Source organism: Bacteroides sp. ET71, from assembly GCF_023336905.1.
Lineage (GTDB): Bacteria > Bacteroidota > Bacteroidia > Bacteroidales > Bacteroidaceae > Bacteroides.
Window position 1 is genome coordinate 1 of record NZ_JAMBLS010000011.1, and the last position, 57,671, is coordinate 57,671.

Genomic DNA, 57,671 nt, shown 5'->3' on the forward strand with positions numbered 1-57,671 from the left:
TATATCATATAAATGTGTAACTTTGTCGGCGTGAAAATCAGAAACGGATGCCGCCATCCATTCATCGTTAACTAAACTGCAGACCCATGATAAAGAAAATCATACTGACCCTCTGGGGGCTTCTGGCCCTGTGCGTCCTGGCTTGCGTGGCGCTCTTCTACTCCATCTCCCGTGGCTGGATAGGCTATATGCCCCCGGTGGAGGACTTGGAAAACCCCAACTATAAGTTTGCCACCGAGGTCCTCTCGGCCGACGGCAAGGTACTGGGCACCTACTCGTACAGCAAGGAAAACCGCGTCTACGTCGGCTACAACGACCTTTCGCCCAACCTCATCAACGCCCTCATCGCCACAGAAGACGTCCGCTTCGCCAGCCACTCCGGCATCGACGCCAAAGCCCTCTTCCGCGCCATCCTCAAGCGAGGCATCCTCATGCAGAAGAACGCCGGCGGAGGCAGCACCATCACCCAGCAACTCTCCAAGCAGCTATATTCGCCCGGTGCCGACAACGTCATGGAACGACTCTTCCAGAAACCCATCGAATGGGTCATCGCCGTCAAACTCGAACGCTACTACACCAAGGAAGAAATCCTCACCATGTACCTCAACAAGTTCGACTTCCTCAACAACGCCGTCGGCATCAAAACCGCCGCCCACACCTACTTCGGCTGCCAGCCCCGCGACCTCTCGGTAGAAGAAGCCGCCACCCTCGTGGGCATGTGCAAAAACCCCTCCCTCTACAACCCCCTCCGCCGCAAGGAACAAACCCGCGGGCGCCGCAACGTCGTCCTCGACCAAATGCGCAAGGCTGGCTACCTCACCCCCGCCCAGTGCGACTCCCTCCAAGCCCTCCCCCTCACGCTGCACTACAACCGCGTCGACCACAAAGAAGGCCTGGCCACCTACTTCCGCGAATACCTGCGCGGCCTGCTCACCGCCAAGAAGCCCGACCCAGCCCGTTACCGCGGCTGGCAGCGGCAGCAATTCTACGAAGATTCCATCGACTGGGAGACCAACCCCCTCTACGGCTGGTGCAACAAAAACTTCAAGAAAGACGGCAAACCCTACAACCTCTACACCGACGGACTGAAGATACACACCACCATCGACTCACGCATGCAGCAGTATGCCGAAGAAGCCGTCACCGAGCACCTCCGCGACATGCAACCCTACTTCTTCAAAGAGAAGAAAGGCGCCAAGAAAGCACCCTACACCTTCCGCCTCACACAACAGCAGGTAGACGACATCCTCGACCGCGCCATGCGCCAGTCCGACCGCTACCGCATCATGAAGAAACAGGGCAAGACCGAAGACGAAATCCGCCAAGCCTTCAACACACCCCAAGAGATGTCCGTCTTCACCTGGGAGAACGACCAGCAAGTGAAAGACACCGTCCTCACCCCGATGGACTCCATCCGCTACTACAAATACTTCCTCCGAGCCGGATTCATGTCCATGGACCCCCACAACGGACACGTCAAAGCCTACGTCGGAGGTCCCAACTACCACTACTTCCAGTACGACATGGCCATGGTCGGACGCCGACAGATAGGCTCCACCGTCAAACCCTACGTCTACACCCTCGCCATGGAGAACGGCTTCTCCCCCTGCGACGAGGCACGCCACGTGCAATACACCCTCATGGACGAAAACGGCAAACCCTGGACACCCCGCAACGCCAATAAGAAACGCCTCGGCGAGATGGTCACCCTCAAGTGGGGCCTGGCCAATTCCGACAACTGGATTACCGCCTACCTGATGAGCAAGCTCAACCCCTACGAACTGAAACGCCTGCTCCACAACTTCGGCCTCCGCAACCAAGACATCTTCCCCTCCGTCTCCCTCTGCCTCGGTCCCTGCGAGGTGTCCGTGGGCGAGATGGTCAGCGCCTACACCGCCTTCCCCAACAAAGGCATCCGGGTGGCACCCCTTTTCGTCACCCACATCGAAGACAGCGAGGGCAACATCGTAGCCACTTTCTCGCCCGACATGCAAGAGGTCATCAGCGCCTCCAGCGCCTACAAGATGCTCGTCATGCTCCGCGCCGTCATCAACGAAGGCACCGGCGGCCGCGTCCGCTTCCGCTACGGTGTCAAGGCAGACATGGGCGGCAAGACCGGCACCACCAACAACAACTCCGACGGTTGGTTCATGGGATTCACCCCCTCGCTCGTATCCGGATGCTGGTTCGGAGGCGAAGACCGCGACATCCATTTCGACACCATGCTCCACGGTCAGGGAGCCTCGACCGCCCTGCCCATCTGGGCGAAGTTCATGAACAAAGTCTTTGCCGACAAGAGCCTGGGATACGACGAGACAGAAACCTTCCAGCTCCCGCCCGACTACGACCCCTGCGCCGATGACGTAGCGACTGAAAACCTTTTCGAGAACGATGAACCCGTCGAAGGGCTGGACGAGTTTTTCGAGTAAATCCACGAGGAGAGGGATATGGTCTATACGGTTTGTATCGGGAGCAACGAACATCCTCAAGCCAACCTGGCGTTTGCCCGCAGGCGGCTGTCGGAGTGTTTCCCGGGCATCCGTTTCTCAAAAGAAGAAGAGACGGAGCCATTGTTCTTCCGGCGTCGTGTGCTGTTCTCCAATCAGTTGGCCCGCTTCTCATCCGAATTGACCCGCCAGGAGGTCTGCCTCTGTTTGAAAGGTATCGAGCGGGAGGCGGGACGCAAAGCAGAGGAAAAACAACGGGAAATCGTAAGGCTCGATATCGACCTGCTGGCTTGCGACGGCCAAGTGTGCAGGCCCGACGACTGGGCACGCGATTATGTGAGGCGCGGTCTCAGCGAACTTGACAGATTATGAATACACAGAAGTACATATAGAAGAAACAGCATGAAATACATAGGAATAATCCCTGCCCGTTACGCTTCCACGCGTTTTCCGGCCAAACCCTTGGCCATGTTGGGCGGAAAAACAGTCATTGAACGGGTGTATGAACAAGTCTCAGGCGTGTTGGACGATGCTTGGGTAGCCACGGACGACGAACGCATAGCCGATGCCGTGCGTGCCTTTGGCGGCCGGGTGGTGATGACCTCAGTGCATCACAAGAGTGGTACCGACCGTTGCCGCGAAGCATTTGAAAACATCGGGCAACATTTCGACGTGGTCGTGAACATCCAGGGAGACGAACCTTTCATACAGCCTTCTCAGTTGGAAACAGTGAAAGCCTGCTTCGAAGATCCCGCCACAGAGATTGCTACCCTGGTGAAGCCTTTCGCCCCCGCAGACGGGTTGGAGGCGTTGGAGAATCCCAATTCACCCAAGGTCGTGGTTGATGCGCAGATGAATGCCCTCTATTTCAGCCGCTCGGTCATCCCTTATTTGCGCAACGTACAGCGTTCGGAGTGGCTCGCGCACCATACTTTTTATAAGCACATCGGGCTTTATGCCTATCGCTCGGAGGTGCTGAAAGCTATTACCTCTTTGCCCCAGTCGCCTCTCGAACTGGCCGAGTCGCTTGAGCAACTCCGCTGGCTGGAGAACGGGTACACCATCAAAGTGGGCATTACCCAAGTGGAAACCATCGGTATCGATACGCCCCAGGACTTGGAGCGGGCGGAACGTTTTTTGAAAGAGCGTGCGCAATGTTAGACCGGACTACTCCTCCCAATATACGCAAGCCGGAAACCTTTTCCGTGCGCGAGCCAGTCTGTACCCATCTTTCTAATGGGATACCCGTTTATACATTCAATGCAGATGAGAGCGATGTCATACGTATCGACCTCTTGTTCGGGGGGGGGCGTTGGCATCAGGAGCAACCGTTGCAGGCCTTGTTTGCCAACCGTATGCTGCGCGAAGGCACACGACGTTTCTCTTCCGAACAGGTGGCCGAACGCTTAGACTATTACGGTGCATGGCTGGAGTTGGCTTGTGCGGCCGAATATACCTACCTCACGCTTTATTCCTTGAGCAAATACCTGCCTCAGACGTTGGAAGTGTTGGAGTCTGTTGTCAAAGAGCCGCTTTTTCCACAGAAAGAACTGGACATTGTCTTAGAAACAAATGTCCGCCAGTTTCTGGTCAATTCATCAAAGACTGATTACCTGGCTCTTCGCCGTTTGATGAATCTTCTTTATGGAGACGGGCATCCAGCCGGTCATTTATTGAAGGAAGAGGATTACCGGCGGATATCGCCTGACGTGTTGCGGAGTTTTTATGAGCGTTATTACCATTCAGCCAATTGCTCCATCTATTTGGCCGGACGTGTGGACGAACGCTGTCTTCGCCTGGTTGAAGAACGTTTCGGGCGGACTGCTTTCGGCACTGGTGATGCTCCTGCGGAACGGTTTCATTACCAACCTATCGTTAGTCCGGAGAAGTCTTTCTTCATAGAGCGGAAAGGAGCTGTGCAGAGTGCGGTGCGTATGGGGATGCTTTCCCTGAACCAAAATCATCCGGATTACCTGAAACTGCGTGTGCTTATCACTCTGTTCGGAGGCTATTTTGGCAGTCGTCTCATGTCCAATATCCGTGAGGAGAAAGGACTTACTTACGGCATATCAGCCGGTTTGCTCCCCTATCCGGGAGAAGGCGTATTGACCATTGCAGCCGATACAGCTTGCGAAAATGTTCATGCTTTGGTAGAAGAGGTTTATGCCGAGATAGACCGTTTGCACACTGAAGTTGTGTTGGCCGACGAGTTGGAGCGGGTGCGTAATTATATGTTGGGCGAGATGTGCCGGAGTTACGAGTCTGTCTTTTCCTTGTCTGATGCGTGGATATTCATCCATGTCTCAGGGCTGGAGAAGTCTTATTTGTCAGCCATTCCTGAAGCCATTAATACGGTTACTGCCGGGGAACTGGGTGAATTGGCGCGGAAATATTTGTGCAAAGAGAACTTAAAGGTTGTGGTCTGTGGGGAAAAAATATCCTAAAAAGAGAGGTAGAAGCCCTGTTTTGAGAGATAAATTGTAACTTTGTCCACACGATTCTTGTTTACTTACCGATGTCTGGGGGGATACCCGGAGCATGGAAAGAAGCATAACATAATAATATTGAAACAGATTATGAGAAGAACTAATATATGGCAGGCATTTGTATTGATATGCTTGTGTGCGGTTACCCCTGTGCAGGCTCAGCAGACAGGAGGTTTCTTTGGGAAGGTGAAGGGATTGTTTTCCTCTGAAATACATATAGGTACATATACGTTCAAGGACGGTTCGGTATATACCGGCGAGATAAAAGGCAGGAAGCCCAATGGCAAGGGGAAAACGGTTTTTCAGAACGGTGATGTCTACGAAGGCGAGTATGTGAAGGGAAAGCGCGAGGGGCACGGAGTCTATACCTTTGCTGACGGAGAGCGTTATGATGGCAACTGGTATCAAGACCAGCAACACGGTAAGGGCATTTTCTACTTTATGAACAACAACCGCTACGATGGCACTTGGTACCAGGATTACCAGCACGGCGAAGGTACGATGTATTATTATAACGGTGATGTCTATCACGGTAACTGGGTGAATGACAAGCGTGAAGGCCAGGGGACATACACGTGGAAGAACGGTTCTGAATACGTGGGTACCTGGAAAGGAGACAAGAAAGAAGGCCAGGGCGTGTTGACATGGAACGACTCGAGCAAGTATAATGGAGAATGGAAAGAAGATGTGCGCGAAGGCCAGGGAACGTTTGAGTATGCCAACGGTGACAAATACGTGGGGCAGTGGTCTCGGGACATGCAGGACGGTAAGGGCATTTATTTCTTTCATACCGGCGACCGCTATGAGGGCGACTATGTGCAGGGAGAGCGTACAGGTGAAGGTATTTATTATTATGCCAATGGCGACAAGTACGTGGGGCATTTCGAGAACGGTTTGAAGGAAGGGCAGGGTACTTTTACCTGGGCCAACGGGGCTGTATATGAAGGTGAATGGAAGAATAATCTGCGCGAGGGGCAAGGCACGTATAAATGGAGTGCGGGAGACTCGTATGCGGGTGAATGGAAGAATGACAAGTTCAACGGGCAAGGTACGCTGATTATGACCGACGGCTCGCAATACAAAGGCGGGTTTGTGGACGGACTGGAAGAAGGAAACGGTGTGCAGACCGACAAGAATGGCGGACGCTACGAGGGCTCTTTCAAGCAGGGAAAGAAAGACGGGTCTTTTGTGGAGACTGACAAATATGGCCGCATCGTCCGTAGGGGAACGTACAAGATGGGGCGTATTTCCTCCATCGAAGGTCAGTAAGCTGATTGGCACGCAGGTGCCGGGATTTAAAGCCAAGGGGGCATGCCGGAAAGGCATGCCCCCTTGATTCTTTGGTGCGTATGGAGCTCTCAGATGATGTATTGCGAGCTGATGGACTCGTTGTTCATCACACGGCGGATGGTTTCGGCAAACATGGCTGCGATGCTCAGTTGCTTTACCTTGTCGCATTTCTTCGAGTAGGGGATACTGTCGGTGAAGACCATTTCCGTCAGGGCCGATTCCTGGATGCGGAACGAGGCCGGGTCGGACATGACGCAGTGGCTGGCAATGGCGCGCACCGAACGGGCTCCTGCTTCCTTCATGATGTTGGCAGCTTTGGTGATGGTGCCGGCCGTGTCTACAATGTCATCGATGAGCACGACGTTCTTGTCTTGCACGTTGCCGATGATTTGCATGCTGGCCACCACGTTGGCTTTCTCGCGTGTCTTGTTGCAGAGCACCAGGGGCACGTCCAGGTACTTAGAGAATGTGCTGGCACGTTTTGAGCCGCCCACGTCGGGGGTAGCGATGACCAGGTTCTCCAGGTTCAGTGACTGGATGTAGGGCAGGAACACGGCCGAAGCGTAGAGGTGGTCTACGGGGATGTTGAAGAAACCCTGAATCTGGTCGGCGTGCAGGTCCATCGTGATGAGGCGGTCGATGCCGGCCACAGACAGCAGGTCGGCTACCAGCTTGGCGCCGATGGACACACGGGGTTTGTCCTTGCGGTCCTGGCGGGCCCAGCCGAAGTAGGGGATAACGGCTACGATGCTCTTGGCCGACGCGCGCTTGGCAGCGTCAATCATCAGGAGCAGTTCCATGAGGTTGTCCGAGTTGGGGAAGGTAGACTGTACCAGGAACACGTGGCGTCCGCGGATAGACTCTTCGTAGGACACGGCAAACTCGCCGTCGGCGAAATGGGTGATGTTCATCTTACCCAGCGGGCAGTTGAGGTGGTTGCAGATTTTCTCTGCCAGGTATCTCGAATTTGTACCCGAGAAGACCATGAAAGGTGCTTTTTCGCTCATTGTGTAGTAGATAGTATATAACCTAAGTTGTTAATATGGCGCAAAGGTATGAAATTCCTGTTACATGGAGCAGGCTTCTTGTATAAAAAATGCGGCCCTCTCCGCATTTTCTGGCAGGAGAGGGCCGCAGGTTGCTGGCACAGGTTGCTGGCACAGGTTGCCTTATTGGATGTCCATGTCGGCACCGCCGTTGATGGTGTCGGTTGTGCCCCACTGGCTGATGGTCAGCCCGGTGCTGGTCAGCTCTATCTCGCCCTTGTTCAGTCTGAGGGTCAGGGCATAGATGGTGTTGCTTTCAGCGGTGATGGCCTTGTCCAAGGTGTAGGTGTAGGCCGTGCCGTCTGTGGTGGTGATGCGCACGAACTCGGTGCCTTGGCTTATTGTCTGTCCCGGCACGAGGATGGCGCGGTAGGTGTCGTTGTCGTTATAGGCAGTCAGGGTGGTGGCAGTGGTGGTGGCAGCGGCGGGTGCGATGTCGCCGTCGGCTAGGGTCAGCGTGCCGCCCAGGATGAAGCCAGCCGGGCACTTCAGCTCTACTTTAGCGATTGTCGGCAGGGGGGCTCCCGATGTGTAGCCGTCGCCGCCTTGCAGCTTCACGGTCACTTGGCTCATCGTGTGTCCCATGGCGATGGATACGTTGTTTTGTGCCTGGCCGCTGAAGGTGCCGTAGAGCACGTCGGCGTTCTCGAAGCCGGCGATGCCTGCCGCCTGTTGGTCAGCCTGGATAGTGACGGGCACGTTGTATGCGCCTGCTGTCAAGTCTGTGTGAGGGTAGTAGGCGTAGATGGTGTGTACGTCGGCCGTGTTCTGCCAGTAGAGCTGTTCGCCTTTTATGATGCTCCCGTTCTGCCACGTGCTGTTCTGCACGATGGAGTTGGCGATGGGCACTTGTGCGCTGGCACCTTCCGTCCAGGCCAGGAAGAGGCCCACGTTGTCGTTGGCGTCGAAGGAGGTGGCACCGATGGCAGCCTTGGTGTCTGCCGTGGCGGCGGGTGCCGGCATCAGTTGCAGGTCGATGGGCTTGTTGATGTCCACACCGCCCAGGTTCTCGTCGTTGTTGCTACATGCTGTGGCCAGCAGTGCGATACTTGCTGTGTAGAGCAGCCCTTTCATTTCTCTTTTCATTGTCTTTAGTTGTTGATTGATTGTTAGTAATATATGTTCTGTTATTCTTTGTCTGTCCTTCCCTTTATCTCCATGTCTGCCCCGCCTTCGGTGCTGTCCACCTGTCCCCATCCGCTGATGCTGAACAGGGCGTCGACGGGCGAGGTGACAATCAGGTCGATGTCTCCGCCCAGGTCGAAGGGGTCGTCCGGGTCATCGGCTCCGGGGTTGTCGAAGTCGTCGAAGTCCTCCAGTTCGTCTGTCAGGTCATAATCCTGCGTGTCGTCGCGTCCGTCGTCGGTGGTCAGGGTCAGGGTGAGTGTGATGCCCTGTGTGGGGTCCAGCCCCAGCAGGCGGTGTTCGGCGGCGAAGGCCGTGCCGTCGTCGGTGGGGGTGAAGTGCAGGCGTATGCTGCCCGTGGCTGTGGTTGCAGCCGTGGCGGGGACTTGTCCGGCCAGCCAGGGGTCGATGACGCGGCTGGTGCGCACGCCGGTCAGCAGGCCGGTGAGCGACTGCACTTGGGTGGGGTCGCCTTGTCCGGCGTTCAGGACGATGCGCAGCAGCCGGGTGCAGGGTTGCAGGCCGATGGCGGCGCGGGTGTCGGTGCCGGACTCGATGGTCAGGTGGGTGCTGCCTGCCCACAGGTCGCCTACCGAGGGCAGGCTGCCGTCGTCTTCCGTGTCCGTCACGGCGGCGGTCCCGTTGCTGACGGACAGGCGTTCGGCTTCGGTGCAGGCCAGGGCGTGGTAGCGTCCCGGTGCCAGCCTGTCCAGGGTGGTGCCGTCGGCGGGTGTGTGGGTGTCGATGGCGGGTGTGGCCAGCGGGTCGTCATAGGGCAGCACCTCCAGTTGCACGTCGCGGGGAGTGGCGGTGCCCCAGTCGTAGGTCAGGACGGCGCGGCCGGGGTGCGGGTGGGGCAGGTCGCACATCTGTTTGTCGTTGCAGGCGGCCAAGGCTCCGAGCAGGAGCAGGCTGCCGATGGTTGCGTGTAGGGGATATAGCTTGTTCATCGTTCTTCGTTCCTCATTCCTTATTCTTCATTCCTCATTCTTCATTAAAACCGGTAGCTGATGCTGACGTGCAGGTCGGTCAGGCCGAAGGTGTTCTTCACGCGGCCGGCGGCCAGGCGCTCGTAGCAGCGGGTGTCGGGGTGCCACTGGTATTTGTCGTACTTGGCGCGGACGTAGCCCAGGCCCAGCCCGGCGTCCACCGTCCAGCGGCGGCGCAGCACCCAGGTGTGGCCGTAGTTGATGCCGGCCAGGGTGAACTGTCCGCGGCGGCCGGGGTCGTTCCAGGCGACGTCGTACTGTCCGGAGCGTATGCCCAGGCCGAGGTGGTGGCCCAGGTAGCGGCCGTCGGGGCGGAGCCAGTAGCGGGCCTCGCCGCCGATGCTCCAGTTTTCGATGATGGTGTTGCCGTCGGGGTAGCCCCACCAGCCGTAGACGCCGTCGAGGGCGAGGGAGAGGCGAGGGCTGACGAAGACTTCCACGCCGAGGTTGGGCGCCAGGAGGGCGTAGGGCAGGGTGTTGGTGGTGAGGGCCACGCGCACGGGGCGGCGGTCGTCTTGTGCCTGCACGCGGGGGGCGAGGCAGAGCAGGGCGGCCAGGGCCGCGGTGATGAGTATCTGTTTCTTCTTCATATGCGTATATGGGGGCTTAGGGGTTGGTGGTGGTGTCGGGCCAGTGGCCGGTGTAGCTGGCGGGGGCGAGGTAGTCGCCCGTGCCGCGGTAGCCGTAGTAGATGTGCTGCCAGGTGTGTTCGCCGTAGTTGTGGTATGTTGTCGCATCGAACTCTTCCTCCGGACAGTTGAGGTAGAGGGTGGTGAGGGAGGTGCAGCCGTCGAAAGGTGAGATAAGAAATAGTACACCGGTCGGCAGGCAGATGCTGGTTAAGGCCTCGCAGCCACCGAATACGAATTCTTGAAGCTCGTTGGCTTGTGGTAGGCTGACGCTGGTTAAGGATGTACAGTCTGTGAACGCATTGGGGCCGATGCTTTTGGCTTGTGGTAGGCTGACGCTGGTTAAGGATGTGCAAGCATAGAACGCACCGAAGTCGATGCTTTTGGCTTGTGGCAGGCTGACGTTGGTTAAGAATGTGCAGCCCCAGAACGCACTGAAGCCGATGTCGGTGGCTTGTGGCAGGTTGACGCTGGTTAAGGATTCGCAATTAGAGAACGCACTAGAGCCGATGTTGGTGGCTTGGGCAAGTAAATCTCAGTAATATTGCTGTCGCTAAAGCCTAATTCCTCCCAGTCTGTATAGTCCTCGGCATTGGCCGTGACGTAGAGGTGGGTAATCTCATTCTTGTGGCTGTTTAGGGTGGACATGTCGTCGCCATTGAGCGTGCCGGTTATCAGCACCTTGTCGGGGGTGGCCTCAGGCCATACGCTGGCCAGGCTGCCGGGCGTGGTGCATGAGATGATGGTAACGTCGGTCGCGCTGGTGGTGGTCAGCGATGTCCCTGCCTGCAATCCTCCGGCGGGGAGGGTGAGGGTGAGGAGCTTGTCGGAGAGGATGCCGAAGGTGCTGGCGGTGGTGGGGTCGGCGGTGGGGTTGCCGTCCAGGGTGACGGTGCCCGTGGCGGGGGCGTCGGTCAGGTAGACGGGGGCGGAGGAGGTGGAGATGACCTGTATCTTCGCCAGGGGGTGGTGGAGGTTGAGGGTGACGCCGTCGGTGGTGGGTGCGGTCTGGGTGGCATCGGAGGTGGTGCGCAACTGTGCGTAGGTGGCGAGGTCGGCGGCGGTCCACTCGGTGGGGAGGGTGAGGGGGAGGGTGGTGCCGTCGGTGCAGGCGTCGGCCATCGCGGCGGGGCTGATGGCGGTGAAGCGGTAGGTGCCGGTGGAGGCGGGCCAGCGCAAGGGGGCGGTGGAGGTCCAGCCGGTGGTGGTGGAGTAGGTGTAGTCGGCCTGCTGGATGAGGGTGCCGTCGTCCGCCAGGAGGTAGACGGTCATGGTGGTGCCCTGGGCGGGGATAAAATCAGACAAAAGAAAAGGTTTCTGCTTAGCTGCTCAGCATCATAATATTTTAGTCGATTTAGACATCCCTTTGCCGAAGCAAACATACACTTATCGTCTCGGTAAAAATCTCACAATGATTACGCTAGGAGTTTTTCCATTACAAACGCCATTCCCCTTCGAAAAGCACCTATATTTATAAACAAATATTACCTCCAGAATCACGCCCCTTCGAACTCTGACCAAAGTCCTACCAAAGTCGTTCCAAAGTCGTACCAAGTTCGAGTGCTTAGAAACGAACAAAAGACGAATTTGGAACGAGTTTGAAAGCAATAATTATGCAGATATTTTACTTACAAGCACATTATTTTTTTATGAACAGGCAATCTTATGCCACCTCATTCTTTTGAGATACTGGGGAAGAGGTTAAAAAGAATAAAAAGAAAAACCGGATGCTGCCCGGAAAAGCTACGGCAAGCGTAAAATCAGCTAGAATGAAAAATAACAGTTTCGTTATCGGCAATTTCTCTAATTTAGGTTGATAGTCTAAGAACTAATCCAGATTTCTTTTGTTCAAGCACTTTGATTGGTAGCTTAAATTCTTTCATTTCCTATTCATCCCAGTTTCTGCATACTCTGTTCAAATACGGGCAAAAGGCATTTCAAGGTCTTGTGCAGAAGCTGTTGATGGAAGTTCTCGGCGGCGAGGTACGTATCGTTAAAGTGCATGTATTACTCAAGATTCATTTTCCCTCTTCTTCTTCATGTTTTACCACCAGCAGTTTGTCTACCCGTCCGCGATCCATGTCGACAACCTCAAATTCCAGGTTCTTATAAGTGAACAGGTCTCCGGCCTTGGGTACACGGCCGATAAGGAACATGGCCAATCCGCTCAATGTGGTAAAATCTTCTTCTTTCAGGTCATCGTAATTCAGAATTCCCATGGCATCCATGAAGTCGTCTATATTCATGGAGGCTTCTACCAAAAGCGAACCATCCTGACGGCGTACAATTTCTTCTTCTTCTGTTTCGTTTTCTTCCAATATGTCACCGAAGATGCTTTCAGTCAGGTCGTGCAGCGTGATAATGCCTTCTGTATTTCCATATTCATCTACTACTACTCCAAACTTATTTTTGTTCTTCTTGAACAGTTCAAGTACTTTTTTTGCATACAAGCTTTCCGGAATGAAGAGAGGGGGGCGTGCTATGCTGCGTAAGTTGAACGGCTGATTACTGCCCAGCATAATAATGATATCTTTTACCGATACGACGCCAATGACTTCATCTTTTCCACTTTCTACCAGTAGGTATTTGCTGAAATGCTGCTCACTGATGATGCGTAATACGTCTTCGCGGGTATCATTAGGATGCATTACCACAATATCTCTTCGATAAGTCATTAAATCGTTGGCCCGTTTGTCTGAAAAGCGGAATACATCACGCAGCATTTCTGTTTCTTCCTTATCTATCACACCTTGTTCCGAACTCTGGTGTAAAATCATCTTCAATTCTTCCTGTGTCATTTGCCGTTCTTCATTTTCTCCTAAACCAATCAGTCGGTTTACCAATTTAGTAGAAGCGCTGAGGAGGTAAACGAAAGGATACGACACATTTTTGACAGCTATCATGAACGGACTGAGCCGTGTTGCCCATTTTTCAGGATCACTTAATGCGATGGATTTAGGAACCAGCTCTCCTATGATAAGCGATAAATAAGTGATAATTACTACTACGGTAGCTACAGCCAGTGTATGTGCATAAGGTTCGATTCCAGGAATCAGTCTGAACAAAGGTTCTACTTCATCAGAAAGTGTGGCACCTCCATATGCACCAGATACAATACCTATGAGTGTGATGCCGATTTGAATGGTCGAAAGAAATTTTTCGGGTTCTTCCAGTTGCTGCAGCACGCCTTTGGCTCTTTTGTTGCCTTTTCCAATCATTGTTTCCAGGCGTGCTTTGCTGGCCGATACCAGCGCTAATTCGTACATGGCAAAAATGCCGTTAAGAAGTAATAAAAATAGAATAATTAAAAATTCCATAAAGGTTTTAAATGGTTTCCGGCACAAACATACAAATTTTTTATTGATTATGAAAATACTATGCGTATGAGTGTGTTTAAAAAACATTTATCCTATCTTTCTGTAACTGTTAAGTAGATGCTGAAATTTAGCTTATACTATCATGAAAGAAAACAATGGTAACTGAATTCTCCTCCTCCCCGGAGGAGGGAAAGTCAGCTACTGCTTGTGTCCTACCTAAATTTTCATTCATAGTATAACTAAATGTGAACAATTACTTATATATGAATTTTGAGTTTTTGTCTATTTGCAAAAAGGCATATCTAAATGGCTTAAATAGCCTGTTCATAAGGTGAAATGTATTAAAAGGCATGGAGATGAAGAAGAAAATACCTACTTTTGTTCAATAATAAACTAAATGACTAAAAATATGGAAAGAAAAATCTTTTTGTTTGCTTTGTTCTTATGGGCTGGCTGTTTTTCGTTGAATGCAGCTCGGGTTGATACTCTGATGGTTAAAAGCCCTTCAATGAAGAACAGTGTAAAAGTTGTTTTTATTTTGCCGGATAAAGCTTTGGGGGATAAAGCACAGTCTTGCCCTGTTGTTTACCTGTTGCATGGATATGGGGGGAATGCAAAAAGCTGGATTGAATTGAAGCCGGAATTACCTGCCATTGCCGATGCAAAAGGTTGGATATTTGTATGTCCCGATGGTAAAAACAGTTGGTATTGGGATAGTCCTCTTCATGCCGATTTTCGATATGAAACATTCGTCTCTTCTGAACTGGTAGACTATACAGATGGGCATTATGCTACAAAAGCAGATCGTCGTTTTCGGGCTATTTCGGGTTTGAGTATGGGAGGACATGGTGCCTTGTGGCTTTCCATCCGTCATAAAGACACATTTGGAGCAGCAGGTAGTATGAGTGGTGGAGTAGACATACGTCCTTTCCCGGACAATTGGAATATGAAAGACCAGCTAGGGGAATATGCAGACAACAAAGAAGTGTGGGACAATCATACTGTAATGACACAGTTGGATAAGATTGCCAATGGAGAACTGGCTCTGTTAATTGATTGTGGAGAAGATGACTTTTTTCTAAATGTCAATCAAGAACTGCATAAGCAGCTCTTACAGCGGAAGATTGATCATGACTTTATTACCCGTCCCGGAGGTCATACTTCCGAATATTGGAATAACTCTATCGATTATCATTTGCTGTTCTTCGAGAAATTCTTCGCTAAAAGCAACTGATTGGTTTACGCGCACAAATGATGTTTAAGGAAAAGAATGTTATCATTTGTGCGCGTATTTTTTCTCATTCTACTTTAAATGCACCGATTGTGCCTCTCTTCGTTTCACGGAATTGTGCAATACCGTAGTCCGCAAACCACTGGCGGTTGATGTGGTAGCCGAAGTTCCGCCTATTAGTCCTAATGCTGTGTTCAGCATCAATTCATCAGGATTGCCAAAAGGTAAAAAGCGGGCAAGGTCACTGTTTTCATTTGCGGCAACATCGGCTTGAAAACCATTTTCATAATCAGAACTACCTGCTGAATTATATATCTTGCACACAATAGGGTTCATGACTATCATCAGTTCTTCATTCGTAAATTCCATAGACCCTACATTCTTTCCTTCGGTGGTAGAACCTATCAGCACCACATTCATATAAGGTTTTAAGCAGTTGATGAGCATCTCTGAGGCGGAAGCTGTTTCTCCGCTTGTCAAGACATAAAGAGTGGATAAGTTTAGGTTAGCCCCTTTTCCAATCAGTGCCTCATCCAGATAAAGCGTGCTTTCTCGTTCTTGAAAATTCGTGTTAAATTCCAAGTAACCCAAAGTTTGCCCCAAAGCTGTAGATGGGGCCAACATAGTGCACAATAATGCTGCGCACGACAATAATCCTCCGTTATTATAGCGTAAGTCCAATATAAATTCATTGACTTGTTGGGCAGCAAAATATTGGAAGGCTTCCCGTAAGTTTTCATCATATTCATTGCTGTTGTCTGTGATGCCGGAACTGAAATGATTGTACACCAGATAGCCTACCCGTTTCCCTCCTGTCAAATAGACATTCTGGTAATGCACCGGATTGTCGTTTATGGTGCGTGCCGATGCGATGTCTTGTGGTTCGGCATATGCCAATATGGTATCTTGCGCAGCGTCGTAATAACCGACTGTCAGTCTCATACTTCCACTGCCGTACAGCAGACTATAATTATCTTCAGTGATTGCTTTTCCGTCCATTTCCATAATCCAATCTCCTCGTTGCAGGCCAATTTCGCCAGCCGGACTGTCTGGAGCCACGTAAAGAATATGGGCATATAACGCCGTATCGTTTCCTTCCACTCGATTGGTCGTGAATTGAAGACCATAGCTGTAGTCTGTATAAGGAATGCTCCGTGTACTATATTTCAGGCTGTCTATGGTAGAATAGTGGCTTCCTCCCTTCCCGTCTTTATCAGAAAGCAAAGAAGAGAAAAATGAAAATGGATCGGTGAAATAGTTCAAGTCATTGGTATTAGGGATTTCCTGGTTCCAGTAATACCATACACGCATAGTGTCGTCTATCCAACGGTCAGTCTTAGTCTGCTCGGCATAGGCAGCCCATCGGTCTACGCCGCATGAGCCGAAATATATAGGAGTAAGTAATACTCCTGCCAGTACAATGAATATATATCTTGTTTTCATGACCGCAAAATTAGAAAATACTTTGCTATCATCGATCTTTTCGGGGAAATAAATAGGGATTTTAGTACATTAAATGCGTACTAACTCCCTATTTTTCATGCTTCTTAATATTTTGCCATTTCCTACATGGGATGATTTTTGCAATAGAATAAAGGGGCTGTCGTTTTAAAAAACGTTTTCTCCCATGTTGAGTGTTGTCCTTTTACCATGACCTTCCTTTGAAGATATTCGATTGTTCCAAAGAAATGATTTTTCCTCTCAATGTCAAGGTTTGCGAGTTGAAGTTTGGGCTGATGCTTACAGTCGCCTCGTTGTCTCCATTGACAAGGGTCATGAATACTTGTGCGGAAATGCCTGTTCCCATGATGCTGAAACTGTAAGTCACGTTGCCTCTTTTGTCTGTTTTCATTTTGACTCCCGATACCGTACCGTCTACTGTTACACCGCCTATGCCGTTAGGACCGGCAAAATGCGTATTGAAAGCCACTTGTACGGTTCCACGATTTTGGTTTACCAGTACAAAGTTGGTGTTGGTATTTACATAAGCAGTTTCACCTCTTTTAAAAATGACCTGATCGGCTTCCAGTACGAACTGCTTTTCTTCCAAAGCTTTTACCGCTTCAGCATATGCAGCAGATTCTTCAATTTCTTGGGCGGCTTTTTGCCGTGCGCGTTCTGCATCTCGCAAAGCTTTGGGATTTGTCAGGCTGTCCACTGTCTCTGTTTGGGCAAATACTTCATTTGAAATGGTGGCCATTAAAGCCACAGCCATTAATACAATAAACTTTTTCATACTTCTCATTTTTGTTTAGGTTTATAATTTTGTTGTCTTCTTTACTTCTTACAATAACAGTGCCTTTTTTATATTGTTCGTTTCATCTTTCTGATATTTAGTAATTTTTATGAGAATCTTCAAGGGATGTGCTGGAAAGGTTGCGGAAAGCAGAAAAATACGGGCTATACGGGAGTGCAGCCTTTCTTTGAAGTGCATGCATTCCCGTGTAGCCCGTTTCTATAATGTCTCAGACAGTTGCTTAATTGATTGTTATCTCGTCAAGGAACAAGAACGTCTTTCTGCCTGCACCTGGGTGCCATTGTGGCAGAACCGGCGTATTCTTACCTACGATGCGTACGTAACGTGCTTTTGTCTTGTCAAATGTAATATCATTTCTTGTCAGTACATTGTTTTTGCTTCCTTTCTCCAGGGTTGGGATAGCCTTGGAAGCTATTTTGCGGAATTTCTGTCCGTCTTCCGAACCATATACTTCAATGCCGGTAAGTCCGAAAATATAGTCACCGGGTACCAGATAAGTGCCGATGGAGACAGATGAAAATTCTCTTTCCTCCTGCAAATCAATAACTGCGTCGAAATTCTGTCCATAGAAGCCTATATAACGGCCCGAGCGATAATTGTCGTCGCCGGTCAATCCATCCACTAATGTTTGTGCTCCTTTGTAAGTATATCCAGCGTCTGGAGTAGACTTCAGGGTAATGGGACGCATAGTAGCCAGGTTATACTCTATTGTTGATTCCGTTATATGGCTTTCACGTCCGTTTCTGATAGCCTTGGCTTTGATGGTGGTAGTTTTGCCTTCTATGGTGAAAGGCTGTGTGTAGGTCAATGACGTTTCTGTCGGTTCCGTGCCATCCAGCGTATAATAAACCGGTGCGTTGTCAAAGGTCTTCAAGGCAATGACAGCTTCTCCTTCTTTCCCGGTAGGAGTGGCTTCTATCACTACATCTTCGATGTCTTCTTTATAATGGAATCCATATAGTGTATACAAGTCCAATTGATGGCGCAGCCGTTTCAAGAATCCGTCCAGATTCTTGTTGGCCGGATTGCTCCATTGCAATTCACTCAAGGCGGCGATGCGCGGCATCATTTGCCACTCCATTTTCAGGCTGTCTTTGGTCCATTCTGTCCAAATGCATCCTTGTACGCCGATGATGTTTTTCTTTTCTTCCGGAGTCAGCTTGTCAGAAGCCGGTTCAAAATTATACACTCGTTCCACACTGCTTACGCCTTTCAGGCGATTGTAACCCGGATTGCTGAAATACAAATGGCTGATGGGGCAGACAATGGTCTGATGCCCCAATTGGGCAGCCTTGATAGAAGCCGAGACGCCGGTCCAGGCAGCGATGGTTGTGGTCTTGGGATCAGGATTCCCTTCCAATATTTCGTCCCAGGCCAGCATTTTCTTGCCCCGTTTGGCTATTTCCTTTTCCACTTCTCCCATGAAGTACACTTGCAATTGGTTTTCTTTGCTGTGCTCCTTGGTGTCTCGCAATCCCAATTCACGGATTTTCGCCTGGCATTTCGGGCATTTTTTCCATTCCGCTTTGGGACATTCGTCCCCGCCTATATGTATGTAGGGAGCATCCGGGAAGATGTCCATCAGTTCGTTGACCACATCTTTGGCAAATTGCAAAGTCTTCTCGTTGCCTCCGCAAAGTACCTCTTTAAACACACCGAATTTGGTGGCCACTTCATATGGGCCTCCTGTGCATCCCAGTTCCGGATACGAAGCCAGTGCAGCTAGCATGTGTCCCGGCATGTCTATCTCTGGAATAACGGTAATGAAGCGTTCGGCTGCGTATGCCACGATTTCCTTGGCTTCTTCCTGAGTATAGAAACCACTGACAGGAGTCCCGTCAAATTTGCCAGATCCGGGTGCAGTGATTGTTTCCTTGCGCACTGAACCTATTTCGGTCAGTTTGGGATATTTCTTGATTTCGATGCGCCAGCCCTGGTCTTCCGTCAGATGCCAATGGAAATAGTTGATGTTGTGCAATGCCATGACATCAATCAGTTCTTTCAGGTAAGCCACCGGGAAGTAATGGCGGCCCACGTCAATCATGAAGCCTCGATAGCCATATTGCGGGAAATCCTTCACAGTCCCGGCAGGCAGCGAACCTAAAGCCTTTCCGCCCGTGATGGGCAGGGCTTTATGGATGGTTTGGGTGCCATAGAATACGCCGGCTTCTGTCGAGCCGTTTATCGTTACTTGGTCGGCAGTAATGTTCAGTTCATAGCCGTCTTTTTGTGCGATGGCCGGATTCAGTCCTAAAACGATGCAGTTATTTCCGGCTTTTGTGCCGATTTTCACTTCAGTCCCTGTTACCTCTTTAATATAAGAAGCCAGCAGATGGGCTGTACGTTCCAGCTTGGCGTTACCTTCCGGATAGCAAATGCTGGTGGAAGAACGGATAACAAAAGGTGCAGCTTCGGCCGTGGTAATCACCTCTTGAGGCTGGGGGATGACGTTCAGGTCTCCAGTTTGTACTTCTGAAGGCGCACATGCCGCCAGACCTCCTCCTGCTAATAGGCAAATGGCCCATGTTTTCAAACGATTTTTTGTCATAGCAATAAATACTTTAAATATTAATCTCCGCAAAGTTAAATATTTTTTCCTCTTCACCGCTTTAATTCTAAAAAAATATTGGTTTGTGATGCCTGTTTTTTTGTTTTGCAACAACTTTTTTCTTCTTGATTGGCCCCTATTGACATCCTACCAAAGTCGTTCCTGCTCCCTACCTCGTCCCTGTGTTAGACAAGGACGAGGTAGGGAGCAGAAGCAAAGGAGGTCTGAAGAGGAGCCTTCCGAGGTCGGAGAAATAAGCTGTTTCATCCATTGAGAAGGAGCTTTTTTAAAAGAGAAGGAAATATATTTGGTGAAAAACAAATATTTTTTCTTGAATCCTTGTATCTTTAATATTTCTTTGTACATTTGTAGCAGAATTAATTAACCAGAGCTTAAATTTAGTACTAAAATCGAGAATTTATGGATCTGCAATTTTTTAGTAAGGGCTTTATTAAGCAAATGTCGCTGTTGGGGGCCGTCGCCTTGTTGGCTTGTCCCCAAATGGTGAGCGCAGAGGGCTTATCATTGAAAAGCGATGCCGTGAATGTTGTTCAACAAGCAACAGAGGTAAAAGGTGTAGTGTATGATGCTACGGGTTTGACTGTAATTGGTGCGTCGGTTATCGAAAAAGATAATCCGAGTAACGGTACGATTACAGACATTGATGGTAACTTTACTTTGCAGGTTGCCGAAAATGCCACGTTGGTTATTAGCTACATCGGGTATGTAACGCAAGAGGTGAAAGTGACTCCGGGAAAGATTCTGAATGTCACTTTGCAGGAAGACAACCAGATGCTGGAAGAAGTGGTTGTCGTAGGTTATGGCGTGCAGAAGAAAGTAAACTTGACGGGTTCTGTGGCCATGGTAGAAGGGGAAACTTTGGAACAACGTCCGTTGGCCAATGCTACCCAGAGCCTGCAAGGTATGGTGCCGGGCTTGTATATCGACAACAGCAATGCCGGTCGTCCGGGTGCCACTTCTACTTTGCAGTTGCGTGGTCAGGGTAACTTGTCTGGTTCAGGCGCTCCCTATGTATTGGTAGACGGTGTGGAAATGGACTTGGCTGATGTTAACCCCAACGACATCGAAAGCATCTCTGTGCTGAAAGACGCTGCCGCATCTTCTATCTACGGTGCACGTGCTGCCTATGGTGTCATCTTGGTAACGACCAAGAAAGGTAAGGAAGGTAAGACGCGTGTCAGCTATCAGGCTACGTTGGGCTGGACGCAGCCGACCTCTCTGCCGAATATGGTGAACTCTGTGGATTTCGCAAACTTCTTCAATGCCGGTACGTATAACTTTAATGGTACGTATGAGTATAGCGAGGAAAAAATACAGGCATTGCGAGACTATATTAGTACGGGTGCCGGTAATCCTTGGGCTGAATTGACTCCCGGACAGTCAATGGTAGCTGCTTTCGAGAACACTGCTAATGGTTTGGGTAATACAAACTATTTTGATTTGCATTATAAGGATGCTGCTTTCAAACAAAATCACAATGTCAGCATCAGCGGCGGTGGTGAGAAGGCACAATATTATATATCGGGAGGCATGTATAAAGAAGAAGGCCTTTTGCGTTATGCCGATATAGATTATCGCCGTTTCAATTTCAATGCTAATATTACTTCTAAAGTGACAGACTGGTTGAAATTGAAGGTGAATACCAAATATATGAATTCGAATAGTGATACTCCGTTCGGTACGGGGGCTTTGTCGGAAACATTCTATCATAATTTGGCTCGTTTCCGTCCAACGGTTAGTGTTGTAGATCCCAATGGCTATTATACCGAACTCTCCATGATTCCCTATTTGCAGAGCGGTACGTTTACCAATACTCAAAATAACAACCTGACCATGACTGGTGGTTTGGAACTGGAGCCTATCAAGAATTGGCGTATTTTCTTTGATTATACTTATCGGTACAATACTCGTGATTATGAGGCAAAAAAAGTATTGCCTGAAATTCCCAATGCCGATGATTCAGGCACTAACACTGGTACGCGTACAGAAATATATGATGGTGGTGCAGTGAGTGGCTACACTCGTAGTAACAGAAACAATCAGTACCAGTCTCTTAACTTGTACACCAACTATATGATGACGCTGAATGACAAGCATAATTTTACATTCTTGCTGGGTTATCAGGAAGAGTATTATAAATACAAATTGTTGTCGGCTTCTGTGACAGATCTGCAATATCCTTCTAACCCGAGCTTGGAAATGGCAGACGGTGATGTTACATTGGGCGATACACGTTATGGTTGGGCAACCCGCGGCTATTTTGCTCGTATCAATTATGATTACATGGGACGTTATCTGGTGGAACTCAATGGCCGTTACGATGGTTCTTCCCGTTTCTCGAAGGGCAATCGTTGGGGATTCTTCCCTTCCGTTTCTTTGGGCTGGCGTATCAGTGAAGAATCTTTTATGGAAAAAACCAGAAATTGGCTTTCTAATTTGAAACTTCGTGTTTCATGGGGTTTATTGGGTAACCAAGCAGGCGCAGACTATTATACGTTTGCTTCTTCCATGAATCCTACGGGAATTGGTAACTGGTATTTCAACGGTGTCCGTTCCGGCTATTATACTCCGGGTGCAGTAGTGGATTCTAATACTACGTGGGAAAAAGTGGACCATAAGAATATTGGTATCGACTTCGGGTTCTTCAACAATGCTTTGACCGGTACGTTTGACATCTTCCAGCGTGACACGCGCGACATGCTTGGTCCATCGGTTGATTTGGCTGATTTCTTCGGTGCTGCTGCTCCGGAAACCAATAATGCTGAGATGCGTAACCGTGGTTGGGAATTAACCCTGCAATGGCGTGGTAAAATTGGCAAGGATATAGATTATTCTATTGGTGGTTCGGTATCAGATGCTACGGCCGAAGTCACAGCCTATGACGGTGGCTATACAGACCCGGCCAATAACTGGTATAAGGGTAAGAAGGTTGGTGAAATCTGGGGTTACAGAGCTTCTGGATTGATTCAGGATCGAGCTGAAGCCGATGCTTATAATAGTGCATACGATTTATCTTATCTTTCGACACGTGAATGGACGCCGGGTGATGTGAAGTATATTGATTTGAATGGTGATGAGAAGATTGATAATGGAGATAATGTAGTTGGTCGTATGGGTGACATGACTATCATAGGTAATACCACTCCGCGTTATCAATATACAATTAACGGCTCTATCTCTTGGAAAGGTCTTTCTCTGAGTCTGATGTTCCAAGGTGTGGGTAAACGTGACTGGTGTCCGGAGACAGGGACAGCTTATTTCTGGGGTGCAGGTGCTAAGGCGCAAGTGACAGTATTCGAGGAGCACATGGATTATTGGAGAGAGGACAACAAAGGTGCTTACTATCCCAAACCATATATTGGAGGAGCTGGAGCAGTCGCTTCATATCGTGCCAAAACGTCTCAAAAGGCTGATCGCTATGTGCAAAATGCTGCTTATTGTCGCTTGAAGAATTTGACTATCAGTTATGATTTGCCTGAAAAGTGGATTAGTAAAGCGCATTTGACTAAAGCCCAAGTGTTCTTCTCTGGCGAGAATTTGTTGACCTTTACCAAACTGAAGATTTTTGATCCGGAAGGTTTGTTTACGACTAATCTGGCTGGCTCTGATGCTGGTAAGAACTACCCGATGACAAGAGTCTTCTCTGTGGGAGTTATTTTAAATATGTAATCACACAATTAGGAATAAAGATTATGAAAAAGATACATATACTGCTAAGTTCGGTCTTGTGTTTGGGTCTTGCTTCTTGTTTCGACATGGATCAAGAGCCTCAGGGAGAGCTTTCTTCGTCAGAAGCTTTCTCTACGACCAGTGAGATAACGATGTACCTGAACATGTTTTATCAGGGAAGTGTGCCGTATAGTGGGGGTGGAAGTGTGAGTAATTCGGCTATTAAAATGCAGTCCAGTAGTATGACCAATGGCATTGCATTTGGTGATGTCGCAAGCGATAATTTACTGCCTTCCACGCTTAATACCCGTTTGAATGGTGCACTGACCTTGGGAGATGCTGTTGAAATGAATGATTACAAGCCTATTCGCAATGTGAACTTCTTGTTGCAAAACATTGATCGTTGCCAAGACCAAGAGTCTGATGCGTTCAAACAATGTTTGGGCGAAGCTTATTATTTCCGTGCTGCCTATTATTATAATTTGTTGAAAGATTATGGCGGTGTGACATGGATAGACACGCCTTTGGATCCGGATGCAGGTTTGATGCAGCGTCCACGCAATACGCGCACGGAGTTGGCCAACTATATATTGGCAGACTTGGATTTGGCCATTACGAATCTGAATGAACAGAGCAGCAATGCAACGGGGCGTGTGCATCGCGATGTGGCACGAGCTTTAAAAAGTGAGGTTGCATTGTTTGCCGCTACGTGGGAAAAATATCATCGGGCAGAAAATGATGATTTTTATGATAAAACATTAACCAATGCAGAAGAACAGATAACAGATTGGCTGAATCAGGCTGTGGAAGCGGCTGAAGCAGTCATAAATCGGAATGTTTGGAGTATTAGTCGGCAAAATGATAATCCTTTGACAGATTATCGTGATTTGTTTGTTACAGTTGACTTAACAGGAAATCAGGAAGTACTATGGTGGAGACGTTATGATGTTTCGAGCGTTGGAGGAAATAATGTTACATATTATTCTTGGCATGGTGGGGGTGATAAAGGTGTGTCGGCTTCATTGGTAGATGATTATTTGACAAGAGATGGATATCCGTTTGTCGGCCAGGAGAAGTTGGATGCTAAGCTCAATTATGGGGAAGAGTTGGATCCTGAATTGCGCGATCCTCGTTTGTCGCAGACTGTGTTTATGCCGGGACAGCCTCAGACTGCTAATACTAATTTTACATGGCCTCCTATTGATATGACTGATTACCGTCGTAATACAACAGGGTATTCGTTGTTAAAACATTCGCAGTTCGAATATGATGAAAATTCTGGCAGATATGGAGAAGCGCAAGGGGAAACTCCTGCTATCCAAGTTCGTTATGCGGATGTTTTGTTAAACTATGCCGAGGCTTTGGCTGAACTGGATGGTGCAGCAAATGCTTCGCGTATCCAATCTGCTTTGCAACCTTTGCGTGATAGAGTTGGTATGCCAGGTGTAGATTTCGATCGTGAATATAATACAGATGCGGATTATCCTTTCCGCAATTTGGATAAATATGTTCAAGCAGTGCGTCGTGAACGTCGTGTGGAAAAGGCTGCTGAAAATTGTCGTTTAACTGACATCTTGCGTTGGGCTGCTGCTGATGAGTTGATAGTAGGCAAACTGCCGATAGGTGCGCTTTATACAGGAACTACGTTGGAGCAACATTTCTCTGGTACTTTGTCTGATGGTAATGGTATTTGGTTGACTTCAGATGGTTATATGCTTTCTACTAATGTTACTACTGGTTGGCAGTTTAGGGTAGATCGTGATTATCTGTTGCCTATTCGTGATGCGATGGTTGGTTCGGATGGTTTGGCTGGTGGCATGTGGGAACCAAATCCAGGTTGGTAATTTAAGTTAAAGTTCGATATGTAGAAGTCCGGGGATTCGGGAGTCCTGAATCTCCGGATTTTTTATGGTAATTTGGTTTGGTGAGGTAGCGGTAATTTGGGGCAAATGTTGTTTAAAATTCACTTTCTGTTATGTTGAGTGTTGTGCTCCCTTGGCAGAAGGGGAAGATATTAGGGGGATATTTTGATTACGCTATATAACTTCAATAATGTGGTTTCGGTGGCTACCTCTTCAAAGATTTGCTATTTCCAGGAAAATCATTAACTTTGCATAGAAATAGAAAGAGTATGTACGGGCACGCTTGCATTAAAATAACATAGATATGAAGGAAAACTTGATACGTTTCGACTGGGCGATGAAGCGTCTGCTTCGTGACAAAAGCAATTATGTGGTTCTGGAAGGTTTTCTTTCCACTCTTTTGGGGGAGGATCTGCACATCAAACGTTTTCTGGAAAGCGAAGCCAATCAGTCGGATGCGACAGATAAGTTTAATCGCGCGGACATCTTGGTGGAAGATGCCCAAGGGCGATTACTTATCGTGGAGGTACAGAACAACCGGGAGTTGGATTATTTCCACCGCATGCTTTATGGTGTCTCTAAAACTATCTCTGAGTATATCAATTTGGGAGATGATTATGACAAGGTGCGTAAGGTCTATTCTATCAATATTGTCTATTTTGATTTGGGACAGGGCGAAGATTATATTTATCACGGGAAAACAGAATTCCGCGGTTTGCATAATCCCCATGATATCCTGAAATTGTCTGTACGTCAACGGGAGATGTTTGTGGGCAAAGAAGCCGGTGACATCTTTCCAGAGTACTATGTGCTTCGTGTGAATGATTTCGATAAGGTGGCTAAAACTCCTTTGGACGAATGGGTTCAGTTTCTTAAAACGGGTGAAATAGACAGCACTGCTACGGCCAAAGGCTTGCCCGAGGCTCGTGAACGTTTACGTGTGGATTCTTTGCCTAAAGCGGAAAAGCAGGCCTATTTTCGTGATATGGAAGCCATCCGTTATCAGCGGAGTGTCATAAAAACCGGTTGGTACGAAGGTCGTGCGGATGGTTTGGCAGAAGGTCGTGCAGAAGGCCGTGCGGAAGGCATTGCAGAAGGGAAAAAGGAGAATACTCGAGAAACAGTGCGGCGCATGAAAGCTTTGGGATTGCCCATGGAAACCATTGCCCAAGTTACCCAGTTATCATTTCAGGATATAGAAAAGATGTAGGAGTCGTTTTTGTTTCTGACATAGTTGTAGATGTGTTGTAAGTAAAAAACTCTTTTCTTTTTCGCATATATGAAAATCAATCCGTATCTTTGTAAACAATCTCATACGAGATAAACAATCGTTTTTGTTAATCTAATGCTCACAAGAACTTGCTGAATAAAAATAGAATACTATGAATGAACTGAATGGTAAATACACTTGCTTCGAGGGGGTTATTAAGTATCTGCTATTGTGACTTGGCCTTCATTCGGAGTGAGTGAACTTTTTCTTGAATGAGATAATGTCCGCTTCTTTGTTTGGACGGACAATTTGTTATTAAATCTTGCTTACATTATTAATCACGTAATATTTTTAATCTATGAAACAATTGACTCCCACTTTTTTTTATCCCTTGACAGGCATGGCAGCCTTGGCATCGTTAACTTCATGCGCTGATAACAAAAAGGAAGTAGCTAAGCAGTATAATATCGTGTATATCATGACTGATGACCATACAGCTCAGATGATGAGTTGTTATGGAAGCCGTTTTATCGAGACGCCCAATCTAGATCGAATAGCTAACGATGGGGTGATTTTTACCAATAGTTTTGTGGCTAATTCATTAAGTGGGCCGAGCCGCGCCTGTATGTTGACTGGAAAACATAGTCATGCCAACGGTTTTACGGATAATACAACTTGTATATTTGATGGGTCACAGCAGACAGTTCCGAAATTGTTGAGAAAAGCGGGTTATCAGACTGCTATCATTGGAAAGTGGCATTTGGTAAGTCTGCCTACGGGATTTGACCATTGGGAGATTGTACCGGAGCAGGGGGATTATTATAATCCGGATTTTATTAATATGAATAATGATACTATTCGTAAGGAAGGTTATATAACTAACCTGATAACGGACATGAGCATTGATTGGATGGAAAATCAGCGGGATAAGGAAAAACCATTTTGTTTGTTTATCCATCATAAAGCGATTCATAGAAATTGGTTGCCGGAGCTGAAATATTTGTCTTTATATGAAGATAAAACGTTCCCTCTTCCGGAGAACTTTTATGATGATTATGAAGGACGTCCTGCTGCTGCTGCCCAAGAGATGAGCATTGCAAAAGATATGGATTTGATTTATGATAACAAGATGAACCGGCCAGACAAAGTGACTCCTTTGAAGGAACGTTATGAAAGCTATGTAGGGCGTTTGAATCCGGAAGACAGAAAGGTTTATGATGCTTTTTATAAACCGATTATAGAGGATTTTTATAAAAGGAATCTGCAAGGAAAGGAGTTGGCAGAATGGAAATACCAACGTTATATGCGTGATTATTCCAAAGTTGTTAAATCATTGGATGACAATGTGGGACGTGTTTTAGATTATTTGAAGGAAAAAGGCTTGTTGGATAATACGTTAGTGGTTTATACTTCCGACCAGGGCTTCTGGATGGGTGAGCATGGATGGTTTGATAAACGTTTTATGTATGAGGAATCTTTCCATACTCCATTGATTATGCATTTGCCGAAAGATTTCAAGGCTAAAGGGGAAATCTCGCAGATGGTACAAAATATAGATTATGCACCGACTTTTCTTGAATTGGCTGGTGCGCCTATTCCTGACGACATTCAAGGGGTTTCTTTGGTGCCGTTGCTGAAAGGTGAAAAACCTGCTGATTGGCGTACCTCTTTATATTATCATTTTTATGAATTTCCTGCTGAGCACATGGTGAAACGTCATTATGGAGTGCGCACAGAGCGTTATAAATTAATTCATTTTTATAATGATATTGATGAATGGGAGTTGTATGACTTGCAGGAGGATCCTTCTGAAATGCATAATCTCTACGGAAAGCCTGGTTATGAGAATATTACTGCAGATCTGAGGAAGGAGTTGTTGCGGCTTCAAACGCAATACCAGGATCCGATAGAAGAAAAATTGAAAGCTCAAAAAGCACAGAAGTGATATTTTTTTCGCATCTTTTCTGCGAGGAAAGTTGGGTAGTTCGTAAAGCTTTTCTTGCAGAAAAGGTGCATGGATTTGTAAATTTGAATATCAATTTTCATGAAATGCATTATTTCCCTTATGTTGCTGTGTTATTCTGCTTTATTATCAAGTCAATGCAGATTCTTGCCGGAAATAGTAGATTTGGACAGTTGTTGGACTTTCTCAAATGTAGCGAGTAATGATTGGCTACCAGCCGTTGTGCCTGGTACGGTACATCAGGATCTTCTAAGACATGAACTTTTGCCTGATCCGTTTTTTGGTACTAATGAGCAGAAAATCCAATGGGTGGAGAATGAAGATTGGGCTTATCGGACTACGTTTACATTGAATGAAGTGCAAATGGCTAGGCAAGCTGCCCGTTTGGTTTTTGAAGGATTGGATACGTATGCGGATGTCTATCTGAATGGTTCTCTGATTTTATCTACCGACAATATGTTTAGAGGGTATGAAGTGGACGTGAAACATTTGTTGCATATAGGAGAGAACCGTTTATATGTTGTATTTCATTCTCCTATTCGCAAAGCTTTGCCTCAATGGGAGACTAATGGCTTTGAATATCCGGCAGATAATGACCATGCAGAGAAAAAAGTGAGTATCTTTACTCGGAAGGCACCTTATAGTTATGGTTGGGATTGGGGTATCCGGATGGTTACCTGCGGCATTTGGCGACCGGTCTCTTTGAGGTTATATGATGTGGCTCGTATAGATGATTATCTGGTGAAACAGTTGTCCCTGAACGAGAAGGAAGCTTGTTTAGATAATCAAGTGGAAATTTGGAATGTTTCTGATACAATCGTTGCTGCCGAAGTAGAGGTTGATTGTTCTTTGTCGGGTGAGAATGTAGGGAAAGAGATTAAAAAAGTCTCTTTGCAACCGGGAAAAAATCTAATAAGTTTGCCTCAGATTGTTGAGGAGCCCCAAAGATGGATGCCTAATGGTTGGGGAAAACCTGTGCTTTATGATTTTTCGGCTAAGGTTAGATTTAATGGGGAAGTCGTGGCTGAAAAACAGCATCGCATAGGTTTCCGTACGTTACGGGTTGTGACAGAGAAAGATGATAAGGGTGAATCGTTTTATTTTGAAGTGAACGGTGTTCCGATGTTTGCAAAAGGTGCTAACTATATACCTTCGGATGCTATGCTCCCTAATGTAAATTCTGAGCGGTATGAGAGATTGTTCCGTGATATTAAGGAAGCTAATATGAACATGATACGTGTGTGGGGTGGAGGTGTATATGAAGATGATCGTTTTTATGACTTGGCTGATGAGAATGGCATTCTGGTTTGGCAAGATTTCATGTTTGCTTGTACTACTTATCCGGCTGATAATACCTTTTTGCAAAGGGTAACAGAAGAGGCGGAATATAATATTAAGCGTCTGCGTAACCATGCTTGTTTAGCGATGTGGTGTGGAAATAATGAAATACAGGAAGGTATAAAATTCTGGGGGTGGAAAAAACGTTTTGGAGAGGAAATTCATAGTCGATTCCAAATTGATTATGACAAATTGTTTCATGAGTGTTTGCCGGCTTTAGTAGAAAAGTATGATGGTGGACGTTTTTATATGCATACATCTCCTTATTTTGCAAACTGGGGGAGGCCTGATACTTGGAAAGTGAGAGACAGTCATAATTGGGGTATCTGGTATGGGAAGAAGCCTTTTGAGTCGGCTGACGAGGAATGGTGCCGTTTTGCCAGTGAATACGGTTTCCAATCATTTCCAGAAATGAAAACCATCGAAACATTTGCTTCGCCAGAAGATTATGATATTGCATCGGAGGTGATGACTGCTCATCAGAAGAGCACGGTAGGCAATGATTTGATAGCAACTAGTATGGAACGTTATTTCAGAATGCCCAAAAGTTTTGAGGACTTTGTTTATGTGGGTTTGGTTTTGCAGGGAATGGGGGTACGTCATAGTATTGAAGCTCATCGTCGCCAGCGTCCTTATTGTATGGGCTCTTTGTATTGGCAGTTGAATGATAGTTGGCCGGTGGTATCATGGTCTAGTATTGATTACTATGGTAATTGGAAAGCGTTGCATTATCAGGCAAAGCGGGCTTTTGAACCTTTGTTTATTAATACGTTGAACAAAGAGGATAGCTTGCATGTTTACCTTATCTCAGATAAATTGGAAGATTTGAATAATTTGAGGTTGAGTATGAGGTTGATGAATTTCCAAGGAAAAGAGTTGCAACGGCGCGAACAAATTGTTGAGCTTCCTGCTAATTCGGCAAATGAAGTTTATGCTTGTCCGTTAGGGCAATGGATGGTATCTGAAGAGCATAGCACAAGTTTTATGTTGCTGACGTTACGTGACAAAAAGGGGAAAATTCTGGCACAGGATGTACACTATTTTGTTCCGACCAAAGATTTGGATTTGCCGAAAACACAAATTAAGTATAAAACGAACTTTATAAAAGACCATTACGAAGTTACTCTTTCGAGTAAGGAATTGGCTAAGGATGTTTTTATACAGATACCTGTACAGGGCGCGAAATTCAGTGACAATTTCTTCGATCTTTTGCCTGGAGAACGACGGACGATTTTGATTGAAGCACCCGGATTGACAGGAGAAGAAGAAATCAGTATTAAACATATACGTGAAACTTATTAATCTTTTAGATATACAAATGGATAGGAAACCTATACTGCCAGTTTTTGTTGGGCTACTGTTCTTGGTTGGATGCCATACGGTAACAGTAGATAAGGATTATACGCAATATGTCAATCCTTTTATTGGAACAGGAGGACATGGACATACATATCCGGGAGCTGTTGTGCCTAATGGCATGATTCATCCCAGCCCGGATACGCGTATTTATGGATGGGATGCTAGTGCGGGATACTATTATGCAGACACAACAATCAATGGTTTTTCGCATACGCATCTTAGTGGAACCGGATGCAGCGATTTTGGTGATGTGCTGTTAATGCCTACTGTGGGTGAGCAACAGTGTGCGGGAAAAGTGGAAGGTAGTCAAACATTACCATATGCTTCTGCTTTTTCTCATGAGCATGAAGAAGCGTCTCCAGGTTATTATTCGGTATTTTTGGACAGGTATGGTGTTAAGGCTGAATTGACTGCTACGTCTAGAGTGGCGTTGCATCGCTATACATTTCCAGAGAGTAATGATGCCGGTTTTATTCTAGATTTGGATTATTGTATTCAGTTTTTAAATCAACGTAATCGGGAGTTGAAACTGGAGCAAGTGAATGATTCTACCTTGCGTGGATATAAGTATACCAGCGGTTGGGCCTGGAAACAGGATGTGTATTTTGAAGCAGTATTCTCCAAGCCTTTCACTTGCACATTGGTGGAAGAAAGCACTTTGTCAAAGGACGGACGTGAGGTGCCTTCTGCATGCAAGGCTTTGCTTAAATTTCAAACGCGGAAAGATGAACAGGTAATGGTTAAGGTGGCTCTTTCCGCAGTGGATGCAGATGGTGCTCATGCTAATCTGAAAGAAATTGTCGGATGGGATTTTGATGGTATACGCAGGCAAGCGCAGCAAGCATGGAACCGTTATCTTTCAAAAATTGATATTGAGACGCAAGATGAGAAGCAAAAACGCATTTTCTATACGGCTTTGTATCATACAGCCATCTCTCCGGCTTTGTTTACCGATGTAGACGGGCGTTATCGGAGTATGGATCGTAGTATTCGGCAGACTGATGCTGCACGTCCTATGTATACTATATTTTCTCTTTGGGATACTTATAGGGCTGTACATCCTTTGTTGACAATTATAAATCCGGAACAAAATTCGTTGTATATCCATACACTGCTTCGTCAATATCAGGAGGGGGGAATTTTGCCTATGTGGGAACTGGCTGGTAATTACACAGGAACGATGATTGGTTATCATGCAGTTCCGGTTATTGTGGATGCTTATATGAAAGGGGACCGTAGTTTTGATGCACAATTGGCTTTGAAAGCTTGTATGCGCAGTGCAGAATATGATACTGTGGCTCCTATCGCTACTACGGCTTATTTGATGCATAATGCTCTGATGCCTCGCTCGAAATATTATAAGAATGAACGAGGGTATGTACCTTGCGATGTGGAGGTGGAGTCGGTTGCCAAAGGATTAGAATATGCCTATGACGATTGGTGCATCAGTGTTTTGGCGGAGGCTCTGGGTGATACAGCTACGCAACGTGTATATGCAGAGCGTGCTCAGTATTATCGCAATTATTATGATTCTTCTACGGGGTATATGCGTGGCAAAGATTTGAAAGGGGAATGGCGTACGCCTTTCAATCCGAATGCAAGCAATCATAGGGCGGATGATTACTGTGAAGGTAATGCCTGGCAATGGACTTGGTCGGTGCAACATGATGTGATGGGGCTGGCCGATTTGATGGGAGGACGTAAAGCTATGTTGGCTCGACTGGATACGTTGTTTACAACAGATGCCAAGTTGGAAGGCGAACAGATATCAGCCGATATCAGTGGACTTATCGGGCAGTATGCGCATGGTAATGAACCAAGTCATCATATTATTTATATGTATAATACTTTGGGAGAACCATGGAAGGCACAAGAATTGTTGGATACAGTGTTGCATACGCAGTACCAGGATATGCCGGATGGCTTGTCTGGCAATGAGGACTGTGGGCAGATGTCTGCGTGGTATGTCATGAATGCTATGGGATTCTATCAGCCATGTCCTGGTCGTCCTGAGTATTCCATTGGCCGTCCTCTGTTTGATAATGTTACTATCCGTTTGCCGGAAGGGAAAATGTTTCATATTACAGTAGTGAATAATTCACCTCAGAACAAATATATACAGGAGGCAACGTTGAATGGGATTCCTTTGACGTCTCCTTTCTTTAGTCACAATGACTTAATGAGTGGCGGTACGTTGGAGATAACTTTGACGGATAAACCGACTCAATGGGGCACTGGGCTGTGAAGTTTTGAAATGAGTATAAATAATGTGACATAAAAAACTTATGATGCACTTTAAGAATTATTGTTTAGGTGGCTTATTGGCCGTTATGTTTCTGTTTCCCCGGGTGGGGTGGGCAGATACGGGAAAAACTCCGGTAGATTATGTGAATCCTTTTGTGGGTACAACTAATTTTGGTACCACTAACCCTGGGGCAGTATGTCCACAGGGTATGATGTCCGTAGTTCCTTTTAATGTATTGGGAGGTATAGATGGAAATAGAGATAAAGACAGCCGGTGGTGGTCTACTCCTTATGAATATAAGAATACTTATTTCACAGGCTTCGCTCATGTTAACTTGAGCGGAGTGGGATGTCCGGAGTTAGGTTCTCTGCTCCTCATGCCCACCACTGGGCAGTTGGAGGTCGATTGTCTGAAGTATGGCAGCGCATATACGGATGAAAAGGCTGTGCCTGGTTATTATTCCAATCGCTTGGTTAAGTATGATATACTGACAGAGGCAACGGCCACGCTCCGTACGGGCCGTACCCGCTTTACGTTTCCTGCGGGGCAGAGCAATATCTTATTGAATTTGGGGGAAGGATTGACCAATGAAACCGGGGCTACGGTCCGGTTTGTCAGTGATACGGAGATAGAGGGAAGCAAATTGTTGGGTACATTTTGTTATAATCCGCAAGCTGTTTTCCCTATTTATTTTGTAATGAGGGTCGATAAGAAACCTAAAGCTTCCGGATATTGGAAGCAAATGCGGCCGATGACTGCGGAAGCACAGTGGGATTCTACAGCCGGGAAGAAGAAAATCTATACCAGTTATCGGAAGGAAATAAGCGGTGACGATGTGGGTGTATGGTTTACTTATGATACTGCCGAAGGCGAACAGGTAGAAGTCAGTATGGGGGTTTCTTTTGTCAGTATTGCCAATGCCCGGCAGAATCTGGAGAAAGAGCAGACCGGACTCTCTTTTGATGACATCCGTCTGGCAGCCCGGAAGGCTTGGAACGATGACTTGAGCCGTATCTTGGTTGAGGGAGGAACGGAAGAGCAGAAACGTGTCTTTTATACGGCTTTCTATCATTTGCTTATTCATCCTAATATCTTGAATGACGTCAACGGGGAGTATCCCGCCATGGAGTCTGACGCGATACTCACTACCGATGGGCGTCGCCGATATACAGTTTTTTCTTTGTGGGATACTTATCGTAATGTCCACCAGCTTCTTACTCTTCTGTTTCCTGACAGGCAGATGGATATGGTGAATACAATGTTGGATATGTATCGTGAGCATGGCTGGTTGCCTAAGTGGGAGTTGTACGGACGTGAGACGCTTACCATGGAAGGCGATCCGTCTATTCCTGTGATTGTGGATACTTGGTCCAAGGGGTTGCGCGATTTTGATGTCGATTTGGCTTACGAGGCCATGTATAAGTCTGCCACTCTGCCGGGACCGGAAAACCTGATGCGCCCTGATGCCGATGATTATTATGCTTTGGGCTACGTTCCTATCCGTGCCAAGAATGACAATTCTGTCTCTCATGCGTTGGAGTATTATATTGCCGATTATGCACTTTCACGTTTCGCGGATGCTTTGGGTAAGAAGGATGATGCGAAACTGTTTTATCAGCGTTCGTTGGGATACAAGAATTATTATTGTCCGGATTATGGCACTTTCCGCCCGAAACTGCCGGACGGCACGTTCTATTCTCCTTTCGACCCGATGCAGGGGGCGAATTTTGAGGAAAACCCCGGCTTTCATGAGGGCAATGCGTGGAACTATACATTCTATGTCCCTCATGATGTCAAAGGGCTAGCCCGTTTGATGGGGGGACGTAAGGCTTTTGTGTCGAAATTGCAGTCTGTCTTCGATAATAACCGTTATGACCCGGCCAACGAGCCTGACATTGCTTATCCTTATCTGTTCAGTTATTTCCCCGGCGAGGAGTGGCGTACGCAGGAGTTGGTGCCCAGGTTGGTCGATACTTATTTCAAGGATGCCCCCGACGGTATTCCGGGCAATGATGACACGGGTACCATGTCTGCCTGGGCTATTTTCAGCATGATGGGTTTTTATCCGGACTGTCCGGGCGTGCCGGAATATATGCTTACCACGCCGATGTTTGACAAGGTGACCATCAAGCTGGACCCGCGTTATTATAAGAATGAGGAACTGGTCATCGTGACTCATCGTCCGGCCGATGGCAAGGATGCTCTTTATATCGGGAGGGTTGAATTGGACGGACGCAAGCACAAGGGTGTCCGCATTACGCACGACGATTTGGTACATGCCCGTGTTGTGGACTTTTATCTGACGGATAAGAGGTAAGGTATAGTTGAAGCAAAAGACAAGAGGCTGCATCGGAAACCGTCATCCCGATGCAGCCTCTTTCTTTACACTTACAGATACCCTTAGAGTATCGTATCAGGGCGGGCGTATCGAAAAAGGATATTGGCGGATAAGGGCAGATGATTCAACCATCTCTAAGCATCAGATATTCTGTATATCCATGATGCCGGTACTTATATCTGCCACCGAACTACTGTACTTCACATGGTGAACTACTGTACTTCGCATGGTGAACTACTGTACTTCGCATGGTGAACTACTGTACTTCACATATCGAACTACTGTACTTCGTGGTGCCGGGAATCCTTGCCGAAGGGCCGCGGATACCCCTTCCATTATTCCGTTAATATTTCGTTGCCTGTCTCTGTTATCAAGATTTGGCTTTCCCATTGCGCCGAGGGTAGCCCATCGTCCGTCAGTACAGTCCAGCCGTCGGCTTCGTCGATGTAGACATCGTATCGTCCCATGTTAATCATGGGCTCGATGGTGAAGGTCATGCCCGGGACAATGAGCATGCCGGTTCCCCGTTTTCCGAAATGCTCGACATCGGGTTCCTCATGGAATTTCACGCCGCAACCGTGTCCGCATAAATCACGCACCACGCTGTATCCGTTCTTCTCGGCATGTTCCTGGATGGCGGCGCCCACGTCTCCCAGGCGGGTCCAAGGCTGGGCTGTTTGTACACCTATGTCGCGACATTCTTTGGTGACTTGCACCAGCCTGCGCATCTCGGGGCTGACGTTGCCTATGAGAAACATGCGCGATGCATCAGAAAAATACCCTTTGTAAATGGTCGATACGTCCACGTTGATGATGTCACCGTCTTTCAGGACTTCATGAGTACTCGGTATCCCGTGGCACACGACTTCGTTGATGCTGGTGCAGACGCTTTTAGGGAATCCTTCGTAGAGGAAGGGAGCCGGTATGGCATCGTGGTCTGTCGTGAAGCAATACACCATGTGGTCGATGTCCGCCGTAGTCATGCCCTCTTGTATGTGGTCGGCAATGTAATCCAGCAAGGCTGTGTTGATGCGTGCGCTGGCACGTATCCCTTCTATCTGTTGGGCAGTACGTAGCAAGTGCCGTTGCGGAAGGCGGTATCCTTCCTTTTTGTAGTGTTGAATTTTGGCTTCTACTTCCTCAGAGTAACCTTTGGGGGTGAAACGCGGTTGATGAATAAACTTTTTCATGTCGTTAAACTTTTAGTGCTGCAAAGTTACGCACTTGTGTGGAAACTATCCTTGGTTCGGGCAAAAATATCCGTTTGTCGGGGAAAGAAAACTGTCATTTCCGTGCGTGTTGTTTATTAATTGTTTACCTTTGTCTGTCTTGCTTGAAACGTGAATAAACCTTTTAAAATATCTACGTTATGAATACATTGTCTAATTCAGACTTGACACTTCAAGTCTCTTCCCATGGCGCTGAGCTGTGCAGCATCCGTGGTAACAATGGCCATGAGTATCTTTGGCAGGCCGATCCGGTCTATTGGAAACGTCATTCCCCCGTTTTATTCCCCATTGTAGGCAGTGTGTGGGAGAATGAATACCGACACGAAGGACGAACTTATCAGTTGACCCAACATGGCTTTGCCCGTGATATGGACTTTGAACTGGTAGAAGAATCTTCTTCTTACTTGTTATACCGTCTGGTTGATGACGAAGAAACACGGAGGAAATATCCTTTCTCTTTCTCGTTGGAAATAGGCTACCGTCTTGAGGGGCGCCGTATTGAAGTGACCTGGCGGGTGACTAACCGGGGCACAGAAGTCATGTACTTCCAGATAGGAGCCCATCCGGCTTTCTACTTTCCCGATTATAATCCGGTTGAATCGCAACGTGGCTATCTGGGCTTTGACCGAATAACAGGCTTGCACTATAAATTGATTTCGGAAAAAGGATGTGCAGATGTTTCAACCGCTTATCCGTTGCAATTGAACGGGCAGGGCTTGTTGCCACTCGATGTACATACTTTCGATGCAGATGCACTTATCTTGGAGGATAGCCAAGTGAAGGAAGTCGTTTTGTATGATAATGCTCAAAGGCCCTGTCTGGCTCTTTATTTTGACGCTCCGGTTGTAGGGCTTTGGTCGCCTCCGGGGAAGAATGCCCCGTTCGTTTGCATTGAACCGTGGTATGGGCGTTGCGACCGTGCTCATTATGAGGGTGAGTTGAAAGATAAAGATTGGGTTCAGCATTTGGAGCCGCAATCTGTATTTGAAGGAGGATATATGATAGAAATCCTCCCCTGATTGTGTCAGAAGCATGAATGAAGAAAGGGTATGCCCCTGCCGAGTATATGAAAACTCGTCGTGTCCGGCATACCCTTCTTGTGCGATTAGCGTAAGGCGCTGAATATATTCTTTATGGCTTGTTCAAGGCTTTCTTTGCCTTCTTGGCTCAAGAGTTTTTGTATCTCTATCAGACCGTCTATGGTGAGTGGATGTTCGCACAACCGATTGTATTTCAGGAAATTCTCTTTGTCCCTCAACAATAGATACGTCGTGGCTAATTTCTCATTGATTTGGAAGAAATCCGGCTCCATTTCTTTGGCTTTCTCGAAGGCTTCTTTCCCTTCCTCAAGATATAAGTTCTCTATGCAAGCCATGCCTATTTCGTTCCAAGTAAGGGCATAAGGTGCATACTGCAATGCTTTCTCCCAGCATAAGTGCCCCTTGTCATAACGCCTTTCTTCCAGCCACATTCTTCCTTCCAACAAGTGTACATCTGCATCTTCCGGATCTGTCTCATGGGCCTTTTTCCAGTATTGGTCAGATAGCTGTGTTTGATTCATTCTCCGATAGCATACTGCTATGTTTGCATATAACATGGCACGGCTGATTATGATGTCATCTTCATATTCGTCAAGAGCCAGTTGCAGGTAGCTGAGGGCCTCTTCCCATTTCTTTTCCGCACTTTTGGCCAGCCCGTTCAGTGTGTCGATGAAGCATTGGGAGACGATGCCCAAATCACCTGCTTTCTTGAAACATTCCAGTGCTTTTTCATCGTTTTGCAAATAGAAGAAGGCGTATCCTTTCATTAAATAGGCGTCGGGGAAATCTTCGTCTGAAATGGTGGCATAGTCGCAAGCTTCGATTGCTTTGTTATACATCTGTTGGTCGAAGTAGCACCTGGCCAGTCCAAACCAATAGAAAGCGGAATAGGGATTCTTGTCTATCAGTTTATTGTAGACTTCGATGGCTTTATCGTATTGTTTGGTGCCATAGTAGACATCTCCCAATACACTTAGGAAGGGTTCATCGTCACTGTACCGTTCGATCCCGGATTTGAGCCATGTCAGGGCTTCTTGCGGCAATCCTACGTTAATATACATATAAGCAACGTTGATCATTGTGTCCACATCATCTTGCTCGTCGATAGTGTCTAGCAGTGATATGGCTTTGGGCCTTTCGTTGTTGAGTATGTATATTTGTGCTTGCAGTATCTTGGTGTCGGTCTGTGTGCTGTCCAGTTGGTTGGCGATTTGCTGGGCTGCTTCCAGGTTGTTGTCATCCAAGTATAGGTATGCCTGTTCTATCAGCAATGATATGTTTTCGGGATGCAGTGTTAGCCCGTAGCTTGCGACTTCGTGGGCCATGTCTCGTTTTTGCCGGACGCTGTACCAATCGGCTAAGTCGGCTAAATCTTCTGCATCGAGGTAAATGCTTTGCTGATTTAGTTTGGCTTTTTCGTATCGTTCTGCCATCTCTTGCAATTCTCTTTCTCTGCCGGATAACAGGTTCTTTTTGTTCATATATAGAGGTTAAGTGTGTGGTGGTAATGGAGAATTATTTATTGATTTTGCTCCAGGTGTCTTTGAGTCCTACGGTGCGGTTGAAGACCATCTTTTCTTGCGTCGAGTCTTTGTCAACGTTGAAGTAACCGATGCGCTGGAACTGGAGGTAGGTCAGCGGCTTCATGCCTTGGACGAACTTTTCGACGTAGCAATGGGGCAAGATGTTTAGTGAGTCGGGATTGATGATTTCCTTCATGGCCGTCAGGGCGTCGCATTGTTTTTCTTCGCGGATAGCGGCCAGGGCGTCGCGCGGGTTTTCTACTTTCCACAGGCGGTCGTAGAGGCGTACTTCGGCTTCGAGGCAGTGGCCGCAGCTTACCCAGTGGAGGGTGCCTTTTACTTTGCGGTTGGCGCCGGGCAGGCCGCTTTTGCTGTCGGGGTCGTATTCGGCGTAGACTTCTGTCACTTCTCCGGCGTCGTTTTTCTTGCATCCGGTGCATTTGACGATGTAGGCGTTCTTCAGCCGTACTTCTTGGCCGGGGGTCATGCGGAAGTATTTCTTGGGGGCTATTTCCATGAAGTCGTCGCGTTCCATCCACAGTTCGCGGCTGAATTCGATGAGGTGTGTGCCGTCTTCGGGGCGTTCGGGGTTGTTGATGGCTTCCAGTTCTTCGACTTGTCCTTCGGGATAGTTGGTGATGATGAGTTTCACGGGGTTGAGGACGGCGGAGACGCGGGTGGCTCGTTCGTTGAGGTCTTCGCGTACGGCGCTTTCCAGCAGGGCGAACTCGTTGAGGGCGTCGTAGGTGGTGTAGCCTATCTTGTCGATGAATTTGTGGATGGATTCGGGCGAGTAGCCGCGGCGGCGGAAGCCGCAGAGGGTGGGCATGCGGGGGTCGTCCCAGCCGCTGACGAGGCCTTCTTTGACGAGTGTGAGCAGGTTGCGTTTGCTCATGAGGGTGTAGCTCAGGTTCAGCTTGTTGAACTCGTACTGACGGGGGCGGTTGTCGTCCAGGTCTTTGCCTTCTTTGAGCCAGTCGACGAAGAGGTCGTAGAGCGGGCGGTGTACGACGAACTCCAGCGTGCAGAGTGAGTGGGTGACGCCTTCGAAGAAGTCGCTCTGTCCGTGGGCGAAGTCATACATGGGGTAGGCTTTCCACGTGGTGCCCGTGCGGTGGTGCGGGTGTTTGACGACGCGGTAGATGATGGGGTCGCGGAAGTGCATGTTGGGGTTGGCCATGTCGATTTTGGCGCGGAGCACCATGGCGCCTTCTTCTACCTCGCCGCTGTTCATCCGTTGGAACAGTTCGAGGTTTTCTTCGATGGGGCGGTTGCGGTAGGGGCTTTCCGTGCCGGGTTGGGTGGGGGTGCCTTTTTGGGCGGCAATCTGTTCCGAAGTCTGTTCGTCGATGTAGGCTTTGCCTTCTTTAATCAAGCGGATGGCGAAGTCCCACAGTTGCTGGAAGTAGTCGGAAGCGTAGTATTCGTGTCCCCACTGGTAGCCCAGCCAGCGGATGTCTTCTTTGATGGCTTCTACGTATTCCGTGTCTTCCTTCGTGGGGTTGGTGTCGTCGAAGCGCAGGTTGCACACGCCTCCGTGGGCGGCGGCGATGCCGAAGTCCAGACAGATGGCCTTGGCGTGGCCGATGTGCAGGTAGCCGTTCGGCTCGGGCGGGAAGCGTGTCTGCACCCGTCCTCCGTTTTTCCCTTCCTTCAGGTCATTCTCTACTATTTGTTCGATGAAGTTTAAGCTCTTCTTTTCGCTTGCGTCTTCGGTCTTGATTTCTGCCATGATGTTGTTGTATTGATAGATTTGGCTACAAAAGTACGACTATTTTTCGGGATAATGCCATCCGGGGGAAGTTTTTAGCGCTTCGGGGGCGATTTTTGGGGCGGTTGGGAGGGGGTTGGAAATGCGCAGTAGCGCCGTTGAAAATGCGATATAGGGCGTTTCAAACTCCGCTACTGCGCAGTTATAAACGCGCTACTGCGCATTTTTAACTCCGTTACTGCGCATTTTTAACGGCGCTACTGCGCATTTTCAGCGGCATCGCGCAGCCCCTCCGGAGGGTTTACCGGACGGGGATGTAGCCGCTCCGGCGGATGATTTCCTGTCCCTGGTCGGAGAGGATGAAGTCCATTAGCGGGGCGACTGCGGCCGAGTCTTTGGCGTTGTAATAATAATAGAGGGGCCGGACGATGGGGTAGGTCTTGTTGACCGCATTCTCCAGGCTTGGTTCGGCGAAGTGCTGCCCGTCGTACGACACGGCCAGCGTCTTGATGCGGTGCGACACATAGGCCAGTCCGACGTAGCCAATGGCGCCTCGGGTCTGGCTGACCGACTGGATGATGGCTCCCGTGGCCGGCATCGAGAGGCTGCTGCTCATGTAGTTCTTGTTCTTCAGCACGCTTTCCTTGAAGAACTCGTAGGTGCCCGAAGACGTCTCGCGCGAGTAGACCACAATCTTGCGGTCCTCGCCTCCTACCTCCTTCCAGTTCGTGATTTTCCCGCGGAAGATGCCTTCCAACTGCTCACGCGTCAGCCTCCCCACCGGGTTCGACGGGTGTACCACCACGGCCAGGGCGTCGTAGGCTATGACAGCCTCTTTCAAGTCTTCGCCCGCCGCCTTCGCCTTCATCTGCTCGCCGAACTTGATGGCGCGCGAAGCCATGGCAATGTCCGTCGTCTTGTCCAGCAATGCCGAGATGCCCACGCCGCTGCCGCCGCCGGTGACGGTGACCCGTGCATCGGGGTTGAGTGCCATGAACCGTTCGGCAGTCTGTTGGGCGATAGGCAACACCGTGTCGCTGCCTTTGATGCGTTGTGCATTCATCGGAGTGGACATTCCTGCCAGTAACCAACCAAGCAGTAGGAGAGTAGTCGTTTTCATTTTCTATTCCAACTTTAAATTTGCGCTTGCAAAGTAAGCGAACAGATGTTACAAACTCTTTACAAACGCCCCTCCCGCAGTGAATGTAATAGAATTGTAACACGTATGTAACACTTCTTTCAACAGACAGACACACATCCTTAACATCTATCCCGTTTCTTTGCACGCGGAAAATTCAATAACCTATAAAGTAATGAGGAACGTATTGGAAAAGATTGTTGCAGGAGTGCTGACATGCAGCGGCTTTGTGACGAGTTTGACGATAGTGCTCATCGTCCTGTTCCTTTTCTCGGAAGCTTTGGGCCTGTTCGGCAGCAAAGTCATAGAGGAAGGATATGTACTGGCACTGAATCAGGAGAATGTGGTAGATGAACTCTCTCCGCGTGAGATTAAGGACATCTTCGACGAAGAAATCACTAACTGGCGAGAAGTCGGCGGTGCCGACTGTCCCATTCACCTTTTCCGTTTGGAAGATGTGAAATCCTATTTTACGGAAGAAGAACTGGGCGCCGCTTACGAGAACGCCGGTGCCTGCATCACCTCGCTGGTGGAGCGCACGCCGGGCATCATAGCCTTCATACCCGAACAATTCGTCGTACATCCGGACTCGGTCCATTTGATTAAAGACAACACCATCTCCGTGGCCGACGTCTTTGCCGGAGCCGAATGGTTCCCGACCGCCACTCCTGCCCCCCAGTTCGGTTTCCTCCCTCTGATAACAGGCACGCTCTGGGTCAGCTTCTTTGCCATACTTTTCGCCTTGCCCTTTGGTCTGGCCGTCGCCATCTATATGTCAGAAGTTGCCCCGCACCGGGTGCGCAACATGCTGAAGCCCGTTATCGAACTGTTGAGCGGTATCCCTTCGGTGGTCTACGGCTTCTTCGGCCTCATTGTGATTGTGCCTTTCTTGCAGCAGACGTTCGACCTGCCGGTGGGCGAGAGCGGTCTGGCGGGCGCCCTGGTGTTGGCCATCATGGCGCTGCCCACTATCATCACAGTGACGGAAGACGCCATGCGCAATTGTCCGCGTGCCATGCGCGAGGCGAGCCTGGCGCTGGGCGCGTCGCAGTGGCAGACCATCTATAAGGTGGTCATACCGTATTCTATCTCGGGTATTACCTCGGGCGTCGTGCTGGGCATCGGCCGTGCCGTGGGCGAGACGATGGCCGTGCTGATGGTGACGGGCAATGCGGCGGTCATCCCGCACAGTATTCTGGAGCCTCTGCGCACCATTCCCGCTACCATTGCCGCCGAGTTGGGCGAAGCTCCTGCGGGTGGGGCGCATTACGGCGCACTGTTCATGCTGGGTGTCGTACTTTTCTTCATTAGTTTGCTAATCAACTTCACGGTAGAAGCCGTGTCTTCTAAACAGAAATAATCATGATGAACAGGAAACGTCTTTCTCAACGGCTGGCCTTCGGTTTGTTCCGCCTGCTCAGCTTCAGCGTAGTGGTGATATTGTTTGCCATTCTTGCCTTCATATTATATAAAGGTGTGGGAGTTATCAGTTGGGACTTCATTTTTACAGCCCCGTCTGACGGCATGACCTCTGGCGGCATCTGGCCGGCCATTGTCGGCACGTTCTATCTGATGGTGGGTAGTGCGCTTTTCGCCTTCCCCGTGGGCGTGATGAGCGGTATCTACATGAATGAATATGCACCGAAGGGGTGGATTGTGCGCTTCATCCGCGTGATGACCAACAACTTGAGCGGCATCCCCTCCATCGTTTTCGGTCTGTTCGGCATGGCCTTGTTTGTCAATTACCTGGGTTTTGGCGACAGCATCCTGGCCGGCTCGCTCACTTTGGGGCTGCTCAGCCTGCCGCTGGTCATCCGTACTACGGAAGAGGCGCTGAAGGCCATTCCTGACAGTATGCGCGAGGGCAGCCGGGCCTTGGGGGCGACAAAGCTCCAGACCATCTGGCATGTCATTCTGCCCATGGGTATGCCCAACATCATTACCGGGCTTATCCTGGCCCTGGGGCGCGTGTCGGGCGAGACGGCGCCCATTCTCTTCACCTGCGCCGCCTATTTCTTGCCGCAGCTCCCCGGCAGTATCCTCGACCAGTGCATGGCTTTGCCCTACCATTTGTATGTCATTTCCACGAGTGGCACCGACCTCGACGCGCAGTTGCCCATTGCTTATGGCACGGCGTTGGTTTTGATTATAATAATCCTTTTCGTAAATTTGCTGGCCAATGCCTTGCGCAAGTATTTCGAGAAGAAGATTAAGACGAACTGACTCCATTCCGTTCGGAATGTCCGAACAAAAATCGAGTGGTTTGCTCGAACCAGCCCGAGCGGTTTGCTCGAACCAACCCGAGCGGTTTGCTCGAACCAGCTCGAGCAAACTGCTTGCAAAACTTATTACGAAACATTAATTATACAGATAAGATGAACAAAATCGAAACGCACGATGTCAACTTCTGGTACGGCGACTTCCACGCCCTGAAAGGCATCAGCATGAATATTGAAGAGAAATCGGTGGTAGCCTTCATCGGTCCCTCGGGCTGTGGCAAGTCTACCTTTCTGCGCCTGCTGAACCGGATGAACGACCTGATTCCCGGTACCCGTCTGGAAGGGAAAATCCAGATAGACGGGCAGGATATCTATGCCAAAGGCGTGCAAGTGGACGAATTGCGCAAGAACGTTGGCATGGTCTTTCAACGCCCCAACCCCTTTCCCAAGAGCATCTTCGAGAATGTGGCCTATGGCCTCCGCGTCAACGGTGTGAAGGATGAAAGCTTTATTCGCCAGCGCGTCGAAGAAACCTTGAAAGGAGCTGCTCTGTGGGACGAAGTGAAGGATAAGCTGAAGGTGTCGGCCTACGCCCTCTCCGGCGGACAGCAACAACGCCTCTGCATCGCCCGCGCCATGGCCGTATCGCCCTCGGTGCTGCTGATGGACGAACCCGCCTCGGCTCTCGACCCCATCTCCACGGCCAAGGTCGAAGAACTCATCCACGAATTGAAGAACGATTACACCATCGTCATCGTTACCCATAACATGCAGCAGGCAGCGCGTGTCAGTGACCGTACCGCCTTCTTCTACATGGGCAACATGGTCGAAATTGGCGACACCAAAGATATTTTCACTAACCCGACGAAACTCGAAACCCAGAACTATATCACCGGGCGATTTGGTTAAAAAGGAGGTCTCTCCCCATCCCTTCCCCGTGGGGAGAGGGCTTAGCCGTCAGGGCTGGTTATATATAGGCACGCGTCACCTTCCCCACGGGGGAGAGGAGGGAAGGGACTTTAAATGAATTACTTACTTAAAATATCCGATTATGGTCAAATTCATCGAATCAGAACTCGTTTTATTGAAGAAAGAAATCGACGAGATGTGGACATTGGTCTACAATCAATTGGAGCGTGCGGGAGATTCTGTCCTCACTTCCGATCGCGAACTGGCTCAGCAGGTGTGTGTGTGCGAACGGCGTGTCAATGCCTTCGAACTGAAAATCGACAGCGACGTAGAAGATATTATCGCTCTTTACAATCCCGTGGCTATCGATTTGCGCTTTGTCCTTGCGATGCTTAAGATTAACAACGATTTGGAGCGTTTGGGCGACTTTGCCGAAGGTATTTCTCGCTTTACCCTCCATGCGGACGAACCCGTCATGGATGTAGAGCTGATGGAAAAACTGCGTTTGAAGGAGATGGTATCTCAGGTGCTTTCTATGTTAGAACTTGCCAAACGTGCCTTGCAGGAGGAAAGCCAGGAACTGGCCGTTTCTGTATTTGCAAAAGATAATCTTTTGGACGAAATCAATGCTGAGGCTCCTGCGATATTGGCTGAATACATTGCCCAACATCCGGAATCCGCCCATTATTGTTTGGACTTGATTAGTGTTTTCCGTAAACTTGAACGCTCGGGAGACCATATCACGAATATTGCCGAGGAAATAGTCTTCTTTATTGATGCAAAGGTCTTGAAACATAGTGGAAAGACGGATGAGGGCTACCCGGTAGAGAAATGAGAAGTAAAAGCAGGTTATAAAGATTTTCTTCAGGATAATCCGTGGATTATTTCAAAAACAAACTTATCTTTGTTTTTGAAAAACTTTGCAAATGTAGAAAAGCCCTTCGAAATGATAACGAAACCAAAAGTTTTTTCGAAAATGTGTTATAGGACATGTTTTTTTATTTGGTAAGTGGCTTTAAAAGGGGCTATATTTGCAGCGTTATCCTGAAAACAATCTTTTTACCTTAAAAAAAACTAATACCTATTGAAGACTGAAAACGGAGGCTTTGTGAAAAGCTTCCGTTTTTTGATGCATATATTCACACCCTTTTGTATCTTTGCTCCGAGTTAAAATCAACGATTATGTTTTCTGGAATAGTAGAAGAATGTGCCACGCTAGTGGCGATGGTCAAAGACCAGGAGAATGTACACTTTACGTTTACGTGTTCTTTTGTGGGCGAACTGAAAATCGACCAGAGTGTTTCACACAACGGTGTTTGTCTGACGGTGGTAAGCCTGACGGATGATACTTATACTGTAACGGCTATGAAAGAGACGCTGGAGCGCTCTAACCTCGGATTGTTGCAAGTGGGCGATGAGGTGAATGTGGAGCGCAGCATGCTAATGAATGGTCGTTTGGATGGACACATAGTGCAAGGGCATGTGGACCAAACCGCCACGTGTGTAGCCGTGGAAGATGCGGCGGGCAGTTATTATTTCACTTTCCGTTATACATTCGACAAGGAAATGGCCAAACGGGGGTATATCACGGTGGACAAGGGTTCTGTGACAGTGAACGGGGTGAGTCTGACTGTCTGCAATCCGACGGATGACACTTTTCAGGTGGCTATCATCCCTTATACGTTTGAACATACCAATTTCCATGCCATTCGTGTGGGTAGTGTGGTTAATTTGGAGTTTGATATCATTGGGAAATATATCAGTCGGATGATTCAGTACCGATGAGTAGATAATGGCCTGCCCCGTTCTGCCGTAGTATGTATTATGGAAGGCTGGGTATGCAGATTTTCCGGAGGCGGGGAGAAAGGCTTGCTGCTCTGTGGTCATCTGCTGGAGTATGGCTGGCGGAACTTTCTTGTTCGGAAAAGGAAAGTCTCTTGTTCGGAAGGAGAAGCGCTTTTGTTCGGCAGAAAAGAGTGCTTCATCCTTCCTTGTTTTCTTTATGATTTGCTTCTTCCGTTTATGCACCCTGGTGGTTGATGCAAATTCCTTTCAGGTACCATTCGTACAGCCGGTGTATGCCTTCATCAATCTCAATCTTGTGGTGCCATCCCAAACCGTGCAGCTTGCTGACGTCTGTCAGCTTACGCAATGTACCGTCAGGTTTGGTCGTGTCCCATTGCAAGGCTCCTTTGAAGTTTATTTCCTTCATAATCTTCTCAGCTACTTCTTTGATACTGATTTCTTTGCCTGTACCTACGTTGATGTGACAATTGCGTATCTCCTTGCTGTCCGGCGCGTAGGTGTCTTTGAAATCTACGTTCAGCAATACATGCACGCTGGCATCGGCCATTTCTTCACTCCATAGGAATTCTCGTAGCGGAGTGCCTGTACCCCAAAGCGTGACAGTTTCAGGCGTGATGCCGAACTTGGCAAGTTTGTCTAAGATTTCCTCTTGGCTATTGTTGCCGTTCACGCCTTCCACGGGGCGCAGGTTCAGGTCTTTGCGCACGGCTTCCCAGTCACTTTCGTTCAGGCATTTGGCCAAGTGAATTTTGCGTATCATGGCAGGCAGCACATGGCTGTTTTCCAAATGGAAGTTGTCGTTGGGCCCGTACAGATTGGTGGGCATGACGGCAATGTAGTTGGTGCCATATTGCAGGTTGAAGCTTTCGCACATCTTCAGTCCGGCGATTTTGGCGATGGCATACGGTTCGTTGGTATATTCCAGAGGGGATGTCAGCAGACTTTCCTCTTTCATGGGCTGCGGTGCTTCGCGCGGATAGATGCAGGTACTGCCTAAAAAGAGCAGTTTCTTTACACCGTGCCGATAGCTTTCGCCTATTACATTCTGTTGTATTTGCAGGTTTTGATAGATGAAGTCTGCCCTGTATTGCAGGTTGGCCATGATGCCTCCCACATGGGCGGCAGCCAGTACGACGGCTTCCGGCTGTTCTGCGTCAAAGAAATTGCGGACGGCTACACTGTCCAGCAAATCCAGTTCTTTGTGGCTTTTGCCTACAAGGTTGGTAAATCCCCGTTGCCGAAGATTGTTCCAAATAGCCGAACCTACCAGTCCGTGATGCCCGGCTACATAAATTTTTGTAGATTTGTCAAGCATATTTGTATGGTTAGCATATAGAATTTCCTTAGAAATCTTATAAAGCAGTGGCGCGCACCCGGCTGAGTGTTTCCGGCGTCATCAACAGGTAGGAGGCGATGTGGGCGAGGGGAGCCCGTTTAATGACTTCAGGTTGGCTTTCCATTAAGTGCAGATAGCGTTCGCGGGCGGTTTCAAAACGCCACGAGTCAGCCTTTGTTTGTGAAACGATAAGGCTGTATTCCAGCATCTTGCGGTAGAACATGTTGATCCCCCATGATGCTTTCGAAAGATTCAGCAATTGGTCGGCCGGCAGCATGTAGATGGTGCCGGATTCCAGTGCCTCTATCATTAGTCGTGTAGGTTCTTGTTTGAGAATACTTTCGATACATATGACGATGTCTCCTTCAAGGGAGAAATGTTCGGTAATGTCTTTCCCGTTTTTATAATAGAACTGCCTGAGCATGCCTTTGCCGACAATCACGAAGTAATGGCTGACTTGTCCTTCTTTAAGCAGAATTTCTCCTTTTCCCACCTCCTTACGTATGATGATACTGCCCAATAACTCTCGGCTTTCAGTATCCATCTCCGGGAAACGGCGGTTAATGGCTTCATTAAGGGCCTCTTTTAATAATGTATCCATTCGTTCGAATAATAGTTTCTGCAAAGATAGCCTTTTTGGCTGATTCCCACCTTATTTCCAGATAGAAAAAGAAAAGTTAGAAAAAATATGGAGAAAAGGTTTGTACATTCCAAAACTTTGTCTACCTTTGCACCGCATTTGAAAAAATGCTGGTCACTAAGGAAGTTTGGGTGAGTGGCTGAAACCAGCAGTTTGCTAAACTGCCGTACGAGTTTATCGTACCGGGGGTTCGAATCCCCCAGCTTCCGCGGATTGACAGAATGCACTCTTAGCTCAGTTGGTAGAGCAACTGACTCTTAATCAGTGGGTCCAGGGTTCGAATCCCTGAGGGTGTACAAGCTTTTCATAAAATCGGTGGATTCGTCTAACGGTTAGGACACATGCCTCTCACGCATGCAATACGAGTTCGATTCTCGTATCCACTACAACAAGTGTGAAACGGGCGGCTGCAGGAATTCTTTGCGGTCGCCTTTTTTGTTAATTTGAATAAAGTATTTGTGTTATGGACTTCATTATTGATTTCATTCTTCACATTGATCAATACATGATCAGTATTGTGCAGCAATATCATCTGTGGACGTATGCCATCTTGTTCCTGGTGATTTTCTGCGAGACGGGTTTGGTGATTACGCCTTTTTTGCCAGGCGATTCGCTGCTGTTTGTGGCGGGCGCTATCGCTGCACAGCCGGACATGCCGCTGGAGGTGAATATCCTGGCGTTGATTGTGTTTGCGGCAGCCGTGTTGGGTGACTCGAGCAACTATGCCATCGGGCACTTCTTCGGGCGTAAGCTGTTCAGCAATCCTAATTCCAAAATCTTCAAGCAGAGTTATTTGGATAAGACGCATGAGTTTTATAAGAAATATGGCGGCAAGACCATCATCATTGCCCGCTTTGTGCCTATTGTCCGTACGTTTGCGCCGTTTGTGGCCGGCATGGGCAAGATGCATTATTATTACTTCATGCTTTATAACGTGACGGGCGGCGCCTTGTGGGTGGCCCTCTTCTGTTATGCCGGTTATTTCTTCGGAGACCTGCCCTTTGTGCAGGAGAACTTGAAGCTGTTGGTGGTGGCCATCATCGTCATCTCTGTCTTGCCGGCCATTATTGAGGTGTTGCGCGAACGTCGCAAGATGAAGAAGGCCAAGGACTCCGGTGTTGAATCTTAATCGGTGTACGGCTTTGGATTGGTTGTATAGTTTGTTCGTGGAGCACACGGCTTTGCAGGCGCTGGCGGTGCTTTCGCTGATTTCGGCCGTGGGGCTGGGATTGGGCAAGGTGCGTATTCTGGGGGTGTCGCTTGGCGTGACGTTCGTCTTCTTTGCCGGCATCCTGGCCGGTCACCTGGGGTTGGAGATTGACCCGCAGATGCTTACCTATGCCGAGAGTTTCGGCTTGGTGGTGTTTGTCTATGCCTTGGGTCTTCAGGTGGGACCCGGGTTCTTCAGTTCCTTCCGGAGCGGGGGCGTGCGGCTTAATATGCTGGCTGTGGGCGTGGTGTTGACGGGTACGCTGATGGCGGTGTTGGGTTGCTTTCTGTTGGATATCTCCATGTCTGACATGATGGGCATCCTCTGTGGGGCCACTACCAATACGCCTGCCTTGGGCGCTGCCCAGCAGACGTTGAAGCAGTTCGGACTGGATGCTTCGGGTGCGGCCCTGGGGTGTGCCGTGACGTATCCGCTGGGCGTGGTGGGGGTGATATTGGCCATCCTCGTGCTGCGCAAGTTCCTTACCCGTCCGCAGGACTTGCAGGAGAAGGAGAAGGAAGATGTGAACAAACCCTACATTGCTGCCTTCCAGGTGCATAATCCGGCCATCTTCGACAAGAATATCAAGGAATTAGGCGACTTGCACTATGCCAAGTTCGTCATCTCGCGTCTGTGGCGCGACGGCAAGGTGACCATTCCGACGTCGGACACCGTGGTGCGCGAGGGTGACCGGTTGCTGGTGATTACGTCGGAAAAGAACGCCCCGACGCTGACCGTCCTCTTCGGCGAGCAGGAGCATACGGACTGGAACAAGGAGGACATCGACTGGAACGCCATCGACAGCCAGCTCATCTCGCAGCGCATCGTGGTCACCCGGCCCGAGCTGAACGGCAAGAAGCTGGGCTCGCTGCATCTGCGCAACAGCTACGGGGTGAACATCACGCGCATCTACCGCAGCGGCGTGCAACTGCTGGCCACGGCCGGACTGCGCCTCCAGTTGGGCGACCGCCTGACGGTGGTGGGCGAGGAGGCGGCGCTGCACAATGTGGAGAAGGTGCTGGGCAATGCCGTCAAGAGCCTGAAGGAGCCGAACCTGGTGGCTGTGTTCATCGGCATCGTGCTGGGCCTGATGGTGGGGGCGATACCCATCTTCCTGCCGGGCATGAGTTCGCCCATCAAGCTGGGGCTGGCCGGCGGGCCCATCATCGTGGGCATCCTTATCGGCACGTTCGGCCCGCGGCTGCACATGATAACGTACACCACGCGCAGCGCCAACCTGATGCTCCGCTCGCTGGGCTTGTCGCTCTACCTGGCTTGCCTGGGATTGGATGCGGGCGAGCACTTCTTCGAGACTGTCTTCCGTCCCGAAGGCCTGCTGTGGGTGGGCACGGGCTTCGTGCTGACCGTGGTGCCAGTGCTCGTGGTGGGCGCGGTGGCCTTTAGGTGGATGAAGACTGACTTCGGCTCGACGGTGGGGATGCTCTGCGGCAGCATGGCCAACCCCATGGCGCTGAACTATGCCAACGACACGTTGCCCGGCGACAATCCTTCGGTGGCCTATGCCACGGTTTACCCTCTGAGCATGTTCCTGCGGGTCATTATCGCGCAGGTGGTGCTGATGTTTCTGCTCTGATTTTTTGAGGGGGTGCCCCAACGCTCTATGGTAGGGGTGCCCCAACGTTCTTTGGTGGGGGTGCCCCAACGCTCTTTGGTGGGGGTGCCCCAACGCTCTATGGTAGGGGTGCCCCAACGTTCTATGTGGGGGGTGCCCCAACGTTCTATGTGGGGGGTGCCCCAACGCTCTGTGTGGGGGGTGCCCCAACGTTCTATGTGGGGGGTGCCACAACGCTCTATGTGGGGGGTGCCACAACGCTCTATGTGGGGGGTGCCACAATTCCTTGTGCATTTCCCGGGACTATGTTTGGCGGAAAAGGGACGAATGACTAACTTTGCATACAATCAGAAAAAATAGCATCATACATGGGAAACATCAGTCCTGAATCCATCGTCAACGACCTGCGCTACCTGCAACTCTTGTCGCGCAGTTTTCCGACCATCGCCGACGCGAGCACGGAAATCATCAACCTCGAAGCCATACTGAACCTGCCCAAAGGCACGGAACACTTCCTGACAGATATACACGGCGAGTACGAAGCCTTCCAGCACGTGCTGAAGAACGGCTCGGGCGCCGTCAAGCGCAAGGTGAACGAAATCTTCGGCCATACCCTGCGCGAAAGCGAGAAGAAGGAGCTGTGCACGCTCATCTACTATCCCGAGGAGAAACTCCAACTGGTCAAGGCCCAGGAGACAGAACTGGACGACTGGTATCAAATCACCCTGAACCAACTGGTCAAGGTCTGCCAGAACGTTTCGTCCAAATACACCCGTTCGAAGGTGCGCAAATCCCTGCCCCGCGACTTCTCCTACATCATCCAGGAACTGCTGCACGAATCGAGCATCGACCCCAACAAGCAGGCTTACATCAACGTCATCATCTCCACCATCATCAGCACCCGGCGGGCGGACGACTTCATCGTGGCCCTGTGCAACCTCATCCAGCGCCTCACCATCGACTCGCTGCACATCGTGGGCGACATCTACGACCGCGGCCCCGGCGCCCACATCATCATGGACACCCTCTGCGACTACCACAACTTTGACATCCAGTGGGGCAACCACGACCTGCTGTGGATGGGCGCCGCCTCGGGCAACGACGCCTGCATCGCCAACGTCATCCGCCTGTCCATGCGCTACGGTAATCTGGGCACATTGGAAGACGGCTACGGCATCAACCTCCTGCCCCTGGCCACCTTTGCCATGGATGCCTACGGCGACGACCCCTGCACGGTGTTTGCGCCCAGGATGGACTTTGCCGGCACCCAGCACAACGAGAAGACGCAGCGCCTCATCGCACAGATGCACAAGGCCATCACCATCATCCAACTGAAACTCGAGGCCGCCATCATCGACCGCCGTCCCGAGTTCGGCATGACTGGGCGTAAGCTGCTGGACAAGATAGACTACGCACGCGGCGTCTTCTGCCACGAAGGGCGGGAATACTCCCTGCGCGACGCCCATTTCCCCACTATCGACCCCGCCGACCCCTACCGCCTGACGGACGAAGAGCGCGAACTGGTGGACAAAATCCATGCCTCCTTCATGAACAGCGAAAAACTGCGCAAGCACATGCGCTGCCTCTACACCTACGGCGGCATGTACCTCGTCTGCAACAGCAACCTGCTCTATCACGCCTCCGTGCCCCTCAACGCCGACGGCAGCTTCAAGCACGTCCGCATCGGGCAGAAGGAATACTGGGGGCACAAACTCCTGCAGAAGACCGACCAACTGGTGCGCCGCGCCTACTTCGGCGAGGAGGGCACCGAGGCCAAAGCCTTTGCCGTGGACTACATGTGGTATATGTGGTGCGGTCCCGACGCCCCTTCGTTCGACAAAGACAAGATGGCCACCTTCGAGCGCTACTTCGTGGGCGACCCGGATTTGTGCAAGGAAACCAAGGGCTGGTACTACACGCTGCGCAACGAAGCCGAAACCTGCGACCGTATTCTGCAGGAGTTTGGCGTAGAGCCGGGCCCTCATTCGCACATCATCAACGGCCATGTCCCCGTCAAGACCCTCAAGGGCGAGAAACCCGTCAAGGCCGGCGGCAAGCTGCTGGTGATAGACGGCGGCTTCTCCAAAGCCTACCAACCGGAGACGGGCATCGCCGGCTATACCCTGGTCTATCACTCGCACGGCCTCCAATTGGTGCAGCACGAACCCTTCCAGAGTCGCCAGAAAGCCATCGAAGAGGGATTGGACATCAAGTCGACCACGTTCCTTGTTGAGTTCAACTCGCAGCGCATGATGGTGAAAGACACCGACAAGGGTGCCGAACTGACCACGCAGATAGCCGACCTGGAGAAGCTGTTGGCAGCCTATCGCATGGGCTTGATTAAGGAAAAGGTGTAATGGCACGCAGATGAAGCAGATAAAATGGATGACCGCAGATTCTTTATCTACTTATTAATAAGATCTGCGGTCATCTGCATAATCTGCTTCATCTGTGTGCCGTGCTTACCCTTTCGCCTCCTGGTACAAGAAACGTTTGATGCTCTTCTTCGGCGTCTTCTCGAACGCCTCCGGATAGATTTTCATCTTGGCCAGTTGGCTGTAAGCAGGCAATTCCTGGTTGAGAGCCACGCGGTTTTCTTCCATCACCCGTTCGATGTCTGCCGGAGTCAGCCCATGGGCATAGGCATCGTCAAAGTCGGGATAAACCAGTCCGACCAGGCGCTCGTTTTGCTGTACCACCAGACATTCGGCCACATAGGGCAGGTTGTTCAGCTTGTCTTCTATCTCTTCCGGGTAGATATTCTGTCCGCTGGAACCCAGCAGCATGTTCTTGCTCCGTCCCTTGATGGTGACATTCCCTTGGGCATCCATCGTGGCCAGGTCGCCGGTGTGCAGCCATCCGTCCTTATCGATGGTTTCGGCTGTAGCTTCCGGATTCTTGTAGTAGCCTAGCATGACGTTGGCTCCTCTGCAAAGGATTTCTCCGGGGATATTTTCCGGGTCGGGCGAGTCGATGCGTACCTCCATGCGGGGAGCAGCCTTGCCGCAGGAACCGGGCTTGAAGCGTTTCCAGTCTTCATAGCAGATGATGGGGCCACATTCCGTCATGCCGTAGCCCACCGTGTAGGGGAAATCTATCATCTTGAGGAATTGCTCCACTTCCTGATTGAAGGCTGCTCCGCCGATGACTATTTCAGAGAAATTACCTCCAAAAGCCTGCGTGACCTGATCCTTCACCGTGGCCTTTATCTTGTCGTTGATGAAAGGCACCTTGAGCAGCAGCTTCATGGTGGGGGTCTCCAGTTTGGGGAGTACGTTCTTCTTGATGATTTTCTCGATGATGAGGGGCACAGCGATGATGATGCTGGGTTTGACCTCGGCAAAAGCCTGGAAGATGATTTTGGGGCTGGGCATGCGTGTCAGGTAGTAGATGTGGCAGCCAACCGCAAATTCATAAAGAAACTCGAAAGCCAATCCGTACATGTGCGCCATAGGCAGCATGGATACCACGCAATCTCCTCGCTTTAAGGGCAGCACTCCGAAGGCGAAATCCGTGTTGCTCCACAGGCTGCGATAGGGCAGCATGACGCCTTTCGAATAGCTGGTAGTGCCCGAGGTATAGTTGATGACAGCCAGCTCTTCGGGTTGGTCTTTGTGGTAGTCGATATGTTCTTTACGGAAGTTCTTGGGATATTTCTGTCCGAACATCGCATTGAGATGCTCGCGGGCATAAGTCAGCTTTTCGCTGCGGGAAACGGGCAGTGAGAAGTCGGGCAGCAAGATAATGCCTTCCAGCAGGGGCATGGCCTGTTCATTGAGGTTTTCCCAAGCCTGGTCGCCCACGAAGAGCAGGCGGGCTTCCGAATGGTTGACGATGTTGTGTACATTGTCTGCCTTGAATTCGTGCAGGATAGGCACGGCCACTGCTCCATACGTCAACGTGGCCAGGAAAGCGACGCCCCAATGCGAACTGTTGCGTCCGCACAGGGCTATCTTGTCGCCTTTCCGGATGCCGCTCTCTTCAAAAAGGATGTGCAGCTTCTCGATTTTACGGGCCACATCTTTATATTGCAGGGTGGCTCCTTTATAGTCGGTCAATGCGTCCAAGTCCCAATTGGTCTGGATGCTGTTCTTTATGTAGGCTATAAAACTTTGTTCCATATTGCACGTTTTCTGGTTTTCTGTGCAAATATAGGACATTCCTTTCAGAATAGCAACTGGTCTTATTGCTTTTCCACAAACTTCAGGTCGTGCGCCACCATGATGCGCACCAGTTCTTCGAAGCTAGTTTGCCGCGGATTCCATCCCAGCAGAGTCTTGGCTTTGGTGGGATCGCCCAATAGTTGCTCTACTTCGGCAGGACGGAAATATTTGGAATCTACTTCGACAAGCGTTTGTCCGGTGCGGGTATCGATGCCTTTCTCGTCCACGCCTTTGCCTTCCCAGCGCAGTTCGATGCCGGCTTCGCGGAAGGCCAGGGTGCAGAATTCGCGTACTGTGTGCATTTCGCCCGTAGCTATGACAAAGTCTTCGGGAGTAGGGTGTTGCAGGATGAGCCACATGCACTCCACGTAGTCTTTGGCATAGCCCCAATCTCTTTGGGCATTCAGGTTGCCCAGGTATAATTTGTTTTGCAGGCCTTTGGCGATGCGGGCGGCAGCCAGCGTAATCTTTCGGGTGACAAAAGTTTCGCCCCGGCGTTCACTTTCGTGGTTGAAGAGGATGCCGTTCACGGCAAACATGCCGTAGCTTTCGCGGTAGTTTTTCGTAATCCAGAAGCCGTATTGTTTGGCCACGCCGTAGGGGCTGCGCGGATAGAAAGGGGTTGTTTCCCGCTGAGGCACTTCCTGCACTTTGCCGAAGAGCTCGGATGTGGAAGCCTGGTAGATTTTTGTCTTCTTCTCCATGCCCAGGATGCGGACGGCCTCGAGCATGCGCAGGGTGCCCACGGCGTCGGTTTCGGCTGTATATTCGGGCACCTCGAAGCTGACTTTCACGTGGCTTTGGGCTGCCAGGTTATAGATTTCGTCGGGCTGCACCTCTTGAATGATGCGGATGAGGCTACTGCTGTCCGTCATGTCGCCATAGTGCAGGTTGACCAGGCGTTTCTGCTTCATGTCGCGCACCCATTCGTCGAAATACAAGTGTTCGATACGTCCGGTGTTGAACGAGGAAGAGCGGCGCAGGATGCCGTGCACTTCATATCCTTTCTGGAGAAGGAACTCGGCCAGGAAAGAGCCGTCCTGACCCGTGATGCCTGAGATAAGGGCTGTTTTCATTGTATTGTTATCTTTTTCTGTTAGAACATTGAGAGACAAAAATACGATTTTATTCTTTAACTAAGTCTTATGGACAAGTTTTATTTCTTTAGAGCTGCCTTTGGAGGAGGTACAGCATAGGTTTTTTCTTCAACTTTGCCAACGGGGCTATTCGTGGTGGTAAGGCCCTCCGTGCAAGATGTTCATAGCCCGGTAGAGCTGTTCTACGAAAATGAGGCGTACCATTTGGTGGGAAAAGGTCATGCGCGAGAGCGACAGCTTTTCTTGGGCAGCTTCGTAGATTCGCTGGGAGAAGCCATAAGGTCCTCCGATGATGAAGACCAGACGCTTGCCGACTGTATTCATTTTGCGTTTCATGTAATCGGCAAATTCTATGGAGCGCATTTCTTTTCCACCTTCGTCCAGCAGCACGACGAAGTCTCCTGGTTGAAGTGCTTTCAGTATCAGTTCTCCTTCTTTTTCCTTCTGTACGTCGGTGCTGAGGTTCCGAGTATTCTTCAGTTCGGGGATGACTTCCATGTCGAATGTAAGATATCGTTTGGTGCGCTGCACGTAGTCGTTGATGGCTGTAATGAAGTGGGGCTCTACGGTGCGCCCCACGACGAGTAAGATGGTCTTCATTGGCGTATAAGTACATTGGGTGGAAGATGTGTGCAAAGATACGACAAATGGAAGAGAAAAGAAAGCGGGGCTTTTGTGTTTTTAGGCCTTTCATGTTGGACAAGAGG

The 57,671-nt window shown here is 49.2% G+C and carries 41 protein-coding genes, 3 tRNA genes and 1 pseudogene; 25 read left to right on the forward strand and 20 right to left on the reverse strand.

Annotated features, from left to right (window positions below; all coding sequences use genetic code 11):
* Positions 1 to 86: 86 nt before the first annotated feature.
* The 5 genes from M3090_RS07690 (at position 87) to M3090_RS07710 (ending at position 6,202) form a co-directional block, all read left to right on the forward strand.
* On the forward strand, positions 87 to 2,429 hold the full coding sequence (locus M3090_RS07690; RefSeq protein ID WP_249055004.1) for a transglycosylase domain-containing protein: 2,343 nt from the start codon (positions 87 to 89) through the stop codon (positions 2,427 to 2,429).
* Between the two features lie 18 nt (positions 2,430 to 2,447).
* Entirely contained in the window at positions 2,448 to 2,819 is a 372-nt protein-coding gene (locus M3090_RS07695; protein WP_249055007.1) for a 2-amino-4-hydroxy-6-hydroxymethyldihydropteridine diphosphokinase, read from the forward strand.
* 30 nt (positions 2,820 to 2,849) lie between these two features.
* Positions 2,850 to 3,608: a 3-deoxy-manno-octulosonate cytidylyltransferase gene (gene kdsB, locus M3090_RS07700; RefSeq protein WP_249055010.1), complete on the forward strand. Its 759-nt coding sequence runs from the start codon at positions 2,850 to 2,852 to the stop codon at positions 3,606 to 3,608.
* Positions 3,602 to 4,891 carry a M16 family metallopeptidase gene (locus tag M3090_RS07705; protein ID WP_249055012.1) on the forward strand — a complete coding sequence of 430 codons (1,290 nt, stop codon included), beginning with the start codon at positions 3,602 to 3,604 and terminating at the stop codon, positions 4,889 to 4,891. Before kdsB ends, M3090_RS07705 begins: the two co-directional genes overlap by 7 nt.
* Positions 4,892 to 5,023: 132 nt before the next feature.
* Positions 5,024 to 6,202 (forward strand): MORN repeat-containing protein, encoded by a 1,179-nt coding sequence (locus M3090_RS07710; RefSeq protein WP_249055014.1) that lies wholly within the window; start codon positions 5,024 to 5,026, stop codon positions 6,200 to 6,202.
* Positions 6,203 to 6,291: 89 nt separating this feature from the next.
* Here the strand turns inward: M3090_RS07710 and M3090_RS07715 are convergent, their stop codons facing one another.
* From M3090_RS07715 to M3090_RS07740, 7 genes and pseudogenes are all read right to left on the reverse strand, one after another.
* Positions 6,292 to 7,230, reverse strand: a complete 939-nt coding sequence (locus M3090_RS07715) for a ribose-phosphate pyrophosphokinase (RefSeq protein WP_249055017.1) — start codon at positions 7,228 to 7,230, stop codon at positions 6,292 to 6,294.
* 162 nt (positions 7,231 to 7,392) lie between these two features.
* Complete coding sequence (locus M3090_RS07720; RefSeq protein WP_249055018.1) at positions 7,393 to 8,355, reverse strand: fimbrillin family protein; 963 nt, start codon at positions 8,353 to 8,355, stop codon at positions 7,393 to 7,395.
* Between the two features lie 41 nt (positions 8,356 to 8,396).
* Complete coding sequence (locus M3090_RS07725) at positions 8,397 to 9,344, reverse strand: FimB/Mfa2 family fimbrial subunit (RefSeq protein WP_249055020.1); 948 nt, start codon at positions 9,342 to 9,344, stop codon at positions 8,397 to 8,399.
* A 44-nt stretch (positions 9,345 to 9,388) separates the two neighbouring features.
* Positions 9,389 to 10,120: a DUF3575 domain-containing protein gene (locus M3090_RS07730; RefSeq protein WP_249055022.1), complete on the reverse strand. Its 732-nt coding sequence runs from the start codon at positions 10,118 to 10,120 to the stop codon at positions 9,389 to 9,391.
* Positions 10,121 to 10,148: 28 nt separating this feature from the next.
* A pseudogene (locus tag M3090_RS15990) lies at positions 10,149 to 10,523 on the reverse strand (leucine-rich repeat domain-containing protein); the annotation flags it as partial.
* A complete protein-coding gene (locus tag M3090_RS07735; RefSeq protein WP_249055024.1) occupies positions 10,487 to 11,317 on the reverse strand; it encodes a fimbrillin family protein in 831 nt (276 codons plus the stop codon). The pseudogene M3090_RS15990 and the gene M3090_RS07735, both read right to left, overlap by 37 nt.
* 713 nt (positions 11,318 to 12,030) lie before the next feature.
* A complete protein-coding gene (locus M3090_RS07740; RefSeq protein ID WP_249055026.1) occupies positions 12,031 to 13,329 on the reverse strand; it encodes a hemolysin family protein in 1,299 nt (432 codons plus the stop codon).
* Positions 13,330 to 13,738: 409 nt separating this feature from the next.
* On the opposite strand from M3090_RS07740, the gene M3090_RS07745 reads away from it, so the two are divergent.
* Entirely contained in the window at positions 13,739 to 14,563 is an 825-nt protein-coding gene (locus tag M3090_RS07745; RefSeq protein ID WP_249055029.1) for an alpha/beta hydrolase, read from the forward strand.
* Between the two features lie 69 nt (positions 14,564 to 14,632).
* Here the strand turns inward: M3090_RS07745 and M3090_RS07750 are convergent, their stop codons facing one another.
* From M3090_RS07750 to M3090_RS07760, 3 genes are all read right to left on the reverse strand, one after another.
* Entirely contained in the window at positions 14,633 to 16,003 is a 1,371-nt protein-coding gene (locus tag M3090_RS07750) for a S41 family peptidase (protein ID WP_249055031.1), read from the reverse strand.
* 202 nt (positions 16,004 to 16,205) lie between these two features.
* The gene (locus M3090_RS07755) at positions 16,206 to 16,796 is read right to left on the reverse strand and encodes a DUF4251 domain-containing protein (RefSeq protein ID WP_249055033.1); all 591 of its coding nucleotides are present in this window, start codon (positions 16,794 to 16,796) and stop codon (positions 16,206 to 16,208) included.
* 241 nt (positions 16,797 to 17,037) lie between these two features.
* Positions 17,038 to 19,365: a family 20 glycosylhydrolase gene (locus M3090_RS07760; protein WP_249055034.1), complete on the reverse strand. Its 2,328-nt coding sequence runs from the start codon at positions 19,363 to 19,365 to the stop codon at positions 17,038 to 17,040.
* 501 nt (positions 19,366 to 19,866) lie between these two features.
* Between M3090_RS07760 and M3090_RS07765 the strand changes: the two genes are divergently transcribed.
* The 7 genes from M3090_RS07765 (at position 19,867) to M3090_RS07795 (ending at position 35,349) form a co-directional block, all read left to right on the forward strand.
* Positions 19,867 to 23,055 carry a SusC/RagA family TonB-linked outer membrane protein gene (locus M3090_RS07765; protein WP_410553207.1) on the forward strand — a complete coding sequence of 1,063 codons (3,189 nt, stop codon included), beginning with the start codon at positions 19,867 to 19,869 and terminating at the stop codon, positions 23,053 to 23,055.
* A 23-nt stretch (positions 23,056 to 23,078) separates the two neighbouring features.
* Complete coding sequence (locus tag M3090_RS07770) at positions 23,079 to 24,899, forward strand: RagB/SusD family nutrient uptake outer membrane protein (RefSeq protein WP_249055037.1); 1,821 nt, start codon at positions 23,079 to 23,081, stop codon at positions 24,897 to 24,899.
* A gap of 322 nt (positions 24,900 to 25,221) precedes the next feature.
* On the forward strand, positions 25,222 to 26,127 hold the full coding sequence (locus tag M3090_RS07775) for an Rpn family recombination-promoting nuclease/putative transposase (RefSeq protein ID WP_249055039.1): 906 nt from the start codon (positions 25,222 to 25,224) through the stop codon (positions 26,125 to 26,127).
* A 358-nt stretch (positions 26,128 to 26,485) separates the two neighbouring features.
* Positions 26,486 to 28,072: a sulfatase gene (locus tag M3090_RS07780; protein ID WP_249055042.1), complete on the forward strand. Its 1,587-nt coding sequence runs from the start codon at positions 26,486 to 26,488 to the stop codon at positions 28,070 to 28,072.
* Between the two features lie 99 nt (positions 28,073 to 28,171).
* Positions 28,172 to 30,730, forward strand: a complete 2,559-nt coding sequence (locus M3090_RS07785; RefSeq protein WP_249055043.1) for a beta-mannosidase — start codon at positions 28,172 to 28,174, stop codon at positions 30,728 to 30,730.
* A gap of 16 nt (positions 30,731 to 30,746) precedes the next feature.
* Positions 30,747 to 33,032: a GH92 family glycosyl hydrolase gene (locus M3090_RS07790; RefSeq protein ID WP_249055045.1), complete on the forward strand. Its 2,286-nt coding sequence runs from the start codon at positions 30,747 to 30,749 to the stop codon at positions 33,030 to 33,032.
* 85 nt (positions 33,033 to 33,117) lie between these two features.
* The gene (locus M3090_RS07795) at positions 33,118 to 35,349 is read left to right on the forward strand and encodes a GH92 family glycosyl hydrolase (protein WP_249055119.1); all 2,232 of its coding nucleotides are present in this window, start codon (positions 33,118 to 33,120) and stop codon (positions 35,347 to 35,349) included.
* Between the two features lie 356 nt (positions 35,350 to 35,705).
* On the opposite strand, the gene map is transcribed toward M3090_RS07795, so the two are convergent.
* Positions 35,706 to 36,560, reverse strand: a complete 855-nt coding sequence (map, locus tag M3090_RS07800; protein ID WP_249055047.1) for a type I methionyl aminopeptidase — start codon at positions 36,558 to 36,560, stop codon at positions 35,706 to 35,708.
* 179 nt (positions 36,561 to 36,739) lie between these two features.
* On the opposite strand from map, the gene M3090_RS07805 reads away from it, so the two are divergent.
* Positions 36,740 to 37,618, forward strand: coding sequence for an aldose 1-epimerase family protein (locus M3090_RS07805; protein ID WP_249055049.1), 879 nt, complete (start codon positions 36,740 to 36,742; stop codon positions 37,616 to 37,618).
* Positions 37,619 to 37,704: 86 nt separating this feature from the next.
* Here the strand turns inward: M3090_RS07805 and M3090_RS07810 are convergent, their stop codons facing one another.
* From M3090_RS07810 to M3090_RS07820, 3 genes are all read right to left on the reverse strand, one after another.
* The gene (locus M3090_RS07810; RefSeq protein ID WP_249055050.1) at positions 37,705 to 39,120 is read right to left on the reverse strand and encodes a tetratricopeptide repeat protein; all 1,416 of its coding nucleotides are present in this window, start codon (positions 39,118 to 39,120) and stop codon (positions 37,705 to 37,707) included.
* 34 nt (positions 39,121 to 39,154) lie between these two features.
* Positions 39,155 to 40,894 carry a glutamine--tRNA ligase/YqeY domain fusion protein gene (locus tag M3090_RS07815; protein WP_249055052.1) on the reverse strand — a complete coding sequence of 580 codons (1,740 nt, stop codon included), beginning with the start codon at positions 40,892 to 40,894 and terminating at the stop codon, positions 39,155 to 39,157.
* 280 nt (positions 40,895 to 41,174) lie between these two features.
* Positions 41,175 to 41,993, reverse strand: coding sequence for a PstS family phosphate ABC transporter substrate-binding protein (locus M3090_RS07820; RefSeq protein ID WP_249055055.1), 819 nt, complete (start codon positions 41,991 to 41,993; stop codon positions 41,175 to 41,177).
* Positions 41,994 to 42,186: 193 nt separating this feature from the next.
* Between M3090_RS07820 and pstC the strand changes: the two genes are divergently transcribed.
* The 5 genes from pstC (at position 42,187) to M3090_RS07845 (ending at position 46,924) form a co-directional block, all read left to right on the forward strand.
* Positions 42,187 to 43,371: a phosphate ABC transporter permease subunit PstC gene (gene pstC / locus M3090_RS07825; protein ID WP_249055057.1), complete on the forward strand. Its 1,185-nt coding sequence runs from the start codon at positions 42,187 to 42,189 to the stop codon at positions 43,369 to 43,371.
* 2 nt (positions 43,372 to 43,373) lie between these two features.
* Positions 43,374 to 44,234 (forward strand): phosphate ABC transporter permease PstA, encoded by an 861-nt coding sequence (gene pstA, locus M3090_RS07830; RefSeq protein ID WP_249055059.1) that lies wholly within the window; start codon positions 43,374 to 43,376, stop codon positions 44,232 to 44,234.
* Between the two features lie 152 nt (positions 44,235 to 44,386).
* Positions 44,387 to 45,139: a phosphate ABC transporter ATP-binding protein PstB gene (pstB, locus tag M3090_RS07835; protein WP_249055061.1), complete on the forward strand. Its 753-nt coding sequence runs from the start codon at positions 44,387 to 44,389 to the stop codon at positions 45,137 to 45,139.
* 142 nt (positions 45,140 to 45,281) lie between these two features.
* The gene (gene phoU / locus M3090_RS07840) at positions 45,282 to 45,974 is read left to right on the forward strand and encodes a phosphate signaling complex protein PhoU (protein WP_249055063.1); all 693 of its coding nucleotides are present in this window, start codon (positions 45,282 to 45,284) and stop codon (positions 45,972 to 45,974) included.
* Positions 45,975 to 46,321: 347 nt separating this feature from the next.
* Positions 46,322 to 46,924: a riboflavin synthase gene (locus tag M3090_RS07845; protein ID WP_249055065.1), complete on the forward strand. Its 603-nt coding sequence runs from the start codon at positions 46,322 to 46,324 to the stop codon at positions 46,922 to 46,924.
* A gap of 235 nt (positions 46,925 to 47,159) precedes the next feature.
* Here M3090_RS07845 and M3090_RS07850 read toward each other — a convergent pair whose 3' ends face one another.
* Entirely contained in the window at positions 47,160 to 48,260 is a 1,101-nt protein-coding gene (locus M3090_RS07850) for a GDP-L-fucose synthase family protein (protein WP_249055068.1), read from the reverse strand.
* 37 nt (positions 48,261 to 48,297) lie between these two features.
* Positions 48,298 to 48,882, reverse strand: coding sequence for a Crp/Fnr family transcriptional regulator (locus tag M3090_RS07855; protein ID WP_249055071.1), 585 nt, complete (start codon positions 48,880 to 48,882; stop codon positions 48,298 to 48,300).
* A 160-nt stretch (positions 48,883 to 49,042) separates the two neighbouring features.
* On the opposite strand from M3090_RS07855, the gene M3090_RS07860 reads away from it, so the two are divergent.
* From M3090_RS07860 to M3090_RS07880, 5 genes are all read left to right on the forward strand, one after another.
* A tRNA-Ser gene (locus M3090_RS07860) sits at positions 49,043 to 49,130 on the forward strand.
* 14 nt (positions 49,131 to 49,144) lie between these two features.
* Positions 49,145 to 49,217, forward strand: a tRNA-Lys gene (locus M3090_RS07865).
* A gap of 18 nt (positions 49,218 to 49,235) precedes the next feature.
* Positions 49,236 to 49,307: transfer RNA gene (locus tag M3090_RS07870), tRNA-Glu, on the forward strand.
* Positions 49,308 to 49,384: 77 nt separating this feature from the next.
* Positions 49,385 to 50,050 carry a DedA family protein gene (locus tag M3090_RS07875; RefSeq protein WP_249055072.1) on the forward strand — a complete coding sequence of 222 codons (666 nt, stop codon included), beginning with the start codon at positions 49,385 to 49,387 and terminating at the stop codon, positions 50,048 to 50,050.
* Positions 50,051 to 50,063: 13 nt separating this feature from the next.
* On the forward strand, positions 50,064 to 51,725 hold the full coding sequence (locus M3090_RS07880; RefSeq protein ID WP_249055120.1) for a putative transporter: 1,662 nt from the start codon (positions 50,064 to 50,066) through the stop codon (positions 51,723 to 51,725).
* On the opposite strand, the gene M3090_RS07885 is transcribed toward M3090_RS07880, so the two are convergent.
* Positions 51,662 to 52,051 (reverse strand): hypothetical protein, encoded by a 390-nt coding sequence (locus M3090_RS07885; RefSeq protein ID WP_249055074.1) that lies wholly within the window; start codon positions 52,049 to 52,051, stop codon positions 51,662 to 51,664. The two genes, M3090_RS07880 and M3090_RS07885, sit on opposite strands and share 64 nt — an antisense overlap.
* A gap of 21 nt (positions 52,052 to 52,072) precedes the next feature.
* Here M3090_RS07885 and M3090_RS07890 point away from each other — a divergent pair, with 21 nt between their 5' ends.
* Positions 52,073 to 54,061, forward strand: coding sequence for a fructose-1,6-bisphosphatase (locus M3090_RS07890; protein ID WP_249055076.1), 1,989 nt, complete (start codon positions 52,073 to 52,075; stop codon positions 54,059 to 54,061).
* 105 nt (positions 54,062 to 54,166) lie between these two features.
* Here the strand turns inward: M3090_RS07890 and M3090_RS07895 are convergent, their stop codons facing one another.
* The 3 genes from M3090_RS07895 to rlmH form a co-directional block, all read right to left on the reverse strand.
* The gene (locus M3090_RS07895) at positions 54,167 to 55,825 is read right to left on the reverse strand and encodes a long-chain fatty acid--CoA ligase (RefSeq protein ID WP_249055078.1); all 1,659 of its coding nucleotides are present in this window, start codon (positions 55,823 to 55,825) and stop codon (positions 54,167 to 54,169) included.
* A gap of 62 nt (positions 55,826 to 55,887) precedes the next feature.
* A complete protein-coding gene (gene gmd, locus M3090_RS07900) occupies positions 55,888 to 56,943 on the reverse strand; it encodes a GDP-mannose 4,6-dehydratase (protein WP_249055080.1) in 1,056 nt (351 codons plus the stop codon).
* A gap of 147 nt (positions 56,944 to 57,090) precedes the next feature.
* The gene (rlmH, locus tag M3090_RS07905) at positions 57,091 to 57,564 is read right to left on the reverse strand and encodes a 23S rRNA (pseudouridine(1915)-N(3))-methyltransferase RlmH (protein WP_249055083.1); all 474 of its coding nucleotides are present in this window, start codon (positions 57,562 to 57,564) and stop codon (positions 57,091 to 57,093) included.
* Between the last annotated feature and the right edge of the window lie 107 nt (positions 57,565 to 57,671).

Bases quoted from the DNA above. Each gene is read 5' to 3' on its own strand.
- M3090_RS07805 (WP_249055049.1), top strand. From the start codon at position 36,740: ATGAATACATTGTCTAATTCAGACTTGACACTTCAAGTCTCTTCCCAT.
- M3090_RS07755 (WP_249055033.1), bottom strand. From the start codon at position 16,796: ATGAAAAAGTTTATTGTATTAATGGCTGTGGCTTTAATGGCCACCATT.
- rlmH (WP_249055083.1), bottom strand. From the start codon at position 57,564: ATGAAGACCATCTTACTCGTCGTGGGGCGCACCGTAGAGCCCCACTTC.
- M3090_RS07690 (WP_249055004.1), top strand. From the start codon at position 87: ATGATAAAGAAAATCATACTGACCCTCTGGGGGCTTCTGGCCCTGTGC.
- M3090_RS07750 (WP_249055031.1), bottom strand. From the start codon at position 16,003: ATGAAAACAAGATATATATTCATTGTACTGGCAGGAGTATTACTTACT.
- M3090_RS07770 (WP_249055037.1), top strand. From the start codon at position 23,079: ATGAAAAAGATACATATACTGCTAAGTTCGGTCTTGTGTTTGGGTCTT.
- M3090_RS07790 (WP_249055045.1), top strand. From the start codon at position 30,747: ATGGATAGGAAACCTATACTGCCAGTTTTTGTTGGGCTACTGTTCTTG.
- M3090_RS07740 (WP_249055026.1), bottom strand. From the start codon at position 13,329: ATGGAATTTTTAATTATTCTATTTTTATTACTTCTTAACGGCATTTTT.
- M3090_RS07765 (WP_410553207.1), top strand. From the start codon at position 19,867: ATGGTGAGCGCAGAGGGCTTATCATTGAAAAGCGATGCCGTGAATGTT.
- M3090_RS07780 (WP_249055042.1), top strand. From the start codon at position 26,486: ATGAAACAATTGACTCCCACTTTTTTTTATCCCTTGACAGGCATGGCA.
- pstC (WP_249055057.1), top strand. From the start codon at position 42,187: ATGAGGAACGTATTGGAAAAGATTGTTGCAGGAGTGCTGACATGCAGC.
- phoU (WP_249055063.1), top strand. From the start codon at position 45,282: ATGGTCAAATTCATCGAATCAGAACTCGTTTTATTGAAGAAAGAAATC.
- M3090_RS07895 (WP_249055078.1), bottom strand. From the start codon at position 55,825: ATGGAACAAAGTTTTATAGCCTACATAAAGAACAGCATCCAGACCAAT.
- M3090_RS07815 (WP_249055052.1), bottom strand. From the start codon at position 40,894: ATGGCAGAAATCAAGACCGAAGACGCAAGCGAAAAGAAGAGCTTAAAC.
- pstB (WP_249055061.1), top strand. From the start codon at position 44,387: ATGAACAAAATCGAAACGCACGATGTCAACTTCTGGTACGGCGACTTC.
- M3090_RS07745 (WP_249055029.1), top strand. From the start codon at position 13,739: ATGGAAAGAAAAATCTTTTTGTTTGCTTTGTTCTTATGGGCTGGCTGT.
- M3090_RS07775 (WP_249055039.1), top strand. From the start codon at position 25,222: ATGAAGGAAAACTTGATACGTTTCGACTGGGCGATGAAGCGTCTGCTT.
- M3090_RS07850 (WP_249055068.1), bottom strand. From the start codon at position 48,260: ATGCTTGACAAATCTACAAAAATTTATGTAGCCGGGCATCACGGACTG.
- M3090_RS07810 (WP_249055050.1), bottom strand. From the start codon at position 39,120: ATGAACAAAAAGAACCTGTTATCCGGCAGAGAAAGAGAATTGCAAGAG.
- M3090_RS07725 (WP_249055020.1), bottom strand. From the start codon at position 9,344: ATGAACAAGCTATATCCCCTACACGCAACCATCGGCAGCCTGCTCCTG.
- M3090_RS07715 (WP_249055017.1), bottom strand. From the start codon at position 7,230: ATGAGCGAAAAAGCACCTTTCATGGTCTTCTCGGGTACAAATTCGAGA.
- M3090_RS07795 (WP_249055119.1), top strand. From the start codon at position 33,118: ATGTTTCTGTTTCCCCGGGTGGGGTGGGCAGATACGGGAAAAACTCCG.
- M3090_RS07875 (WP_249055072.1), top strand. From the start codon at position 49,385: ATGGACTTCATTATTGATTTCATTCTTCACATTGATCAATACATGATC.
- M3090_RS07695 (WP_249055007.1), top strand. From the start codon at position 2,448: ATGGTCTATACGGTTTGTATCGGGAGCAACGAACATCCTCAAGCCAAC.
- M3090_RS07820 (WP_249055055.1), bottom strand. From the start codon at position 41,993: ATGAAAACGACTACTCTCCTACTGCTTGGTTGGTTACTGGCAGGAATG.
- M3090_RS07845 (WP_249055065.1), top strand. From the start codon at position 46,322: ATGTTTTCTGGAATAGTAGAAGAATGTGCCACGCTAGTGGCGATGGTC.
- kdsB (WP_249055010.1), top strand. From the start codon at position 2,850: ATGAAATACATAGGAATAATCCCTGCCCGTTACGCTTCCACGCGTTTT.
- M3090_RS07720 (WP_249055018.1), bottom strand. From the start codon at position 8,355: ATGAAAAGAGAAATGAAAGGGCTGCTCTACACAGCAAGTATCGCACTG.
- M3090_RS07890 (WP_249055076.1), top strand. From the start codon at position 52,073: ATGGGAAACATCAGTCCTGAATCCATCGTCAACGACCTGCGCTACCTG.
- M3090_RS07760 (WP_249055034.1), bottom strand. From the start codon at position 19,365: ATGACAAAAAATCGTTTGAAAACATGGGCCATTTGCCTATTAGCAGGA.
- map (WP_249055047.1), bottom strand. From the start codon at position 36,560: ATGAAAAAGTTTATTCATCAACCGCGTTTCACCCCCAAAGGTTACTCT.
- pstA (WP_249055059.1), top strand. From the start codon at position 43,374: ATGATGAACAGGAAACGTCTTTCTCAACGGCTGGCCTTCGGTTTGTTC.
- M3090_RS07730 (WP_249055022.1), bottom strand. From the start codon at position 10,120: ATGCGACAACATACCACAACTACGGCGAACACACCTGGCAGCACATCT.
- M3090_RS07855 (WP_249055071.1), bottom strand. From the start codon at position 48,882: ATGGATACATTATTAAAAGAGGCCCTTAATGAAGCCATTAACCGCCGT.
- M3090_RS07710 (WP_249055014.1), top strand. From the start codon at position 5,024: ATGAGAAGAACTAATATATGGCAGGCATTTGTATTGATATGCTTGTGT.
- M3090_RS07705 (WP_249055012.1), top strand. From the start codon at position 3,602: ATGTTAGACCGGACTACTCCTCCCAATATACGCAAGCCGGAAACCTTT.
- M3090_RS07785 (WP_249055043.1), top strand. From the start codon at position 28,172: ATGAAATGCATTATTTCCCTTATGTTGCTGTGTTATTCTGCTTTATTA.
- gmd (WP_249055080.1), bottom strand. From the start codon at position 56,943: ATGAAAACAGCCCTTATCTCAGGCATCACGGGTCAGGACGGCTCTTTC.